General features: G+C 40.1%; 60 protein-coding genes and 1 pseudogene (1 of these 61 running past the window's edge). 18 read left to right on the plus strand and 43 right to left on the minus strand.

The features are described from left to right. The 15 genes from ASU35_RS19645 to rsfS form a co-directional block, all read left to right on the plus strand. A partial coding sequence (locus tag ASU35_RS19645; protein ID WP_172794594.1) for a hypothetical protein occupies positions 1–549 on the plus strand: 549 nt, incomplete at its 5' end. An 82-nt stretch (positions 550–631) separates the two neighbouring features. Then, positions 632–1,753: a Fic family protein gene (locus ASU35_RS04165; protein WP_058351799.1), complete on the plus strand. Its 1,122-nt coding sequence runs from the start codon at positions 632–634 to the stop codon at positions 1,751–1,753. 32 nt (positions 1,754–1,785) lie between these two features. After that, positions 1,786–2,994: an FprA family A-type flavoprotein gene (locus tag ASU35_RS04170; protein ID WP_058351800.1), complete on the plus strand. Its 1,209-nt coding sequence runs from the start codon at positions 1,786–1,788 to the stop codon at positions 2,992–2,994. 3 nt (positions 2,995–2,997) lie between these two features. Continuing rightward, entirely contained in the window at positions 2,998–4,872 is a 1,875-nt protein-coding gene (locus tag ASU35_RS04175; protein ID WP_058351801.1) for a TIGR03960 family B12-binding radical SAM protein, read from the plus strand. Further along, entirely contained in the window at positions 4,873–5,670 is a 798-nt protein-coding gene (locus ASU35_RS04180) for a TIGR03936 family radical SAM-associated protein (protein WP_058351802.1), read from the plus strand. It abuts the gene before it with no gap. After that, positions 5,657–6,850, plus strand: coding sequence for a ribonuclease E/G (locus tag ASU35_RS04185; RefSeq protein ID WP_058351803.1), 1,194 nt, complete (start codon positions 5,657–5,659; stop codon positions 6,848–6,850). The genes ASU35_RS04180 and ASU35_RS04185 overlap by 14 nt, the downstream gene beginning before the upstream one ends. A 36-nt stretch (positions 6,851–6,886) precedes the next feature. After that, positions 6,887–7,519, plus strand: coding sequence for a CBS domain-containing protein (locus tag ASU35_RS04190; protein ID WP_058351804.1), 633 nt, complete (start codon positions 6,887–6,889; stop codon positions 7,517–7,519). Further along, positions 7,516–8,442, plus strand: coding sequence for an NTP transferase domain-containing protein (locus tag ASU35_RS04195; protein WP_058351805.1), 927 nt, complete (start codon positions 7,516–7,518; stop codon positions 8,440–8,442). Before ASU35_RS04190 ends, ASU35_RS04195 begins: the two co-directional genes overlap by 4 nt. 113 nt (positions 8,443–8,555) lie before the next feature. Beyond that, positions 8,556–8,864 (plus strand): 50S ribosomal protein L21, encoded by a 309-nt coding sequence (gene rplU, locus ASU35_RS04200; protein ID WP_058351806.1) that lies wholly within the window; start codon positions 8,556–8,558, stop codon positions 8,862–8,864. A 1-nt stretch (position 8,865) separates the two neighbouring features. After that, positions 8,866–9,183: a ribosomal-processing cysteine protease Prp gene (locus ASU35_RS04205; RefSeq protein WP_058351807.1), complete on the plus strand. Its 318-nt coding sequence runs from the start codon at positions 8,866–8,868 to the stop codon at positions 9,181–9,183. Positions 9,184–9,208: 25 nt separating this feature from the next. After that, on the plus strand, positions 9,209–9,496 hold the full coding sequence (rpmA, locus tag ASU35_RS04210) for a 50S ribosomal protein L27 (RefSeq protein WP_058351808.1): 288 nt from the start codon (positions 9,209–9,211) through the stop codon (positions 9,494–9,496). A 131-nt stretch (positions 9,497–9,627) separates the two neighbouring features. Then, on the plus strand, positions 9,628–10,914 hold the full coding sequence (obgE, locus tag ASU35_RS04215) for a GTPase ObgE (protein ID WP_058351809.1): 1,287 nt from the start codon (positions 9,628–9,630) through the stop codon (positions 10,912–10,914). Positions 10,915–10,925: 11 nt separating this feature from the next. After that, the gene (gene yhbY / locus ASU35_RS04220; protein WP_058351810.1) at positions 10,926–11,213 is read left to right on the plus strand and encodes a ribosome assembly RNA-binding protein YhbY; all 288 of its coding nucleotides are present in this window, start codon (positions 10,926–10,928) and stop codon (positions 11,211–11,213) included. Between the two features lie 28 nt (positions 11,214–11,241). Continuing rightward, complete coding sequence (gene nadD / locus ASU35_RS20570; protein WP_341415990.1) at positions 11,242–12,423, plus strand: nicotinate-nucleotide adenylyltransferase; 1,182 nt, start codon at positions 11,242–11,244, stop codon at positions 12,421–12,423. Between the two features lie 21 nt (positions 12,424–12,444). Further along, the gene (gene rsfS / locus ASU35_RS04230) at positions 12,445–12,798 is read left to right on the plus strand and encodes a ribosome silencing factor (protein WP_058351811.1); all 354 of its coding nucleotides are present in this window, start codon (positions 12,445–12,447) and stop codon (positions 12,796–12,798) included. 82 nt (positions 12,799–12,880) lie between these two features. On the opposite strand, the gene lexA is transcribed toward rsfS, so the two are convergent. Beyond that, positions 12,881–13,498: a transcriptional repressor LexA gene (gene lexA / locus ASU35_RS04235; protein ID WP_058351812.1), complete on the minus strand. Its 618-nt coding sequence runs from the start codon at positions 13,496–13,498 to the stop codon at positions 12,881–12,883. A gap of 172 nt (positions 13,499–13,670) precedes the next feature. Between lexA and ASU35_RS04240 the strand changes: the two genes are divergently transcribed. The 3 genes from ASU35_RS04240 to ASU35_RS04250 all read left to right on the plus strand — a co-directional run bounded on the left by ASU35_RS04240 (position 13,671) and on the right by ASU35_RS04250 (position 18,427). Next, positions 13,671–13,991, plus strand: coding sequence for a LysM peptidoglycan-binding domain-containing protein (locus tag ASU35_RS04240; protein WP_058351813.1), 321 nt, complete (start codon positions 13,671–13,673; stop codon positions 13,989–13,991). A 134-nt stretch (positions 13,992–14,125) separates the two neighbouring features. Beyond that, entirely contained in the window at positions 14,126–16,357 is a 2,232-nt protein-coding gene (locus ASU35_RS04245) for an N-acetylmuramoyl-L-alanine amidase (protein ID WP_058351814.1), read from the plus strand. A gap of 33 nt (positions 16,358–16,390) precedes the next feature. After that, on the plus strand, positions 16,391–18,427 hold the full coding sequence (locus ASU35_RS04250) for a glycoside hydrolase family 10-like protein (RefSeq protein ID WP_058351815.1): 2,037 nt from the start codon (positions 16,391–16,393) through the stop codon (positions 18,425–18,427). A 62-nt stretch (positions 18,428–18,489) separates the two neighbouring features. Here the strand turns inward: ASU35_RS04250 and ASU35_RS04255 are convergent, their stop codons facing one another. The 42 genes and pseudogenes from ASU35_RS04255 to ASU35_RS04460 all read right to left on the minus strand — a co-directional run. Beyond that, a complete protein-coding gene (locus ASU35_RS04255; RefSeq protein ID WP_058351816.1) occupies positions 18,490–19,518 on the minus strand; it encodes a tyrosine-type recombinase/integrase in 1,029 nt (342 codons plus the stop codon). A gap of 136 nt (positions 19,519–19,654) precedes the next feature. Further along, on the minus strand, positions 19,655–20,020 hold the full coding sequence (locus ASU35_RS04260) for a BlaI/MecI/CopY family transcriptional regulator (protein ID WP_242861196.1): 366 nt from the start codon (positions 20,018–20,020) through the stop codon (positions 19,655–19,657). 183 nt (positions 20,021–20,203) lie between these two features. Next, the gene (locus ASU35_RS04265; protein ID WP_058351817.1) at positions 20,204–21,127 is read right to left on the minus strand and encodes an RluA family pseudouridine synthase; all 924 of its coding nucleotides are present in this window, start codon (positions 21,125–21,127) and stop codon (positions 20,204–20,206) included. Positions 21,128–21,130: 3 nt separating this feature from the next. Next, positions 21,131–21,625, minus strand: coding sequence for a signal peptidase II (gene lspA / locus ASU35_RS04270; RefSeq protein ID WP_058351818.1), 495 nt, complete (start codon positions 21,623–21,625; stop codon positions 21,131–21,133). Continuing rightward, on the minus strand, positions 21,622–22,734 hold the full coding sequence (aroB, locus tag ASU35_RS04275; protein ID WP_058351819.1) for a 3-dehydroquinate synthase: 1,113 nt from the start codon (positions 22,732–22,734) through the stop codon (positions 21,622–21,624). The genes lspA and aroB overlap by 4 nt, the downstream gene beginning before the upstream one ends. Before the next feature lie 22 nt (positions 22,735–22,756). Next, entirely contained in the window at positions 22,757–23,518 is a 762-nt protein-coding gene (locus ASU35_RS04280) for a DivIVA domain-containing protein (RefSeq protein WP_058351820.1), read from the minus strand. Between the two features lie 28 nt (positions 23,519–23,546). Further along, a complete protein-coding gene (locus ASU35_RS04285; RefSeq protein WP_058351821.1) occupies positions 23,547–24,305 on the minus strand; it encodes a YlmH/Sll1252 family protein in 759 nt (252 codons plus the stop codon). 10 nt (positions 24,306–24,315) lie between these two features. Then, positions 24,316–24,579, minus strand: coding sequence for a YggT family protein (locus tag ASU35_RS04290; RefSeq protein ID WP_058351822.1), 264 nt, complete (start codon positions 24,577–24,579; stop codon positions 24,316–24,318). 3 nt (positions 24,580–24,582) lie between these two features. Next, on the minus strand, positions 24,583–25,155 hold the full coding sequence (locus ASU35_RS04295) for a cell division protein SepF (protein WP_058351823.1): 573 nt from the start codon (positions 25,153–25,155) through the stop codon (positions 24,583–24,585). Positions 25,156–25,167: 12 nt separating this feature from the next. Further along, entirely contained in the window at positions 25,168–25,848 is a 681-nt protein-coding gene (locus tag ASU35_RS04300; protein WP_058351824.1) for a YggS family pyridoxal phosphate-dependent enzyme, read from the minus strand. 5 nt (positions 25,849–25,853) lie between these two features. Next, positions 25,854–27,260: a biotin/lipoyl attachment domain-containing protein gene (locus tag ASU35_RS04305; RefSeq protein ID WP_058351825.1), complete on the minus strand. Its 1,407-nt coding sequence runs from the start codon at positions 27,258–27,260 to the stop codon at positions 25,854–25,856. A gap of 139 nt (positions 27,261–27,399) precedes the next feature. Beyond that, entirely contained in the window at positions 27,400–27,819 is a 420-nt protein-coding gene (locus tag ASU35_RS04310; protein WP_058351826.1) for a hypothetical protein, read from the minus strand. A 156-nt stretch (positions 27,820–27,975) separates the two neighbouring features. Further along, on the minus strand, positions 27,976–28,944 hold the full coding sequence (locus ASU35_RS04315; RefSeq protein WP_058351827.1) for a D-alanyl-D-alanine carboxypeptidase family protein: 969 nt from the start codon (positions 28,942–28,944) through the stop codon (positions 27,976–27,978). Beyond that, the gene (locus ASU35_RS04320; RefSeq protein WP_058351828.1) at positions 28,925–29,320 is read right to left on the minus strand and encodes a methylglyoxal synthase; all 396 of its coding nucleotides are present in this window, start codon (positions 29,318–29,320) and stop codon (positions 28,925–28,927) included. Before ASU35_RS04320 ends, ASU35_RS04315 begins: the two co-directional genes overlap by 20 nt. A gap of 29 nt (positions 29,321–29,349) precedes the next feature. After that, complete coding sequence (locus ASU35_RS04325; RefSeq protein ID WP_058351829.1) at positions 29,350–30,543, minus strand: FtsW/RodA/SpoVE family cell cycle protein; 1,194 nt, start codon at positions 30,541–30,543, stop codon at positions 29,350–29,352. A gap of 16 nt (positions 30,544–30,559) precedes the next feature. Then, positions 30,560–30,835 carry a cell division topological specificity factor MinE gene (minE, locus tag ASU35_RS04330; RefSeq protein ID WP_058351830.1) on the minus strand — a complete coding sequence of 92 codons (276 nt, stop codon included), beginning with the start codon at positions 30,833–30,835 and terminating at the stop codon, positions 30,560–30,562. Between the two features lie 14 nt (positions 30,836–30,849). Next, entirely contained in the window at positions 30,850–31,641 is a 792-nt protein-coding gene (minD, locus tag ASU35_RS04335) for a septum site-determining protein MinD (RefSeq protein WP_058351831.1), read from the minus strand. 37 nt (positions 31,642–31,678) lie between these two features. Continuing rightward, on the minus strand, positions 31,679–32,356 hold the full coding sequence (minC, locus tag ASU35_RS04340; RefSeq protein WP_058351832.1) for a septum site-determining protein MinC: 678 nt from the start codon (positions 32,354–32,356) through the stop codon (positions 31,679–31,681). A gap of 17 nt (positions 32,357–32,373) precedes the next feature. After that, entirely contained in the window at positions 32,374–35,211 is a 2,838-nt protein-coding gene (locus tag ASU35_RS04345; protein WP_058351833.1) for a penicillin-binding transpeptidase domain-containing protein, read from the minus strand. Between the two features lie 5 nt (positions 35,212–35,216). Then, positions 35,217–35,723, minus strand: a complete 507-nt coding sequence (mreD, locus tag ASU35_RS04350) for a rod shape-determining protein MreD (protein WP_058351834.1) — start codon at positions 35,721–35,723, stop codon at positions 35,217–35,219. Positions 35,724–35,742: 19 nt separating this feature from the next. Next, entirely contained in the window at positions 35,743–36,609 is an 867-nt protein-coding gene (gene mreC, locus ASU35_RS04355) for a rod shape-determining protein MreC (protein ID WP_058351835.1), read from the minus strand. 27 nt (positions 36,610–36,636) lie between these two features. Next, positions 36,637–37,677 (minus strand): rod shape-determining protein, encoded by a 1,041-nt coding sequence (gene mreB, locus ASU35_RS04360; protein WP_058351836.1) that lies wholly within the window; start codon positions 37,675–37,677, stop codon positions 36,637–36,639. After that, positions 37,677–38,417, minus strand: coding sequence for a RadC family protein (gene radC, locus ASU35_RS04365; RefSeq protein ID WP_242861197.1), 741 nt, complete (start codon positions 38,415–38,417; stop codon positions 37,677–37,679). Before radC ends, mreB begins: the two co-directional genes overlap by 1 nt. A gap of 45 nt (positions 38,418–38,462) precedes the next feature. Beyond that, on the minus strand, positions 38,463–39,752 hold the full coding sequence (locus ASU35_RS04370; protein ID WP_058351837.1) for a methionine gamma-lyase family protein: 1,290 nt from the start codon (positions 39,750–39,752) through the stop codon (positions 38,463–38,465). A gap of 2 nt (positions 39,753–39,754) precedes the next feature. Further along, positions 39,755–40,717 carry a tRNA (adenosine(37)-N6)-dimethylallyltransferase MiaA gene (miaA, locus tag ASU35_RS04375; protein WP_058351864.1) on the minus strand — a complete coding sequence of 321 codons (963 nt, stop codon included), beginning with the start codon at positions 40,715–40,717 and terminating at the stop codon, positions 39,755–39,757. Between the two features lie 10 nt (positions 40,718–40,727). Further along, on the minus strand, positions 40,728–42,545 hold the full coding sequence (mutL, locus tag ASU35_RS04380; protein ID WP_058351838.1) for a DNA mismatch repair endonuclease MutL: 1,818 nt from the start codon (positions 42,543–42,545) through the stop codon (positions 40,728–40,730). Between the two features lie 2 nt (positions 42,546–42,547). After that, positions 42,548–45,184, minus strand: coding sequence for a DNA mismatch repair protein MutS (gene mutS / locus ASU35_RS04385; RefSeq protein WP_058351839.1), 2,637 nt, complete (start codon positions 45,182–45,184; stop codon positions 42,548–42,550). 12 nt (positions 45,185–45,196) lie between these two features. Then, the gene (gene rnhA / locus ASU35_RS04390) at positions 45,197–45,673 is read right to left on the minus strand and encodes a ribonuclease HI (protein WP_058351840.1); all 477 of its coding nucleotides are present in this window, start codon (positions 45,671–45,673) and stop codon (positions 45,197–45,199) included. 85 nt (positions 45,674–45,758) lie between these two features. Beyond that, entirely contained in the window at positions 45,759–46,961 is a 1,203-nt protein-coding gene (locus ASU35_RS04395) for a C40 family peptidase (protein WP_058351841.1), read from the minus strand. 126 nt (positions 46,962–47,087) lie between these two features. Further along, positions 47,088–48,560, minus strand: coding sequence for a stage IV sporulation protein A (spoIVA, locus tag ASU35_RS04400; protein WP_058351842.1), 1,473 nt, complete (start codon positions 48,558–48,560; stop codon positions 47,088–47,090). A 65-nt stretch (positions 48,561–48,625) separates the two neighbouring features. Then, positions 48,626–49,327, minus strand: coding sequence for a tRNA threonylcarbamoyladenosine dehydratase (locus ASU35_RS04405; RefSeq protein WP_058351843.1), 702 nt, complete (start codon positions 49,325–49,327; stop codon positions 48,626–48,628). Continuing rightward, positions 49,324–50,172, minus strand: coding sequence for a tRNA 2-thiocytidine biosynthesis TtcA family protein (locus ASU35_RS04410; RefSeq protein ID WP_058351844.1), 849 nt, complete (start codon positions 50,170–50,172; stop codon positions 49,324–49,326). The genes ASU35_RS04405 and ASU35_RS04410 overlap by 4 nt, the downstream gene beginning before the upstream one ends. 16 nt (positions 50,173–50,188) lie before the next feature. Beyond that, the gene (gene deoC, locus ASU35_RS04415; RefSeq protein WP_058351845.1) at positions 50,189–50,824 is read right to left on the minus strand and encodes a deoxyribose-phosphate aldolase; all 636 of its coding nucleotides are present in this window, start codon (positions 50,822–50,824) and stop codon (positions 50,189–50,191) included. Between the two features lie 44 nt (positions 50,825–50,868). After that, on the minus strand, positions 50,869–51,882 hold the full coding sequence (locus ASU35_RS04420) for an NAD(P)H-dependent glycerol-3-phosphate dehydrogenase (protein ID WP_058351846.1): 1,014 nt from the start codon (positions 51,880–51,882) through the stop codon (positions 50,869–50,871). A 17-nt stretch (positions 51,883–51,899) separates the two neighbouring features. Further along, entirely contained in the window at positions 51,900–52,532 is a 633-nt protein-coding gene (plsY, locus tag ASU35_RS04425) for a glycerol-3-phosphate 1-O-acyltransferase PlsY (protein ID WP_242861198.1), read from the minus strand. 2 nt (positions 52,533–52,534) lie between these two features. Beyond that, the gene (gene der, locus ASU35_RS04430) at positions 52,535–53,857 is read right to left on the minus strand and encodes a ribosome biogenesis GTPase Der (RefSeq protein ID WP_058351847.1); all 1,323 of its coding nucleotides are present in this window, start codon (positions 53,855–53,857) and stop codon (positions 52,535–52,537) included. Next, positions 53,850–55,223: pseudogene (locus ASU35_RS20890) on the minus strand (DUF512 domain-containing protein); the annotation flags it as partial. The pseudogene ASU35_RS20890 and the gene der, both read right to left, overlap by 8 nt. 33 nt (positions 55,224–55,256) lie before the next feature. Beyond that, the gene (locus ASU35_RS04440) at positions 55,257–56,102 is read right to left on the minus strand and encodes an FKBP-type peptidyl-prolyl cis-trans isomerase (protein ID WP_058351849.1); all 846 of its coding nucleotides are present in this window, start codon (positions 56,100–56,102) and stop codon (positions 55,257–55,259) included. A 76-nt stretch (positions 56,103–56,178) separates the two neighbouring features. Beyond that, positions 56,179–56,976, minus strand: a complete 798-nt coding sequence (gene pgeF / locus ASU35_RS04445) for a peptidoglycan editing factor PgeF (protein WP_058351850.1) — start codon at positions 56,974–56,976, stop codon at positions 56,179–56,181. Positions 56,977–56,979: 3 nt separating this feature from the next. Beyond that, positions 56,980–57,333, minus strand: coding sequence for a YraN family protein (locus ASU35_RS04450; protein WP_058351851.1), 354 nt, complete (start codon positions 57,331–57,333; stop codon positions 56,980–56,982). Beyond that, complete coding sequence (locus ASU35_RS04455) at positions 57,330–57,626, minus strand: EscU/YscU/HrcU family type III secretion system export apparatus switch protein (protein WP_058351852.1); 297 nt, start codon at positions 57,624–57,626, stop codon at positions 57,330–57,332. Before ASU35_RS04455 ends, ASU35_RS04450 begins: the two co-directional genes overlap by 4 nt. A gap of 41 nt (positions 57,627–57,667) precedes the next feature. Continuing rightward, positions 57,668–57,671, minus strand: partial view of a ribonuclease HII gene (locus ASU35_RS04460; RefSeq protein ID WP_058351853.1) — the 3' end only. Its footprint extends 653 nt past the window's final position; 4 of the gene's 657 nt are visible here — the last part of the coding sequence; the start codon falls outside the window, past its right edge — the gene reads right to left on this strand; its stop codon occupies positions 57,668–57,670.

Consider the following 57,671-nt stretch of genomic DNA (forward strand, 5'->3'; position numbering starts at 1 on the left):
TTTTACTACGATACTGCCAGATGGAAATACTACAAATCACTGGTAGAGTCTACGAAGTACACAGTACCAAAGGACAGCTCTATCACAATAACAGTAAGATACGCTGCCAGAGTTCCATACGTGCAGCTGATGTACACAGCTACAAAAAGCGAAAACGAAGAGATTAGTTACACGCTGACTGACAGTCGTTTAGGTGCAACAGATGAGCGTTACTGCCCTGGTGAAACTGTGACTGTTAATTTTCCAACGAGAGCAGCAGACGGTACGGCTTACACTTACGGCTACGGAAGTTCAGGTAGTGTCGCGGGTTACGGAGGAGCAACCGATAATGGATGGACAATAAGTAGCCTGCCAATTGCTAGCACCGACGCCTCTGCTAGAACGAAACTAACACTGGTATGCCCGGAGGAGCCTTTATACGCTGTAGGTGTTTACGGTGAAATTGAGATACCAAAAGTAGACCCGACACCTAACTACGATTCAACAAAAGGTTCTGCAGCAATTAATCAGAACTTTAATTATGAGATAAGGGTTATTTTTATAATTTAATTGTGATTAATGCTTTTTTTGTGGTAAAATAAACTTATATGGGTCATTGTTGAAAATTATTATTTTGAAAGGATGTGCAGACATGTCCGACGATACAAAATGGCAGTTTGAACTTGAAGAATATATACGGCAGGGTGAACCGGATCAGATTGAAAAAAGTGAAGCATGGCAGACAGCTATCGGCTTACAGGCTGTAGATGGATTGAAAACGTCTGCATATCTGCTGGATACTGCTAAGGAGCATATTGAGGGTAAAATCAATATTGATGAAGCTCAGAAAAAAATTCAGAGTTATTATGAAGAACGTGGATCGCATACAGAAATAGAAGATGGGACGAAGGAAGCTGATATCGTATCTACAAGAATTGCAAAGCTTCTGGGTGAAAAAACATTTCAGTTTTCACCGGCTGAATGGTTATCTATTCATCGTCGTCTCTTTGAAGGTGTATTTGAACATGCCGGACAGATTAGGAAATATAACATCACTAAGAAAGAATGGGTGTTGAAGGGCGAAACGGTTATTTATTCATCATGGAACAGTATCAAAGAGACTTTAGATTACGATTTTAGCACAGAAAAACGGTTTTCTTATGAAGGATTGTCACTGGAAGAATCTGTAAAGCATCTTGCAAAATTTGCTTCTGATATTTGGCAGATTCATCCATTCTGTGAGGGAAATACAAGAGCAACAGCGGTATTTATGATTAAATACATGAAATCCTTTGGTTTTGATGTAAATAACGATGCGTTTGAAAATCATTCCTGGTATTTTAGAAATGCGTTGGTTAGAGCAAATTATAATGATTTGAAAAATGGTGTACATGCAACAACTAAATTCTTGGAGCAGTTTTTTAGCAATTTGCTGATGGGAACGACATATGAGCTTAAGAATCGATATATGCATGTGGACTATGTAGAACAAAGAAATATTAATTCTCAAAGTGCAATTAATGAAATTTCAAAGTGCAAAAATTGCACTTTAGAAGAACTGGCAATTCTTAAAATTATGGCTGAGAATCCGAGCATAACACAAAGAGGATTAGCAGAAAAGCTTGGAAAATCAGAACGAACCATTAAGAGTAAGGTGCTGCTATTGCAGGAAAAAAATTATGTTCGTCGTGTGAATGGTAAGAGATATGGAAAATGGGAAGTTTTAGTTGAACTGTTTTTGGTTGCCTTGCAAAACAGAAAATGGTATACTTAAGAGCAGACTAAAAACAGAAAGGATGAAGCACTATGTACTGTGTAAAAGAGATACAAAAGGATTTATATTGGGTGGGAGGTACTGACCGCCGGCTGGCTCTTTTTGAAAATGCATTTCCGATTCCGAATGGAATTTCTTATAACTCATATGTATTATTAGATGAAAAAAATGTACTTTTTGATACTGTTGACCGAGCAATCAGCGGACAGTTTTTTGACAACCTGGAATATGTTCTGGGAGAGAGAGAGCTTGACTATCTGGTGATTAATCACATGGAGCCGGATCATTGTGCAACGATAGGTGAGGTAATCCGCCGGTATCCAAAGGTACAGCTGGTATGTAACCAGAAGACTGTGCCACTCTTAAAGCAGTTCTTTGATTTTTCGGTGGAGGAGAAGCTCGTGTTAGTAAAAGAAGGAGATACTCTTTCTACCGGACATCATGAGCTTACCTTTGTTATGGCAGCAATGGTACACTGGCCGGAGGTTATGGTGACCTATGATAAAACAGACAAGATTTTATTCTCTGCCGATGCTTTTGGAACCTTTGGTGCAATGAATGGCAATCTCTTTGCGGATGAGGTGAATTTTGAGACTGAATGGCTTTCGGATGCCAGAAGATATTATACTAATATTGTTGGAAAATACGGTGTTCAGGTACAGGCTCTGCTAAAAAAAGCTGAGACCTTAGAGATTAAGCTTCTCTGCTCGTTACATGGACCGGTGTGGAGAAAAAATATTGGCTGGTTTGTAGAGAAGTACCAGAAATGGAGCAGCTACACTCCAGAAGAGAATGCTGTTATGATTGCTTATGGTTCTATTTATGGACATACGGAAAATATGGCAAATATTCTTGCCTGCTGCCTGGCAGATGAGGGTGTGAAAAATGTTAAGGTATACGATGTATCCGCAACTCATCCGTCCTATCTGGTATCAGAAGCCTTCCGTTGCAGCCATCTGGTATTTGCTTCTGTGACCTATAACAGTGGTTTGTTCAGCAATATGGAGCATCTGCTTTTAGAGCTTAAGGCACATAATTTACAAAACCGGACCATTGCACTGATGGAAAATGGAAGCTGGGGTCCGGCGGCAGTACGGAAAATGGCAGAAATTCTTGATAGTATGAAAAATATAGAGCTTTTAGAGCAGAAGGTAGCAGTGAAGTCTTCGGTAAAGGATGCACAGGCAGAAGAAATCAAGGCCTTGGCAAAGGAGATGGCAAGGGCTGTAAAGGGAAATTAGAGCATGAGAAAATTAGCATTAAGTGATGAAATATTATTAACCATTGAAAAGCCGGCACGTTATATCGGTAATGAGGTAAATGCTGTATATAAGGATAAGGCTGCGATTGATATCCGATTTTGCATGTGTTTTCCAGATGTATATGAAATAGGTATGTCTCATCTTGGAATTCAGATTTTATATGATATGCTCAACCGCCGGGAGGATGTCTGGTGCGAGAGAGTATATTCCCCATGGGTGGACTTGGACAAGGCTATGCGGGAAGAGGATATTCCTCTATTTGCACTGGAATCCCAGGATGCGGTAAAAGACTTTGATTTCCTGGGGATTACGATTCAATATGAAATGTGCTATACCAATATTTTGCAGGTTTTAGATTTGGCTAAAATCCCTCTTTATGCCAGAGACAGAGGTGAGGATGTTCCAATTGTCATCGGAGGCGGTCCTTGTGTCTATAATCCGGAGCCGATTGCCGACTTCTTTGATATCTTTTATATCGGTGAGGGTGAAACCGTCTATGATGAGCTTTTGGATGCCTATAAGAAAAATAAAAGAAAGGGCGGAAACCGCTGGGACTTCCTGGAAATGGCAGCTCAGATTGAAGGCTTGTATGTACCGCAGCTTTATGAGGTTTCCTATCATAGGGATGGTACGATAGCCTCCTTTGGCCCAATTAATGAGCATGCTCCTGCAATTATAAAAAAGCAGGTTGAGATGAATATGAGTCATACGGTATATCCGGAAAAGCCGCTGGTGCCTCTTACGAAGGTAACCCAGGACAGAGTTGTACTGGAGATACAAAGAGGCTGTATCCGTGGCTGCCGTTTCTGCCAGGCCGGTATGATTTACCGTCCGATTCGGGAACGGGATTTGGAATTTTTAAAGGACAGAGCCTATAAGATGCTGAAGGCAACAGGACATGAGGAGATTTCCTTAAGCTCTCTAAGCTCCAGCGACTATAGTCATCTGCAGGATTTGGTGTACTTTTTGATTGATGAGTTTGGATCCAAAGGGGTCAATATCTCTCTTCCTTCCCTTAGAATCGATGCCTTTGCCCTGGATGTTATGAGCAAGGTACAGGATGTCCGAAAGAGCAGTCTGACCTTTGCACCGGAGGCAGGCTCTCAGCGGCTTCGTGATGTTATCAATAAAGGACTTACCGAGGAGATTATATTAAAGGGTGCAATGGAGGCCTTCCAGGGCGGCTGGAATCGTGTAAAGCTTTATTTCATGCTGGGGCTTCCAACGGAAACAGAGGAGGATATTGAAGGTATTGCGATACTTTCTGATAAAATTGCAAGGGAATATTATACCATTCCAAAGGATCAGAGAAATGGAAAGGTACAGATTGTTTCCAGTACCTCCTTCTTTGTACCAAAGCCATTTACACCATTTCAGTGGACAAGAATGGCTACCGGTGAAGAATTTTTAGAAAAGCAGCGTTTTTTAAATGGAAAAATGCGGGAGCAGTTAAATGCCAAGAGTATTAAATACAACTGGCATGAGGCAGAGACCACAACCTTAGAGGGAATTTTAGCCCGTGGAGACAGAAAGCTTTCCAAGGTTATTTATGATGCTTATCAGGATGGCTGCATTTACGATGCCTGGTCCGAGTATTTTGATTATGAAAAGTGGATGAAGCACCTGGAGGAAAATGGTATTGACTATACCTTCTATACCAGTAGAGAGAGAGACAGGGAAGAAATTCTTCCTTGGGACTTTATCGATGTCGGTGTGACCAAGAGCTTTTTGTGGCGGGAATATGAGCAGGCGAAAAAGGAAACCGTTACGCCAAACTGCCGCCAGAGATGTGCCGGCTGTGGTGCCATGAGCTTTGGCGGTGGTGTCTGCTTTGAATCCAGAAAGGAGGCTCGGTAAATGATAAAGGCAAGAGTAAAATTTAATAAGACCGGAACAATGAAATTTATCGGCCATCTGGATGTTATGCGGTATTTTCAGAAGGCTATCCGCCGGGCTGCGATAGATGTAGCTTATTCCCAGGGCTTTAGCCCTCATCAGCTTTTATCCTTTGCCTCTCCGCTGGGCGTAGGACTCACCAGTGATGCAGAGTATATGGATATTCAGTTAAACTCTTTAACCTCAACAGAGGACATGAAATACAGTCTGAATGAGGTTATGAGTGAGGAGCTTCAGGTTTTGGAGGTAAAGGTACTTCCGGAGGCTAGTAAAACAGCTATGTCAATACTGGCGGCAGCGGATTACCAGGTGTCCTTAAAGGATGGCTATAGCCAGATACCTGATTTTGAAAAATGTTTTCAGAAATTTTTGGCTCAGGAGAGCATTATTATTACTAAGAAAACAAAAAAAGGTGAGACTGAAATGGATTTAAAGGCTTATATTTATAAAGCAGCCTTTAGCCGGGCAGAATTTTATGGAAAACCGGAGCATATGCTTCCTAGCACTGTGGCCGAATCCTATGAAAATGGACAGAGGGTTTATTTGCAGCTGACTTGCGGAAGTGTTGTTAATATTAAGCCTGAGCAGGTAATGGAAGCCTTTTTCGAATATCTGGGACAGGAGTTCAACCGTTTTGCATGGCAGCTTCACCGGATGGAGCTTTATACGGATACGAACGCCTTGAAAGGGGAAGCAAATCCAAACGGCTGCGGAAAGGAACGGCATTTAGTGCCTTTATGTGAATATGGAGAAAACTAAGCTTTTGATTACGGAGCTTAAGCAGGGCATTGTTTCTGCTTATTATGAAAAAGACCGTATGGTGCAGGTAAATATTGAGCCGGCACAGGCAGAAAGTGTTTTAGGAAATATTTATCTGGGACAGGTTAAAAATATCGTAAAAAATATCAATGCAGCCTTTGTAGAGTATGAAAAGGGAAAGATGTGCTATCTTTCCCTGAAGGATACGGAAGGGGCTGTATTTGCCAATCCGAAAAGAAATACAAAAATCTGTGAAGGCGATACGGTTATTATTCAGATTTCTAAGGAAGATGTAAAGACTAAGGCTCCGGTAGCTACTGTGTTTATTTGTTTTACCGGAAAGTATCTTGTATTAACCCATGGAAAAACAAACCTTTCCGTATCAGGAAAGATTTCTGCAGAGGAGGAAAGGGAGCGGTTAAAAAGCATTTTAAGGCCTTATCAGAAGGAAACATACGGAATTATTATACGAACCAATGCCCAGGGGGCTGAGGAAAAGTCCCTGCTTCAGGAGCTGAGGATTTTAGATAGCCTTTATCAGAATATTATGGAGTTTGGGGTTCATAAGGGAAGGCATGCTCTTTTATACAAGGCTCCGGCGAATTTCCTGTGTAGCATCCGGGATGGGCAGGCGGCAGCTCTTTCGGAAATCGTTACTGATAAGAAAGAGCTATACCAGCAGATTCGAGAATACTTAAACTGCTATCAGGCAGAGGACTTGGAGAAGCTTCGGCTTTATGAGGATGAAACGACGGATTTAAACAGGCTTTACGGCATTGAAACGAGTCTTTCAAAGGTAGTAGCAAAGCAGGTATGGCTAAAGTCAGGAGGAACCCTTGTTATAGAACCGACAGAGGCTCTTACGGTAATTGATGTAAATACCGGCAAGGCAATTAAGGGAAACAAAAAGGTACAGGAGACCTTTTTTAAGGTGAACTTAGAGGCGGCAAAGGAAATTGCTTTCCAGCTGCGTCTTCGTAATCTTTCCGGAATTATTATTGTAGATTTTATTGACCTTGATTCCGAGGAGCATAAAAAGGAGCTATTAAGAGCTTTGAAGGAATATTTAAAGGAAGATCCACTAAAGGCCGTTGTAGTGGATATGACCCCTTTGGGTCTGGTAGAGATTACACGGAAAAAGCTTCGGAAGCCTTTACATGAACAGCTACATCATTTATAATAAGATTGGAATAAATTCTAAATGGAGGTTGGAGCTATGAGAGTAAAAGTTATTATGATGCCTTTAAAAAATGTACAGTGTATTTCCCTGAACCAGACGATTGGGGAAGCGATGGAGCTGATTGATGAACATAAGCTTTTATCTATGCCGGTGGTAGATGGAAAGAAATTTATCGGTGTATTGTCAAAGCAGCATACTTATGAAAGCTTTTTTAAAGACTATGACTGTACAAAGGAAGAATTTCTGAATCATCCGGTTAGTGAAATGATGAAAAGTAAGGTGGATACTGTCAGCAAGGATACCAGAATTGAGGATGCAGCTGCTCAGTTTATTTCCTCTAAGGTGCGCTTTATTCCGGTTACCGACGAAAAGGAAAATCTGGAGGGCATTATTACCCAGCAGGCTATTTTTAAGGAATATCAGAAGCTGTTCGGTACAAAGCATAACTCCATAACCATTCTATGTAATGATTACAAGGGTGTTTTAAGCAGGATGACTGATGTTATTGCCAAGGCTGGTGGAAATATCAAGAACCTCGTACAGGTAGATACAGAGATTATGGGACTTCAGGAGATTCATATCCGTATTGAGGCTGAGGATTTTAAAGAGGTAGTGGCAGCTTTGGAGAGAAATAAATTTGATATCAGAGATATAAAATATGTAAAATGAAAACAGGGGCAATTATTCTGGCAGCTGGGCATAAGAGCAGTATAAGTGTTTTTCAGCCCATGCTGCCTGTGGGAAATACAACCGTCATCAAACGGATTATTCTGACCCTGAAGCAGTCCGGGACAGAACCGATTGTGGTGATTACCGGAAGAGAGGCAAAGGAGCTGGAAAAGCATATTTCCAAGCAGCAGGTCATCTGCCTTCAGAATAAAGACTATGAAAACACGCAGATGTTTGACAGTATCTGTATGGGGCTAAAGTATATTGAGGATTTGTGTGACCGGGTACTGTTTCTTCCGGCAAAGTTTCCAAAGCTTCTGCCGGAGACGATAAAGAGGATTATGGCCAGCGAAAAAAAGGTGGCCTGTCCGGTCTACAATGGTAGACGAGGTCATCCGGTATTGATAGATAGGGAACTGATTCCTGTAATTATTTCCTATTCCGGGGAACGGGGTCTTCGGGGAGCCTTACGGCAGCCCCAGATAGAAGCCTTCGTGGAGGAGGTTCCTATAACGGATAAGGGAATTATCGAAGCAGTAGAAAGCGACGAGGATACAGCCTCTTATAGTCCTTTAGAGCAGCTTGCTCTGCATCCGTCTGTGAAGCTGTATCTGGAGCGTGATGAGGTCTTTTTTGGACCGGGCATTGCACAGTTTCTGAAGCTGATTGATCATACCGGCTCCATGCAGTCGGCCTGCAGGCAGATGAATATGTCCTATTCCAAGGGCTGGAAAATTATGAAAACAGCAGAAAAGCAGCTTGGATATCCACTTTTGCTTACCCAATCCGGTGGAGCAGAAGGCGGCTTTTCAGAGCTGACACCAAAGGCCAGAGATTTTCTGGAACGCTTTGTAAAAATGGAGCAGGAAGTAAAGGAAAAAACAGAAGAATTGTTTTATAAATATTTTGAAAATAAGTATTGACAAATACCTCGCTATGTGTTTAAATATTTTTGTATGCCGCACAGCGAGGTATAAGTTTGTCCATTTTTAGGGCAGCACCACAGCTGGCGAGTAATGATAATAGGAGGTGCCATATGTACGCAATTATTGCAACAGGTGGTAAACAGTACAAAGTAGCCGAAGGCGATATCATTAGAGTAGAAAAGCTTGGAGTAGAAGCTGGTCAGACTGTTACTTTCGACCAAGTTCTTGTTGTAAGCGACAGCGAAGTTAAGGTTGGTAATCCAACTGTTTCCGGAGCAACTGTTACAGCAACCGTTGTCAAGGAAGGCAAGGCTAAGAAGGTTATCGTTTACAGATACAAGAGAAAATCTGGTTATCACAAGAAGAACGGTCATAGACAGCAGTTTACTCAGGTAAAGATCGAAAAAATCAACGCATAATATGATTGAGATAACCTTGAGAAAATCAGAAACAGGTATTTATAACGGTTTCCTCGTAGAGGGACATGCCGGATTTGATGAATACGGAAGAGACATTATCTGTGCCGCAGTATCCGCCATGGTTATAAATACGATTAATTCTATCGAAGCCTTTACAGAGGACGCTTTTGAAGCTGATATGGCGGAGGATGGCGGCAGGATAGAATTTAAGATGGTTTCCGATATAAGCAAGGAAACGGAGCTTTTACTGAATTCACTGGTGCTTGGCTTACAAGGCATAGAGACTCAGTACGGAAACCAGTTCATCAAATTACTTTAATTAAGACTCGAGGAGGTGCAAGGTCATGTTAAATATGAATCTTCAATTTTTTGCTCATAAAAAGGGAGTTGGTTCTACTAAGAACGGTAGAGATTCCGAGTCCAAGAGATTAGGTGCAAAACGAGCTGACGGACAGTTTGTTTTAGCTGGAAATATCCTTTATAGACAGCGTGGAACTAAGATTCACCCAGGTGTTAACGTAGGACGCGGTGGTGACGATACCTTATTCGCATTAGTTGACGGTGTTCTGAGATTTGAAAGAAAGGGTAGAGATAAGAAGCAGGCTTCTGTATACCCAGTTGAAGCAAAATAATTCGTAACGTTTGAACGTAAAAGAGGCTGTTTTGTAACAGTCTCTTTTTTAACTAAGGAAGCTGGTTTGCGTTCGCACTGCATCCGCAAACCCGATTGTACATGAAAGCAGTGCGGAAAAGAGGATAATATATGTTCGCAGATAGTGCAAAAATATATATCCGCTCTGGCAAGGGTGGAGATGGTCATGTCAGCTTCCGTCGAGAGCTGTATGTACCAGCAGGCGGTCCTGACGGCGGTGACGGCGGCAGAGGCGGCAACTTGATTTTTGAAGTAGATGAGGGATTAAACACCCTCAATGATTTCCGGCATATCCGGAAGTACTGTGCCGGTGATGGACAGCCTGGCGGCAAAAGACGCTGTCATGGTGCCAATGGTGCAGATTTGGTGGTAAAGGTACCACCAGGAACGATTATTAAGGATACAGAAACAGGTAAGGTTATTACCGATATGTCCTATGAGAACCGTAGAGAAGTGATTTTACGCGGCGGTAATGGCGGAAAAGGAAATATGAATTATGCAACCCCTACCATGCAGGTGCCAAAGTATGCTCAGCCGGGACAGCCGGCAAGGGAGATGTACGTTACCTTGGAGCTTAAAGTAATTGCGGATGTGGGACTGGTAGGCTTTCCGAATGTAGGTAAGTCTACATTATTATCCCGTGTTACCAACGCACAGCCCAAGATTGCAAATTATCACTTTACGACTCTGAATCCCAATCTAGGTGTTGTTGACCTTGAGGGGACGGATGGCTTTGTCATAGCTGATATTCCGGGCCTTATCGAAGGGGCATCGGAGGGTGTTGGACTGGGACATGAGTTTTTAAAGCATATTGAACGCACGAAAATGATTATTCATATGGTGGATGCTGCTTCTACAGAAGGCAGAGACCCTATTTCAGATATAAAAATTATTAATGAAGAGCTTAAAAATTACAATCCTAAGCTGGCTGAGCTTCCACAGGTTATTGGTGCTAATAAGTGCGATGTGTTTTATGGTACAGAAGAGGAAACGGTTATTACCCTGTTAAAAGAGGAATTTGAGCCTCAGGGAATTAAAGTTTTTCCGATTTCTGCAGTCAGTGGTGTCGGAGTAAAGGAAATGCTTTATTATGTGAAGGAAAAGCTTTCTGAGCTTCCGGACGAGCCAATCGTATTTAAAAGAGAGTATTTCCCTGAGGAGCCGGATTACACCAACGAGCCATATACGGTAGAGCAGGTTGAGGATGGTGTTTATGCAGTAGAAGGTCCTCGTATCGAGCGGATGTTAGGCTATACAAATCTGGATTCTGAAAAAGGCTTTGAGTTCTTCCAGAAATTTCTCCGGGAAAACAAGATTATTGAGGAGCTTGAAGAAAAGGGCATTCAGGAAGGTGATACTGTCCGGATGTATGGTCTTGAATTTGATTATTACAAATAGGAGATAAAAAAATGACAAGCAAGCAGAGAGCTTATTTAAAAGGCCTCGCCATGACAACGGAGCCTATTTTCCAGGTTGGGAAGGCAAGCCTTACACCGGAGCTTTTAAAGGCAATCCGGGAGGCATTAGAGGCAAGAGAGCTGATTAAAATCAGCGTATTAAAAAACTGTGCAGATGACCCACGGGAAATCGCAACGGTTATGGCAGAAAGGACCCAGTCTGAGGTTGTTCAGGTAATTGGTAAAAAAATTGTGCTTTACAAGGAATCAAAAAATAAAAAGAAAATTGTACTTCCATAAGGTTTAAATGACAGGGAGGTTGCGTATAATGCGAAAAATAGGAATTTTAGGAGGCACCTTCAATCCAATCCACAAGGGGCATATGACAATGGCTAAAAAAGCCTTAGAGCAGTTTGCCCTGGAGGAGGTCTGGTTTATGCCAAGCAAGCGTCCACCTCATAAGGATAACAGTCAGCTGGTTTCTGATGAAGAACGGAAGAATATGATTGCCCTTTCCATTGCCTGGGAGGACAAGTTTAAGCTTTCTGATATGGAGCTTCTGCGAGACGGAGTTACTTATACAGTGGATACCTTAAAACAGCTGAAAACAGAATATCCAGAAGATGAATTCTATTTTATTTTGGGAGCTGATTCGCTGTATCAGATAGAGAACTGGAAGGAGCCGACGGAGATTATGAAATTGTCCCATATTCTGTGTGCTCCCCGTTATCCGAGTACACTTTTGGAGGACGAACTGCGACGGAGTAATTTGGAGGACAAATATGGATCGGATATCCATTTTATTAAAATGGATCCTATGCGTGTATCCTCAGAAAGTATTCGTGCTATGTTGAAATGTGGGCAGGAGGAAGCTGTTGATTATCTTCCAGAGCCTGTCTTTGACTATATTCATGAGCATAAGCTGTATCCGGCAATTGATAGGCAGGCGATACGGGAAAAGCTTCGCACAATCCTAAAGCCTTCCCGTTATCTTCACACCGTTGGGGTAGAGAATACGGCGGCTTGTCTGGCTATGCGGTATGGAGCTGATATGAATCTGGCTGCTTTGGCAGGCCTTCTGCATGATTGTGCTAAAAATCTTTCCAATGAAGAACTGTTGGCTGAAAGTCAGAAATATGGACTGGAAATCAGCGAGGTCGAGAAACGGCAGCCATTTTTGCTGCATGGAAAGCTGGGAGCTTTTTATGCAAAAAACAAATATGGAATTGATGAAGATGGTGTTCTGGATGCAATTACCTGGCACACAACAGGTCATCCTGGTATGAGTCTTTTGGAGGAGATTATTTTTATTGCAGACTATATTGAGCCTTCCAGAAGAGAAATTCCGGGTCTTTCAGAAATTCGCCGCCTGGTGTTTGTAAATCTTACAGAGGCAGTTTATCTTACTCTTAAGAATATACTGGAATATTTAAAAAATGATACCCACAGCGAATTGGATCCACATACCTATGAAACTTATTTATATTACAAAGAAAAGCTGGGAAAATAGCCTGCTTAGATAGGAGATTGTATGGAATCAAAGGAAATGGTAAAAATTGCTTATGCAGCTTTAGAGGACAAAAAGGCAGAGGATATCCGCGTTATCGAAATTAAGGATATTTCTATTATTGCAGATTATCTTATTATTGCAAACGGAAGTAATTCTTCTCAGGTACAGGCTCTTGTTGATAATGTAGATGAGAAGCTTTCAGAAGCTGGCGTATCTAACAAAAGAATTGAAGGAAGTAGAAATTCCAGCTGGATTTTAATGGATTATAATGATGTTATTGTACATGTATTTTCCAGAGAAGACCGGCTGTTCTATGACCTGGAACGAATCTGGAGAGATGGAAAGGATATTTCCAAAGAAGAGCTTGGTATTTAAGAAAGAATTTAATTGAAAAGCCATGGAGAAACTATATCGAATAGATACAGCCCCTCATGGCTTTTTGTATATCTTCTTATAGTTAGTTATATTGGCGGAATAAGCCGATAACCTTACCCAGAATATCGACCTGGTCTACAATGATAGGGTCCATGGTATCATTCTCTGGCTGCAGGCGGAAATGTCCATCTTCTTTATAATATGTCTTAACAGTAGCCGAGTCTTCAATCAAAGCAACAACCATGTCGCCATTATGAGCTGTCTGTTTTTTCTCAACAAGAACCTTATCACCATCAAAAATACCGCGATTAATCATACTATCTCCACGTACATTCAGCATAAACATCTCATTATTAGGAAGATCCTCTGCCAGAAGAGGGAAGTAGCCTTCGATATTTTCAACAGCGAGAATTGGCTGTCCAGCTGTTACCGTACCTACAATAGGAATATTGACAATCTCGCGGCGGGCAAGATTAAAGCCATCATCTACAATCTCAATCGCTCTTGGCTTGGTAGGATCACGGCGGATATAGCCATTCTTTTCCAATGTCTCTAAGTGAGAGTGGACAGAGGAAGTTGATTTTAATTTAACTGCTTCACAAATCTCACGAACTGCTGGCGGATAACCGCGGTTAATAATCTGAGATTTTATGTATTCTAAAATTTCTTTCTGCTTAGGAGTAATTTTTCCATATCCCATAAAGCTGCCTCCATTCGTCTTCTATTACTACTATCAATATTATAACATATGTTCGGCGAGGATGTCAAACGAATGTTCGTAAATTCTTCTTGACAAACGAATAAATGTTCTGTATAATCAGGGTATAAACAAATGTTCGTATCATATGTTTGGTTTTTGGGAGGTATTATTTATGGATAAAAAAGTGAAAAGCAGACAGGTTTTATATTTGAGTTATGTAGTGGTGGTTACGATTATTTTAGCTTTTTTTATTGCCTGCATGGGCAGCTCATTAAAAGCAAGGGCAGTTACGGAGTCCCATAGAAGTAAAAAGGTAGTTTCTGTTATTTGTGTAAAGGAAGGAGATACCCTCTGGAGTATAGCAACTGATTTTTATACCGAAGATTACAGGGACATTAATGAGCTCGTAAAAGAGATTGAAAAATGTAATGGTATTTCAGAACACATTCGTATTGGCCAGAACCTTTATATTCCACATTATAAGCAAATATGATGCTAATTTACATAAGCCTGCTGTAAATATGTCTATTTTTTGAATTTTATGACACAGTTTTAACACTTTTTGTAAATAAGATATAATCGTGAGATTTAGAAAGAAGATTTTTATATTTACAAAGGTGGTATTCGATGACAAGAGGACAAAGAACAGCATGGAAAGTATTTAACAACGGTGAGTTTTACAAAAGACAGAGTTTTTTTAACCGGCTTATGGCAGCATTTCTTATCTGCCTTTTATTGGTAGGTTTATTGCCTGCCACAGCCCAGGCCACGACTCTTACTCTTAAATATAATGGCAAAAAAACAGCTTATATCGGTGCTCAGACGAAGATAACCCTGGATGGCAAAAATGTGAATTTGAAAGAAACCCCGGGAATTCTTCTTAACAGCACCAATATGGTTTCTTACTATGATGTTTTCCGAAGTGGATTAAAGGCAGATACCTCTTATGATTCATCTTCAGGGAAATTGACTATCAGCTATTATAATAATACGATAGAGATGACAAAGGGAAGTAAAACTGCTTATGTCAATGGTAAGAAAAAGACCATGGATGTTGCTCCAACAGCCGTTTATTTTTACTCAATTAAAAAAACTAAAATTTATGTGCCGGCAGGCTTTGTAGCAGAAGCTTTGGGTTGCTCCTATACATGGAATAATGGTCTTCGGACAGGACAGATTACCAGCCCATATGTTATTAATATGGATGGTGAATGGATTGCCTATACAGGAACGAAAGGAAAGGTCACATATAACAACAAAACAGTCAATGTGTCCGGCTGCCCAAGTATTATTAAGGATAATACTGTACTTCTTTCAGCTACCAAGGTTTTCAAAAACGGTTTAGGTGCAGATTATATTTATGACAGCAAGACAAAACAGATTACAATTTCCCAAAATAATGTTCAGATTATTATGGAAAAAGGAAGCTGTGAAGCTACAGTAAATGGTGTACCACATACCTTAGCTACAGCTCCAAGAGTTATTAAGATCAAGTCAACAGGAAAGAGCTATGTTATGGTTCCTGGAGAGTTTGTAGCTTCTAGTCTTGGTTATTCCTATAAGTGGAATTCTTCTACAGGAACTTCTATGATTACTAAGAAGAATGAGGTTTTCTTTCAGCACTTTTGGGATGGAGATGCGATTGGCGTTTCTCTGGAGACTAATATGATAAATACCTTGAAGGCTCAGACCAATAATATGTCTGACCAGCTTGTAATAGACACTAGATATGAGGTTGCACCTGTAGTTACGCAGGATTTAGCAAATTCCTGTTTTTATATTGATATTCCAGATATATATAGCGGTATTGAGGCAGTCCAGGAGGTTATTTCTAAGGGAAATTACATAACTGAGGTTTTACTTACTCCTGAAGAATCCAGTGTGCGTCTTACTGTTTATGTAAAGCCAGATTGTAGCTATTATACTATGACATCAGACACGACAATGACTCTGGTTATTTGTGAATCTGGTAATGTAAACACAACCTATCAGATGAAAATACCGGTTACTCCTGAGATATCCTTCAAGGATATTAAAACAGAGGATCACTATGAAAACAATTATTTTAATATTATAATACCAGGAGACATTACAGCTTACCTTGCAGCTAATCCAATTGTATTTAACAGTGAGGAGATTTTAGAGGTTACTTATGCTATAAATACGGCTGGTAATACAGTAATCACGATAAAGACCTATGATCTTTGTGGTTTTAAACTGCAGGAGGGGGATGGATTTATCGGAGTAACGATAGGCTCTCCTTCGGAAATTTACAAGAATATTATTGTATTAGATGCCGGACATGGTGGTAGTGACCCAGGAGCGATGAATGGTGAAGCAAATGAGAAGGACTTGGCTCTTTCTATTATTTATGATGCGGCAGAACAATATTTCAATAGTCCAGATTCTCCGGTAAAAGCTTATTGGACCAGAAAAGATGATAGGAAAATAGAGTTGAATGATAGAGCTGCCTTTGCAGATAAAGTAGAAGCGGATTTCTTCATCAGTCTGCATATGAATTCGACTACCAGTAAATCAGCTAAGGGAATGGAAGTGTTATATGCTAGTAAAAATACAAATTATTTAGAAGAAGCCAGCAGTAAAACAATAGCGAAGCATTATGCTGATTATTTGATTGAGACCTTAGGTATGACCGGAAGAACCTATACGACAGTAGACCGGCCAAATTTAATCGTTCTTTATAAGAATACAGTTCCGGCAATACTAATTGAGTTGGGATTTATGTCTAATGCTTCTGACTTTAAAAAAATGGCAGATCCGGAATTTCAGGATATGGCAGCTAAGGCTATTTATGATGCGACGGTAGCCTTGTTTGAGGATTACCCGACAGGCAGATAAGACAGACAAAATAAAAGGCGGGATGAATAGAATATGAAAAGAATTAGTTTAAAAAAATGGATATTGATGTGTTTATTGATGACTTTTTTTGTTGGAGAAGCAGTTATTTCCCAGGCAGCTACAGATAAAAAGGCTCCTAAGATTACCTATTCATTTAGTACGAAAAAAGTAACAAATGGTACGGTAAAAATAACAATCAAGGTAACTGATTCCTCTCAAATAAGCAGTGTAAAATGGGCTTCTGGTTCGCAGAAGGCAGCTTATTTTAAAGAAAAGGGTAAAAAGCTTACCCTAAAAAAATCAACAGCTTCTGTTACCGTAAAAAAGAATGGTACCTATACTTTTTACGCTAAAGATAGTGCGGGTAATACAGCTGTGAAAAAAGTCACAGTTAAGAATATTGATACCGTACTTCCTTTAATCGAGGCTGTTCCAAGTAAAACAGAGTATACCAACAAGTCAGTTAAGCTGAAGGTTACTGTTTCAGATGCTGATTCAGGTATAAAAGAGGTAAAATATTTAAGTGGTAAGAAAACTCTGGAAGAAGTAGCTGTTTCTGGAAAACCGCTTACCTTAAAGGAAGGAACTGGAAGTATTACAGTTAAGAAAAATGGTAGCTATTCCATTGCGGTATGGGATCAGGCCGGTAACAATGTGTTGATTACCAGTACAATTAAAAATATTGATACTACAGAACCGGTATTAACTGCTTCTTACAATGTAATGGAGCAAAAAGCAACAGTAAGCGTTAATAGCGAGGATGAAGTCTCCAGTATACAGAGTATAAAATATTATAAGGGGAATTTAGCTGTAGATTCTGAAGAATGGAATACTGACAGTGCAATTACCGTAGAAGATAACCAGTTTGCCATATCAGAAAGCGGAGATTACACCATTTTGGCAGAAGATGTTGCTGGTAATAAAACTGTATTTCCGCTGGAAGTACAGTTGGAATTCCGGGCTGTATGGATTTCTTATCTTGAGTTTTCAAAAAATGGATATACAGAAGAGGAATTTAAAGCTCATATAGATGAGATGTACGATAATTGTGTTGAAGATAATATGAATGCTGTTGTTGTCCAGGTACGGCCTCTGGGTGACGCTTTCTATCCATCGAAATATTTTCCGTGGTCCGTGTATGTATCAGGAGAACAGGGAAAGAATCCTGGCTATGACCCATTAAAGTATATGGTAGATGCCGCTCATGAAAGAGGCTTGGCTTTTCATGCATGGATTAACCCATATCGTATTACTTTAACAGGAACAAAGGTATCTGCTTTGTCTGAGGACAATCCGGCGAGAAAGTGGAGAGAAGATGAGAGTACAGAACGAAATGTTCTAACTTATGATGGAAAGCTTTATTATAATCCAGCAAGCAAACAGGCTCAGATGCTGATTGTTAATGGCGTAAAGGAAATTGTAACAAATTATGATGTAGATGGTATTCATTTTGATGATTACTTTTATCCGAATTTGGGGACATCCTACAAGAGTAATTTTGATGCTACCGAATATAAGGAATATAAAGCAGCGTGTGAGAAAAAGGGAGCTACTGTAAAAAATATAGTCGATTGGAGACGGGAAAATGTAAATACTTTAGTAGAGCAGATATATGCAGCTATTAAAGAAATTAATGAAAACTGCGTATTTGGTATCAGTCCAGCTGGCAATATGTCCAATCTTTATGCAGCTAACAACTATTATTCTGATGTAAAGCTTTGGATGAAATCGTCAAACTATATCGATTATATTTGTCCGCAGATTTATTGGAGCTTCCAGCACAAGACAGCTGCCTATGATAAGATGCTTAAGGAATGGCTTGATGCGAAAATAAGTGACACGGTGAATCTTTATGTTGGCTTGGCTGCCTATCGCGCAGGTATTTCAAAGTCAGAGGCTTCCAGTATAGGAGATCCTGAATGGGGCACCAGTAAGACAGTATTAAAGAGACAGGTACTAGAAGGCAGAAATTCCGGTATTGTTGATGGATTCATTTTATTCAGATATGATTATATAGTAGGTAAAAAAGCAGCAACAGAGATGAAAAACCTGGTAAGTATTTTAAATTAAAATATAAGTACATATAAATAAGTCCTCAATATTTCTTTCATTTTCAATATTGAGGACTTATTTTATTTTTGTTTTTTTCTCTGATTTTTGGCATTTTGAAGTAGATTACGACTTTCTGCATCCTGTTTATCAGAAGCCTTGGCATATATATTGGTAGTCTGAATATTCTTATGATTTAGTTTCTTTTGAAGAAGTAGAATATTATTACCACTAGCTTCGTAAAAATCCATAGCAAAGGTACTTCGCAGCTTATGAGGTGATAATTCATCTGCTCTTTGAGGTACCGCTATATTCGCATATTTTTTTGTGAGTTTTTGAAGGGCACGAATACCGATGCGGTCACCCTTTAAGGTCGTAAATAAAGGGTCGTTTTCTGTAAGATTTTTAAATTTCTCTTTCTTTTCTTCCAGATATTCTTCTATAACCAAAGCAGTGTTGTCACTAAAATAGACAGGAAGAATATCGCCGCCTTTTCGAGTAACAATAACATTGCATTTTTCCAAATCCAAATCCTTAATATTGATTTGCTGCAACTCAGAGATACGGAGTCCGGTATCTAAAAGCAGAGAAAAAATTGCAGTATCCCTTTTTTTATACTTATCATGAAAAACAAGCTCACGATTTGTCATTCCATTACCGTATTCTACGGTATTTAAGAATTTGTCACGTTCATCATGCTCGAGATAAACCAGATTTTTCTCATTTAGCTTTACCTTTGAGGATGATGTAACAGGACTATATTCCAGAGCACGATTTTCGCATAAATAAGAAAAAAAGGCTGATAATGTAGCACGCTTTCTGGCTGTAGTCCGTGGTGCGTGGTTTAAGCTGTACCAGGATATAAAACGTGCAATATCATAGCTTTGCAGCTTTTTTAAATGCTCAATAGAGATATTCTTCATTTCTAAATCACAAAATTCCGGATGATTCTGAAGCAGCCATTGTAAAAAAAGCTGAATATCCCTGGCATATTCCAAACGTGTATTGGGACTGTAACCGGCATTGGTATTACAAATAAAATCATAGCAGAAATCAGGAAGCTGGTTTACGATATCTAATATTTTCTGTGAGTAATACGTGTTCGAAGCCATAAATATTCTCCTTAGTGATTAAAGTAACTATAAGTATAGTATAAATGATAGCTTAGAAAAAAGCAATAATAAATTCGTAAAACTTATATTTTGCGAACAAATATCTGTACTCTTTTTATATTTAGCTAGTCCAAATCTATCTTCTTTTCTCGCTGATAATCCGTTGCAGTTCTAAGAGCTCTGCATTGGAAAGCTCCTGGTTGCGGAGATATTCTGTAAAAAAATTATTTAAAGAACCATTATAAAACTTGTTGAGCAGAGCCTTGGTTTCGGTTTGCTGTACAGTTCGTTTTGATATAGCAGCCTTACACTGAAACCCGGGCTCTTCTCGAATGATTGCCCCCTTGTCAATCAATCTTTTAATCACAGTATACGTTGTGTTTTTTTCCCAGCCAATATATTCTTTGATAATTTTGGCAATGTCCTTTGCTGCTAATACCTTATTGGACCACAGCAGCTCCATAATGTTTAATTCACCCTCATGAAGTCTAACCTCTTTCAAAATACTGCTCCTCCAGTCTTTCTACAAACAAAGAACCCCTTAACTATGTCTGTAGAAAATATTATGTAAACAAATTCTACAACTTTAGTAGAAATTTGTCAAGTTTAAAATCAAAAATAAAAAGCCTATTAAAGTATACTACAAAAGTAGAATTTACTAAAATAAGCTTTTGAGGTATATAATTCAATTTCGAAAGTTGTTTAATAATGCTGTAAAATATGCAGGTAACGGAGCTTCAAATTCCATGTACTCTCCTGTCGTAGGATGTATAAATCCAAAAACTCTGGCGTGAAGAGCCTGTCCCTGTAAATGGAATTTTGATTTTACAGGACCATAGATTTCATCACCCAACAGAGGATGGGAAATGCTGGTCATATGCACACGAATCTGGTGGGTACGGCCTGTTTCCAAAGAACATTCAATGTGAGCATAGCCAGAGAAGTTTTCCAGTACACGGTAATGGGTTACTGCTTCTTTTCCGTTTTTATAGTTGATTGCCATTTTTTTTCTGTCAACTGGATGGCGGCCAATCGGTGCAGATACTGTGCCCTCTTCCTCCTTAAAGCTATTGTAAACAAGGGCATTATATTTTCTGGTAATGGAATGTATCTTTAACTGTTCTGCCAGAGAATTGTGAGCACGGTCATTTTTGCAGGCTATAATAAGTCCTGTGGTATCCTTGTCTATCCGGTGTACAATACCCGGGCGAAGGACACCATTGATACCAGATAAGTTTTCCTTACAGTGGTACATAAGAGCGTTTACCAGAGTACCGCTATAATGTCCTGGAGCCGGGTGAACGACCATATCCTTTGGTTTATTTACTAAAATTACATCAGCATCTTCATAAACAATATCCAGAGGAATATTTTCTGGCTCAATAGAGAGAATTTCCGGTTCTGGAACGAAAAGTTGTATCTGTTCGCCGGCCTGTGGCTTGTAATTGGCCTTTAGAGGCTTTCCCTGGCTGAAGGCCTGCCCATCCTTTATCAGCTTTTGAATATAACTTCGTGAAAAATCAGGGTATGCTTCGGCAATTAATTTGTCAATACGAAGGTCAGCCATAGCTTCTGATACCGTAATAGTAAGGATCTCGGAATGTATCATGGCTTAGGCTTCCTTTCTGCTTAAGAAAGCAAAATCCTCATCCTTGTAATAAAATAGAACAAAAAGAACAAGGAAAAAAGCAGAACAGGTTACATAGCAGTCTGCAACATTAAATACAGGAAAATCGATTAATTCAAAATAAAGAAAATCAACCACATATCCATAGGCTATTCTGTCGATGAGATTACCAATGGCACCTGCAGTAATAAACAGAGAGACAATCTCAAGGGGCCTATATTTTGGAGTATCAGGAAGTCTGTAATAGGCATAAACCACACCACAGAGAATAATGGATGTCATAATAAGAAAAAAGGCCTGTTTATTCTGAAGCATGCCAAAAGCAGCACCATGATTTTCCAGATAATGGAGAGAAAATACGTTATCTATAATGGTAATATCAGGATGTCCCTTTAAACTTGTCTTAGCCCACAGCTTCGTTAGTTGGTCGAGCATAATTAATAAAACAATAAAAAAACCGCCTTTTATCGTTTTTTTCATAATAATTGAACCCCCATAATATATTTAATAGCAGATAAAAGCTCTTCATCGGTAACCGTTTTATCAATAAAGGCCTCTCCTATCTTTTGCAGTAAAATGAACTTAATCGTACCAGCTTCCATTTTCTTGTCATTTTTAATTGTTTTAAGGATGGAATCATAAATCATATTCTGTTCCTGTAAGGTAATAGCACTTGGCAGATGGTAGCTTTCCAGAAGATGAATAATATCATTTAACTTCTCCAGGGCAATCAAGCCGCGTTTACAGGAAATAAAGGAAGCAGCTGCAATTCCCACAGCTACACATTCCCCATGAAGCATGGAAAAGTCCATGACCTTTTCAATGGAATGACCGATGGTATGACCGAAATTTAAGATGGCACGCTGTCCTCTCTCAAAAGGGTCTTCTTCTACAACCTGCTGCTTAATGTGGCAGCTTCGGTAAATAATTTCTTCTAAAACATCATAATCTCTGTCCAGAGCCTTTTCACTGTTTTCTTTTAAATATCCATAATAACTCTCATCAAGAATCAGTCCATGCTTGATAATTTCGCCAAAACCAGAGTAAAATTCCCGGTCAGGAAGTGTATTTAGAACCGACAGGTTCATGTATACAGCCTTCGGCTGGTAAAAGGCTCCAATCATATTTTTATAATTCTGAAAATCAACTCCTGTTTTTCCTCCAATACTACTGTCGACCATGGATAAAAGGGAGGTTGGGAGCTGTACGAAGGAAATGCCTCGCAAATATGTGGCTGCAGCATAACCGGTCATATCACCGATAACACCACCGCCTAAGGCAAATAAAAAGTCCTTCCGGTCAAATTGATGATTAATTAAACAGCTGTAAATCTGCTGTACCGTATTAAGCTCCTTATAGCTTTCTCCCGGAGGCAGAGCAAGAATATCAACAAAGGAAGCATGCTGATAGAGGATTTTATAAACTTTTTGGGCATAATGAACCTCAACATTAGAATCAGTAACGATTAAAGCACGATGTCCTTTCAGCTCCAGAGCGGAAAGCAGGTCATCCAGTCCGCTGTAATCCTGTTCGATTACAATATCGTAAATAGGTTTGCTTTCCTTATGAATTGTAATTTTTTTGCTCACAGTTTGAATCCCCCCTACGTTTTTAAATATCAAGAAATTCGAAAGAATCCTCTACCTCAGCAGGAATCTGTTCTTCTGCTGTTGGCATCTCCAGAGAAATCTTATCTAGTGGAAGCTCCTCCTCTACTGTTGCTGCTACTGACGCCTCTTCTGACACCTTTGGCTCTGTTATTTCTGCTTTCGGCTGCTCCTCTTCCAGAACCTCTTTTGCAGCAGCTGCAAAGGCTTCTTTTGCTTCATTTTCTACATTAGAAAGCTGTTCTGCCAAATCAGCTAAATCTTCCGTGTCTGAGGTGGCATCAAAGGATGGTATTTCGATATTAATTGGTTCAAAGGCTGGAAGAGAATAAGCTTTTGAATCCAAGAGCTCCATCTGGGCATTTAATATCTGCTTATACTGCTGGCGATAATTTTCAAATTGCTGCATCAATACAACTGTCTGGTTTTGAATCTTATCTATGGCCTTTTTTGCATCAGAAAGGGTCATCTGTGCTTTTACAGTTGCATTTTTTTCGATAGCAGCAGCCTTTTTTAAAGAGGCTGCTTTGGTAGATTCTGCTGTTTTTTCTGCCACAAGAAGGGTTTTTTGCAGAGTGCTTTCTAAATCCTTATAATACTGAAGCCCCTCATTTAAAACAGCAAGCTTATCCCTAAGCTCAACATTTTCTTTATATACCTTTTCATAGCTTTCAAAGATTTCTTCCAGGAAATCATCCGTTTCTTTCTTTTTATATCCAAAACCGCTCTTTAATGCTTTCCCTTGCATTTCTACTGGTGTTAACATAATAATTTCCTCCTAAAGTTTATTAATATTAGTAAATAAGTAATACAACCCGGTATTTATTTTTCTTTGTCTGGCTGCCGCCATCCATATACTGAAAACGTCCCATGCCTCTAACAGAAATAATATCTCCCTCTTTTGGAACAAAGCTATTAGAAGTAATCAATCTACCGTTCACAAAAACCTTACCGCTACTAATCAATCCGCTTAAACTGGAACGGGAAGAATGAAAGGCAGTAGCTAAAAGAGAGTCCAGGCGGATAGAGCTTACTGTACCAATAACCTCTTTTCTCTCCAGACTGCCGGAAACCGCATTACCGGAAGACTCTATAAGCATCACAGAGGTATGCTTTATCCTTGTTAGCTCTGAACACAGAAACTCCTTAATATCTCTGTGACAGAACAAATAAGCACAATTTTCTCCTACAACGATATCTCCAATTTTACAACGGTCAATTCCCAGATTTAAAACAGCTCCCAGATAATCACGATGCGTCAAACGGTCACTGAATTTTTTGTTTAATGGAGAAATCAAAAGGCTGGCAATCGGATAATCAATATTAGGAAAAGAGTCATCTTCATAAAAACAGACAACTCTTCTTTCAGCTTCCTCATAACCGCCCCAAAGGGCATAGTTAATAAAAGATATTTCTTTTAAGTTTGAAAATAAAAGACTTATTTCATTTAAATTTAAAAAATCGGAATAGGTGCAGATACCTCGATGATACGCTGTATTTGCAAGCTCTGTAAGACGTTTTTTAAAAAGCTCGTCTTCTTTTGTCAGGTTCATGATTTTCCTCCTAATAGCTGCTTAGCTGATAAAACAGAGTCTGTAAATAGGAAAATAAAAGCAGGGCAATCATAGGTGAAAAATCTCCCAGGCCGCTTTTGAAAACAGAATGCTTAAGCAACAGCTGAATCAATGAAAAAATCGGCTGTAAAAGCTCATATAGAACCCTGCGGATAGCTGATCCAGGAAACCATACACTTATAATATACAAAAACAACACGCCCTCCAGTATAATAAAAAAGTAATATAAGGCGAGAAAAATCATTGAAAGCATGCGTTAAAACTCCTTATTCAAGTTTGGTACGCCAAAACCAATATCAGCAAGATCCAGATAATCACCAGAAATATCTACTGTATCCGGTGAGAAAATAAAGATATACTTGGAAATCTGGTGAAGCTTTCCATTGATTGCATATACACACCCGGAAATAAAGTCCATAATCCGCTGGGCTTCATCGGAATCAAAGCCTTCGAGGTTAACTACAGCTGCTCTTCCTGTCAGTAGCATATCACAGATATCCTGGGAATCCTCAAAGGAAGAAGGCCTCATGATACATACTTCAAAGCCGCGGGAGGTTGTGCGAATTGGCACAATTTTATTATTTGTCGTACGTTCCATACGAGAGGATGGACGTTCCTTTTTCGCCTCAGGTACTTCTTCTCTTTTTACAGGACGTTCCCTGTCTGCAAATTTTGGTGCCAAAGCCTCCTTCTGGCGAGAAGGTAAAGCTGTAGGCTTTACCTTCTTAGGCTCTAACTCTTCCTCTTCTTCAAAATCATCAATATAGTCTTCGTAATCATCTTCGTTTAATTTTAATGAATTAATAAAGTTTCTTACAATATTTGGCATATTAAAATCTCCTTATCTTCCACCAAAAATACCGGTACCAACTCTTACATGGGTAGCACCCTCTTCTATGGCTATTTCAAAGTCACCTGTCATTCCCATTGAAAGTATCTCCATATTAATATTATCAATGTTTTTACTTTTGATGTCAATATTTAATTTCTTTAAATTGCGAAAATGTATCCTGTTTTCTTCTGGATTTTCGACAAAAGGAGCAATCGTCATCAGTCCACGCACCTTTATATGAGGCAGGGAAGAAATGGCGGTAACAAGCTCCAGGGTATCCTCTGGATAAACTCCGAATTTACTTTCCTCTTTTGCAACATTTACTTCAAGCAGAATTGGGCATATGATATTTTTCTTTTCTGCCTCCAGGTTAATCTGCTCAGCAAGCCGCAGGCTGTCAACGGAATGAATCAGATGTACCTTATCTACAATATATTTTACTTTATTCCGTTGCAGATGGCCGATCAGATGCCAGTTTAAAGGCGCTTGAATCTCAGCCTCCTTATACGTTAGCTCCTGTACTTTATTTTCGCCAAAATCAATGATTCCGGCTTCCATTGCCTCTTCAATCATTTCAATGGGCTTTGTTTTACTGACGGCCACTAAAGTGACCTCTTTTCTGTCTCTTCCGGCACGCTTACAGGCTTCATATATCCGTCCTTCTATTTCTGCCAGTTTTTCCTTTATCATAAAAATCAATCCTTCTTTTTTTGATTTACAATTTCTGACTCACTAATTGCATTCGCATCGACTACAATATGATCGTAAGCCGATAAACCATAGGCGGTTCCTTTTTTTACAATAGCATATTCCTTATTGGCATATTCCTTCTCAATAACCCGGAATACTGCATAACCTTTATTTACATTGTACACGCCTTCCAGTGTACCTGTTTTAGAAAGCTCGTATTCACTCCCCGAATCAGCTTTTTGTATCGTATCTCCAGCAGACAGATTCTCGGACTCAATATAATAAAAACCATCTTCTGTTTCGTAAAAAACAGTAACTGGAGTAAAGGTATATTCAGCCTCGCCTTTTTTATTGAAGGCTTCCTTAATGACACCCATTGTATTTTTCGTACCACCGATATTCACATAGTCCGTCGGAACCATTAAGAATTCCTTTTCCAAAATGGCAGTAACCGGTATTTTTAAACCTTGTGCTGAATTCAGTAAAAGCTCAATATCCAGATAGCGGTCATTCATATAGCGGATGACATATTTATTAAAGGATAAAGCAGCAAAATAATCTCCTCCATTTTCCAAGAAAGTTAGGCCTGCAACTGTCTTTACTTCATCCTTTTTGAAAATAACAGTAACCTTTTCCTTTTCTTTTAGCTTATCATACTGGGTGTCGGTCAGGGCAATGACAATCTGCCAGTCCTCACTGTTAATCATTTTGTATACAGGATCTCCCGATTTTACGGCTTCACTGGAACGGAGCTGGGTTCTTTCTTCCTTCATATTCTCAAAGTCGGCCTTGGTTATAGCAGAAGCCTTAAGAGCCTCTTTTCCATCCATCGTATAGCTGATGATGCCGCTTTTCTTTGAAGAAACCAAAGAAAAGAAGCTTTTGTCACCAGTGGATTTCATGATTTCCTTTAAATTAGATACCAATGTACTGCTTCCTGTTTCTAAAACCGTATTTTCCAAATCGTAGCAAAAATCCTTTACAGCACTGTAATTGCTGTCTGTATAAGATTTTCGGAAAGAAGAAATATCATTGCGGATTCGGGCACGATCATCGGCAGAAACCGTGCCTTCTTCATCACTTTCCATAATTTGATTGTAAATACTACCATTTTCATCTACGGAGTAAATAATATCATTTTTCCCGATACGCTCACCTTCACCAATATAATAGTTGATATAACCGGCTCTGTCCGTATAATAAATAGTTTCATCCCGTAGAGCAATCCCCTTGAAGTGATTATCATCAGCAATACTTTTTTCTGTTACTTCATAGATGCTGGTAGGATCCTTTTGAAAATAACTGACACAAATGACAATCATATAAACCAGAATAATTAAAAAAATAATTACTCCAAGGTTAATATGAATTGGTCTTCTATATCGTCTTACATTACTATGCCTATTTGCCAAGAAAATGCCTCCATTTTTTAACACATACTGACTATTAATTATACTAAATTTCTATTTAAAAAGAAAGTATAAATTTTTACAAATGTAAAAGACAGACTGTCTCCAATCTGTCTTTCACGCTTATGTAAGGAAAATTTATTTATAAAGCAACAATGATGTCTTTTTGTACACTTTCTGGTATTTGCTCTTTATTCAATGATACGCTTAATACAAAATCAATATGGAAGGCTTCAGAAATCTTGGTGAGCTTTTTCAAAACCTCTTCAAGACCTGCCTCTTCTACACAGGCAACCTTCAAAAAGCTGTCCAGATACACTTTTTCCAAATCATGGTCCTGGGAAATAATACCACAGATAAAGCCAAGAAATTCATTATAATTGGAAACGAGAAAATCCTTTACATTGATAAGACGTACTTTGTTATTTAACTCATACATATGCTTGGTGCTTTTGTCAAGGTAAACTACATTGCCATTAGCTGTTTTGATATCTGTATTTACCTTTTCCAGAAGAATTTTTGTTTTGCCTTTACCTTTTTCGCCTGCAATAATTTGTATCATTGTAATCTCCTCCTTAATTCACTACAAATTCTCACGAAGATGGGAAAAATTTGCAGAAATTTGTTTTAATTGTATAGCTTTTGAATAACTATAGGATAATTATAGTACGAAATTTACAAAAATACAACTACTAAATCAGTAAATTTATAAATATTTTTATTCTTCCATTTGCAGTAGCTGAAACATCTGTGAAAACAGCGTATCTCCGGTCTCAGATTTAAAAATAACAGAAATAAAGGAATGACCACTTTTATTTTTACTTAAAAGAACAAGACAGGCCCCCGCTTTACCGGTAGTTCCTGTTTTACCACCAATTACAGTGACTCCATCGGGAACTGCTTCTTTTCCGATGAGATATCGATTCGTTGATTCGTAGGAAACTGTATGTGTAACCCCGTCTTTATCTTCGTAGGAAATCCTACAGGATGGTGACTGTATAATGGATAAAAAGGTATCATCTTTGATGCATTCATTAAAGATTAAATAAACATCGTAGGTTGTAGTATAATGTTTACTATCATGAAGTCCGTGAGGATTTACAAAATGAGAGCCAGTTGCTCCGATTCGCTTTGCTTCTTCATTCATAAGAGCTGCAAATTTTTTTTCACTTCCTGCAATGTGTTCTGCAATAGCAATTCCAGCATCATTTCCAGAATAAATTAAAAAAGCACATAACAAATCTTCCAGAACGATTTTATCACCTTCCTGGAAGCCGCACTTTTTCGCACCCCATTCACTGATATGAGATGCTCTATAGCTTACCGTTACTGTATCCGTCAGATTGCCGTATTTTAAAGCAACAAGTGCAGTCATAATTTTCGTCACACTGGCTGGATAAAGCTTCTGGTAAATATTGTCTGCATAAAGTACCTTTTTATCTGTAATATCAAAAATCAGGGATGAAGCAGCGTCCATACCGTTTATATAATCAACATCCCTATTTTTAGGAACAACACATAAATCCTTCGTAAAGGGTATTGCTTCTGTTAGTGATGAACCACCTATAACCCCATAAATAGGAAGTTCCGACTGCTTCTTCCGAAAACAGCCTGTCAGAAAAAGGCTGCCTGCTAAAAGAAAGCAGAAACACCTAATCGAACCCCAGTTAGTTTTTAAGAATTTCACGCCACTCCAGATCTCCTCTGTCTAATGCCTTGATTAACAGCTCTGCTGTAGCAAGATTAGTTGCTAACGGGATATTATGCATATCGCACAGCTTTACGACATTATCAACATTTGGCTCATGGGCTTTTGCATTAGGATCCCGAAGAAAAATAACTAAATCAATTTCGTTGTGCTCAATCTGAGCTCCCATCTGCTGTTCACCGCCTAAATGACCGGCAAGAAATTTATGAACGGAAAGATTGGTAACTTCCTCTATTAGTCTTCCAGTCGTGCCGGTTGCATAAATTGTATTTTTACTTAAGATACCGCGATAAGCAATACAAAAGTTCTGCATCAGCTTTTTCTTTGCGTCATGTGCAATCATTCCAATATTCACAAGAATACCTCCTTTTATTTATAGTAAAGTTATAACATAGAAAATCCACCATGTCTACCTCTGGATGAAGATTGATAATCAATATTTAATATTAGCCCGATACCAATCATACTGCCAGCCATGGAGCTCAGGCCTGCACTTAAGAACGGAAGAGGCAAGCCTGTGTTTGGGAGCATACGGGTAGCTACGCCAATATTAGCAAATATCTGAAACATAAACATTGCTGCAATTCCAATAGCAATTAACATTCCAAGACGGTCATAGGCGGCTCTGGATGCTTTTACACAAAGGATAACAACAGCCGCCAGCAAGGCAATTATGATACAGCTTCCAATAAAACCTACTTCTTCTCCAATCACAGAAAAGATAAAATCAGCCTCATTAATATCAACGTATCGATAGCCACGGGTATCAGAGGCGTTGGACATAAAAGACTTTCCAATCAGCTGTCCTGAGGCAATTGCCTGTACTGAATGATTCTGCTGGTACATGGTCGAATTTGCATATTTTTCAGGATTTAAAAAGCCGATAATACGTTCTAACTGATAATCCCTCAAAATAACCTGATACGGCTGCTGAATGTACCAGAACAAGGCAATAAATGCCGGAACACCGATACCGAGGATCGGCAGTACAATCTTATAAGATAATCCTGCAGTAAATGTCATAATAGCAAATAAAAAAATCATAACCATGCTGGAGGATAGATCTGATTGTACCAGAACAAAACCTGTTGGCAGTACCATGATAAGCGTAGCCATCACCAGAGTACGGAGCTGGTTCATACGTTCTTCTCTCTTATCCAGAAAAACAGCCAACGTCAATACCAAAATAATCTTTGTAAGCTCTGAAGGCTGCAAATTGATTCCTGGCAAATCCAGCCATCGGTAGGAACCGGTATTTAAATCCGTACCGAGCGGTGAAAATTTGGTGGCAGCAACCATCAAAGTTCCAACGATATAATATAGTATTACAAATCGGCATATAAAATGATAGTCAATGAAAGAAACAAAGCTTGCAATAATAAGCCCGGCAACCAGTCCAAAGAGCTGTTTCTTAAAAGCTCCCGGTCCTTTTTCTGCTCCGCTGGCAAGGCCGATAAACCAGGCCCCTGCAATGCCAAGTATTGTAACTACAAAAAGTAGAAAAAAATTATATCGTTTTAATGCCAAAGTCAGCTTCTGTTTTGAAAAATTCAAGTCAAAACTCCTTGTATTACGCATTTACAATCCATCCTTACTATTTGCTGGTATGTCTTAAATCTTTGATTGGAATGTTTGCGAAAAGTGCTGGCACAGCTCCATTATTACCTTCAGATTCTGTCTGGGTAATTTTAATATCTAACCCTTCAACGTCAATTTCAACATATTTTGAAATTACCATAATAATATCATTTTTCATCTGCTCCATAATTTCTGGAGAGCAGTTTGCACGGTCTGATACTAAAACCAGTTTCAGTCTGTCCTTGGCTACATTTCCAGAGGACTTTTTCTTAAAGAAATCTGCAAAACCCATAATAAAAATCCTCCTTAATTCTTCTTAAATAAGTTCGTCAGCTTGGACATAAATCCGGTTTTCACAGATAAATCAAGCAATGGAACATCTTCCCCAATAACTCTGCGGCAGATATTCATATAAGCTTGTCCAGCAAGTGTGTCATTTCCAACCAATGGTTCACCCTGGTTCGTAGAAATAACGATATTTTCATCATCAGGAACAATACCAATTAAATCAATGGCCAGGATTTCTACTACGTCATCAGCAGACATCATGTCGCCTCTTTTTACCATATCCGGACGCAGACGGTTTACAATAAGATGTGTATTCTTCAGTTCATTTGACTCTAACAGACCGATAATACGGTCAGCATCACGAACTGCAGATACCTCTGGAGTAGTAACTACTAATGCACTGTCAGCACCTGCAATCGCATTTTTGAAGCCCTGTTCAATACCGGCAGGACAGTCCATTAATATGTAATCAAATTCCTCTCTCAGCTCGTCTGCCAGCTTTTTCATCTGCTCCGGAGTTACGCTTGTCTTATCTCTTGTCTGTGCAGATGGTAAGAGATACAGATTTGGATAACGCTTGTCCTTTATCAGTGCCTGCTTGATACGGCAGTTACCTTCTACTACATCCACCAGATTGTATACGATCCGATTCTCAAGGCCTAAAACAACATCAAGATTTCTAAGTCCTATATCCGTATCAATTAATACGACTTTTTTATTCAGCTTTGCCAAGCCTGTTCCTACATTGGCTGTAGTTGTAGTTTTACCAACACCGCCTTTTCCAGATGTAATTACAATTACTTCTCCCATTTTAATGGACCTCCATTCTCTTGTTTACCTTTTTATTTTAAAATAAATGAATGTCATTTATAACATCTCTGCTCAAAGGCTCAATATACAGATTGCCGTTTTCAAGGTAAGCAATCTGTGTATTCCTGATATTATTCTTTGCCGCTATATTTGGCTGATCCGGACAACGTGCAATAACCTCTGCTATTTTAACCTGTACCGGTGCCATGTCAAGGGCCAGAACAAAAGCATTTTGGTTGCCGGAAACACCTGCATAGGCATTTCCCTTCAAGGCTCCAAGGACAACAATGTTGCCAGTAGAAACGACCTTGGCTCCCGGATTGACATCCCCTAAAATAATAATACTTGTCGCTACCTCTAAAACCTGGCCACTACGAAGATTCCCCTTATAAAACTGGCCGGTATTGGTATTTAATTCCATCAGACGGTCATTCAGGCTCTTTTCCATAATAGCCTGCTTACGCTCATCTGTTTCAGTGACACATACTATATTTAAATCGGTAGTATCATCAATAATATCCAGAATTTCCCGCTGTTCTTTGTCTGAAAGAGTTCTGCCTTCAAAGCTTAAGGCCATGGCAGCATCGCCTAAAAAAGCGGCAGAAGCCTGTAGCTTAACTCGAATTCTTTCTTTTAATTCTGCAAAGTCCAAGGAAGCATCCAGCACAAGAATAATGCCGGATTTAGTACCCTTTATGATTACCGAATTGTCCATAGCATTTCCTCCTGTAATTAGTCTGCAACTCTTCCGCTGACACTTACATTATCATCATCATTGGAAGAAGTATCCTTAAAATAATATTTATAAATATCCCTTGCTGTAGTCGCAGCATTGGTAGAGGTGTAACCATTTGGTATGGTAACCGTTACTGCGATTTTTGGTTCTTCATATGGTGCAAAGGATACAAATAATGCATGGTTTGGATGAGATTTACTTTCCTGGGCAGTACCCGTTTTACCAGCAACTGTAAAGCTTAACTTGTTAAACAGATAAGAAATAGAGCTTTCAGGACCATATACTACTTTATACAGCCCGGATTTTAAAAGGCTGAAGATTCGGGAAGAAATAGAAAGCTTATTATAGATTTCTGCTTCATTGTCCAGAATGATATTTCCATCCAAATCCTTTACCTTATCTACTATGGTGAGATTATAACAGGTACCTTCATTGGCAACCGTAGTAATGTAGCGTGCCAGCTGGGCAGGGGTAAAGTTATTCGTACCCTGGCCGATTGCCGAACGAATTGAGTCACTATCCGAGATATGAGGCTCATATTCATAAAGCTCAATTCCTGATGTCTCTCCTAATCCAAACATTTTAGCATATTTTTCCAAAGTTTTCAAACCTTTTTCGCTCTTATAAACACCATTTTTTAGACTCATGCGGTATCCCATTTCATAAAAGAAATAATTACAGGATACGCCAATGGCATCTGTTACATCCAGATGGCCATGAGAGCCTGATGTTTTCCAGCATTTGGCAGGATGCTCCTTATCTACCTTATCAAAAGCTACCGGTGAATTGACCCGTTCAACAGGCTGCAAGACACCACTGTCTAAGGCTGCAGTTGCCGATACCAGCTTAAAGGTAGAACCTGGTGCCGTCTGCTGCTGTAATGGACGGTTCATAAGCGGATAGGCCTTGCTTTCATTTAAATAAGCAAAATATTCCGAATCAATCCGGTTTGCAAACTTATTGTTATCATAGCCAGGATAAGAAACCAATGCCAGTACCTCTCCGTTGCTTGGATCGGTAACAACAGCAGAGCCGGAGCATGGCTCCAGTGCCAGCTGGCCTGGAGTGATTTTCAGCTTTTTAATCTGGTCAATCAGAAAACTATAGGCTGATACTCTTCCACTATTCAGCTTTTCAATCTGTCCCTCATCATATTCCAAAACACCCTGGTCAAACAACAAAATACAGATTTCCCGGCCTGAAAGTTTATAGGAAAAAATCATAGTACGATAGATTTTTTTAGTAAAGCTCTTGTCCTGCTTAAGAGCCTTTTCAATATAATCCAGAAGCTTCTCATAAAGCTCCTCCGTACTGTAAAAATCATCGCCTGCTTCCAACTGGGTAAGGTCAATCCAATTGTTTGCAATTGCCGTTTTTAACAAGCGGCTTAAGCTTGTTTTATCTGCGATATAGTCCTTATAAACACTGTTATTTATGTCAATGGAATCTGTAAGCAGTACTTTATTGGACTTTAACATGGAGTAAACATAATCAAGGTATTCCTCCATAGTATTACCATAGCTTTTATTGGCCTTTTTCTCCTCAGAGGATAGAACATTTTTTATCGATTTCAATGCATTTTTTTCCTCGGATAAAAATTTCTGGTACACACTTTGTTCAGTGGAGGTTGCATTTTCGTCATCCAGCTTTTTGATATCAATCACATTATTTTCAATCAGAGCATTATAAACCTCATAGATTGGAATTTTAATATTATTTGCAGACTCTCCCTTGGTTCCATAATCCATGCCATTATTAATCTGGGCACAGAGAATGGAAGCTATCTTTTTCTCTAAAATATCATAGGCTTTTTTCTGAAGATCGGCATCTATGGTAATATATAAATCATTGCCTGCCGTAGACTCTTCACGGTCTGTAATATCAATGACCTTGTTATTTTCATTTACAAGGAGCCTTTCCTGCCCTTTTGTTCCATGAAGATAGCTTTCGTATTCCTTTTCCAGACCGGTTTTTCCAATCTGGTCTGTCTGTGTATACTTATCTGCTTCACCAGAGGCTTCAAGCTCAGCAAGCTCATCTGCAGTTACTGTTCCTGTATACCCAAGAATATGAGCAAAATATTTGCTGTCATTATAAACGCGGTGTGTTTCCTGGACAATTTCAACTCCAGGAAGCTCTGCACTGCTTTCTTTAATGGCAGCAACCGTTTTATCTCGCAAATCCGTTGCAACAGTGCTTGGAAGCCAGCTTTTATATCGGTTCATAAACAAAGAAAAACGAATAGACATAATTTTTAAGGTATCTTCCACACTGTAGTTTTCTGAGATATTAAAGCAGCAGGAACCATTGCCATCGGAACGGATATAGTCATAAATATCCTGGGCACTGGCATTTGCCTGCTCGGTACTCAGCTTTTCTTTATTGGATAGAGAATAAACATCCTTTTTAAAGCGTATCAGGGAATTTCCCTCAACGGTAAATTGAAGATTACCACCCTCATCCTGCACAATGGAAAAATCAGAAATAATACTATCTCCGTTTTCTTCGATCAGCTGAATCAATTCATAAATCATGGAATTCTTTTCTTCATTCGTTGTCAGAGCTCCGATGTCTTCAACTGTAACAGAGTAAGATAATTCATCATAAGCTAAGAGCTTACCATTGCGGTCATAGATATTACCCCGGGTGCTTTTTAAGTACCTAAGCTTTTCGTCCCGGATAATGCTTTGATTCTTATAGGTCTGTCCTTCAATAATCTGAAGGACAAAAATCTGCCGAATCAGTAAAAAAAACAGTATAAAAAATATAATGGAAACAGGGAATAATCTGGACTGTGCAACACCCTTGATCTTATTCCAAATTGAATCCAGCATCTTTTTCAAGCCTCCCTTTTTTCCATTTTCTCCAACCAGCTGTTGATTGTATGAAACAGCTTGTAGAATAAAACAGACAATAAAACAGTGTAAATCAGCTCTGGGAGCATAATTCTCCTTAAATAGAAAAAGAAATTAAGCCGTCCCCGGAGCAGAAATTCAAATACATAATATAAAAAATCATAAATAAAGTCACTGGCAGCTACTAATACTACAGGAATAATAATATCATCACTGTAATACATTTTATTAACAAAACCGTTTATATAACCAATGAGCATATAGATAAAAGCATATATGCCTACAACATCTCCAAAAATACAATCTACTAAAAGACCGCAGCAAAAACCGATGTAAAGTCCTTCCTTTTCTCCTCGCATATAGCCAAAGGCTACGGTAAGAATCAGTAAAAGATTTGGCACGACATCTGCCAGAGAAAGCATCTGAAATATCGTTGTCTGAAGTAAAAAACAGACGGTAATCAGCAGAGCAAGTGTTATAAAACGTTTCATTTCAGAGAATCTTCTCCTTCTAGTAAGTAATGGCTTCCTTAGGAAGCTCTTTTTTCAGTTCGGTAATGACAAGAACTGTATCCAGAGAATCAAAGGATACAGCAGGTGTTAAATAACCTGACTGGGTCATATTAGAGGAATCTACAGAAATACTGTTGACATAACCAATCAGTATTCCTTCCAGGTAACGGTCACTGATATGAGAGGTAACAATTTCATCTCCCTCTTTAATATCAGCATCCCTATCAGCTAGCTCAAGTTCAATTAATCCCTGGTCAATCAGCTCCAGATTACCTTTAACATTACAAATATCAGAGGATTTTAATGTCATACTGCTGACATTGCTTTTATCGTCAATAATGGTACGAACCTTGGACCAGTTCTCACCTACTTCAGTGATAATGCCGACAAGACCATCCCCTGCAATCACATTCATATTGACAGAAAGGCCATCCTTGGAGCCCTTATCAATACAGAACTGGTTATACCAGTTGTTGGAATCACGACTGATGACTCTGGCAGCAACCTTTGGGTAACTGGCATATTTTTCATCCAGTTTATAAAGCTTACGCAGGTCATCCAGTTCGTATCTTTCCTGCTGCAATATTTTATTTTCATAAGAAATATTAGCCAATTCTTCTTTTAACTGGTTGTTTTCTTCAATCAGCTTTTCCATCGTTGTAAATATCTGTGCTCTGTCGAAAAACCAGGTTCCTACAGAGTTGATACCCTTCTGCATCGGAGTAACAACTTCACCAGCAAAGCTTTTTACCGGTGCCAGCTTTTCCTCGTACTGAAAGGAAACGATAATCAGTACAAAGCAAATCAGTGAGAAAGCAATCAATACGACTTTAGGCTCAATAGGAAGCTTTGTTCTACGCCTCATATTGCCCTCCTTTTATTACAAATTCATTTACTTTAATTTTGCTTTCGAAAAAGCGGTCTGAATAACACCGGCTGACAGCTTATTGGAACCGCCGTTTTCAATCAAGGAGCCAAGTCCGTTAGCTACGGTATTTTCAGGATCCTCTGCCAGGTTGACATTTAAATTGGTCTCATGGGAAAAGAGCTTGTCCAAATCCCGCATTTGGGAGCAGCCGCCGGTTAAGTAAAGACCAGAACGGTAAATATCTGCGGAAATTTCCGGTGGAGTTCTCTCTAAAATCATTTTTACAGAGTCAATAATGGTAATTAGAAGCTCTTTTACTACCTCGTTCACTTCATCAGAAAAAATTTCCATTTCACAAGGAAGTCCGGTTACAACATTACGGCCACATACAAATAAGGACTCCTTTTGATCCGCATAGGCAGATACCAGATTAGTTTTGATATGCTCTGCTGTCTTATCGCCAATCACCAGATTATAACGCTTTTTTACAAAAGCTTTAATTGCCTCATCAATGCGGTTGCCACCCAGGGGAAGAAGCTTGCTTAGCACGATACCGCCCAGGGAAAGAATAGAAATCTCTGTTGTATCAGCTCCAATATCTACCGTCAGGACGCCGTGGGCATTATAAATGTCTAACCCCATGCCAAGGGCTGTTGCAATCGGCTTTTCTACCATACCAATGGTTTTACTCTTTACACTGGAATTTACAATTAAGTCGTGGAAGGATTTTTTTTCTACCTCTGTAATATCGGTTGGAACAGCAATCAGAAAATCAGAGGCAGCACCAAAGGCTGTCTTTTTTCCAATCAGCTGTTCAAAGAAATGGTTCAAAAGCATCTGCATATGTGCAATTTCAGCGATAACACCAAGCTTTACCGGATAGGACACACTAATATGCTTTGGTGCTTTTTCACACATTTCATAGGCTTCATCACCAGCTGCAATCAGATCCTTTTTATTGGCAATGGCAATGACATTTTTTTCGTCTAAAACAATACCTTCACCCTTTTTGTATATTTTTATCTTACTGGTTCCAAGATCGATACCAAACATCTTTTTTGACATTATAAAAATCCTTTCTCTTTTAAACTGATATATTCATTATCTCCAATTATGATGTGATCCATAAGCCGGATTCCCAATAAATCTCCCGCATCCTTAATCCGTCTGGTAGTTGCCAGATCGGCGTGGCTCGGCTGCGGATCTCCGCTGGGATGATTATGGAGAAGTACAATGAATACAGCTCTATGCTTTAGTGCCAGGAGAAAAATCTCCCTTGCTTCCAGCGGAGAGGAATTAACCGTCCCGGCAAAAACTACAGATTCCTTTATAATATGGCATTTCGTATCCATCATAACAAGAATGACTTTTTCCTGCAAAAGGTGCCGCATCCTGGGAATATAACGTCTGGCCAGTTCCTTTGGTCCATGGAAGGACTTTTTTTCTACAGAAAAGCTGGAAATACGTTTTCCAAGCTCTACTGCTGCTAAAAGCTGTATTGCTTTGACACGTCCAATTCCCGGAAGCTCCATTAGCTCCTGCATGGTTGTATAAGCCAGAAAAGAAATTCCCTCATTATTTTCTTCCATAGAAAGAAGACGCTGTGCCAATTCAACCGATGACTCGGTACGGGTACCGCTTTTAATAATAATCGCCACAAGCTCTGCGTCTGATAAAGCCTCTGCACCTAACTGCTCACATTTCTCATAGGGCTGCTCAGATAATGGGAGTTCCTTTGTAGTTATATGCTGTTTTTTCATATTTTCTGTGGTCAGAAACCATCCGCCTAAAACTTCAAAGTACATTTTAACATAAAACAGCTAATTTGTATACCTAACTTTCCCAACAAACTATGACAATTTTATTAATTTTTCTTCATATAATTTCTGCAAAGACATTAGAATACCAAGCTTCGCATGATACCAGGTAAGTCCGCCCTGGAAATAGACGGCATATGGTGGTTCAATTGGTGCATCGGCAGAAAGCTCTATTGAAGAGCCTTGAATAAAGGCACCTGCTGCCATGATAACATCAGAATGATAGCCTGGCATGGCCCATGGCTCTGGAGTCACAAAGCTGTCTACCGGTGCTGCTGCCTGAATGCCCTTGCAAAAAGCAATAATCCGCTCAGGGGAGCCTAAGGTAACAGCCTGAATAATATCATAGCGTGGCTCAGAACCGTTTGGAATAACTGGAAATCCAAGCTTTTCATAAGCATTAGCAGCAAAAATCGCACCTTTTAGTGCACCGGACACGACCTGAGGTGCCATGAAAAAGCCCTGGAACAGCTGATTGTTAATCCCAAGGGTTGCACCGACTTCTTTTCCAAGTCCAGGAGCCGTCAGACGATAAGCACAGTTATCAACGTACTCTTCCTTTCCAACGATATAGCCACCGATTGGAGCCAGTCCGCCTCCCGGGTTTTTAATCAAAGAACCGACACACAAATCAGCTCCTACATCACTTGGCTCTAGGCTCTCCACAAATTCACCGTAGCAGTTATCTACCATACAGATTATATCCGGCTTAACACTCTTTACAAAGGAAATCAGTTCTCCAATCCGTTCTACAGAAAGGGTTGGACGGGTCTGATAGCCCTTGGAACGCTGAATAGTTACCATTTTGGTTCTATCATTCATTGCCTTTTTAATGCCATCAAAATCAAAGCTGCCATCCGGCAGAAGGTCTACCTGGGCATAGGTTACACCGTATTCTGCCATAGAGCCCTTGGTTGGCTGGATACCGATAACACCCTCCAGAGTATCATAGGGTTTCCCAACTGGGGATAAAAGCTCGTCCCCAGGTCTTAAATTTGCAGCCAGTGCTGTACTTAAGGCATGGGTTCCACAGGTCAGCTGTGGACGCACTAGTGCAGATTCCGCATGGAAGGCAGAGGCATAAACGGCCTCCAGGGTCTCTCTTCCGATATCATTGTAGCCATAGCCGGTAGTGGCAGCAAAATGTACATCACTGACTCGGTTGTCCTGCATAGCCTTGATTACTTTAAGTTGGTTGTATTCAGCAATTCGGTCAATTTCATCAAAACGCTCCTTAAGACCATCTAAAATATCTTCACAAAAATTCATAATCTCTTTGGAAATGGAAAGCTCCTGATAAATATGATTTAACTGTTCTTTCATTTTTATCCTCTTTTCTCTTCCCAGGGAAGAATCCCCTGTATTTTAAGTTGTCCAAGTATAGCATCTAAAAGCTCCTCCTCAGACATATACTTACTTTTATCAAGCCAGATAACCTCTTTCTCTCTTTTAAACCAGGTTATCTGTCTTTTTGCAAAATGTCTGGTATCACGTTTTAAAATATAGATAGCTTCTTCAAGAGTTGAACGCCCCTCCAGATAAGCAATGATTTCCTTGTAGCCAAGGCCCTGCATGGAAACCATCTCCTTTTTGTAGCCTCTTTGTAAAAGACCTTTCACCTCTTTTACAAGCCCATTTTCCAGCATCTTATCAACCCGTTTGTTAATCCGATCATACAAAAGTGCCCTGTCATTAGTTAAAACAAAGTAGGCAGCATTATAGGGACTTATTTTCTGTCGTTCTTTTTCGTTGTGTGCAGAAATAGGCTCGCCGGTCTGGTTATAATACTCCAGGGCACGAATGACCCGCTTTACATTATTGGGATGAATTTTTTCTGCCGAAGCCGGATCCACCTGCTTCAGCCTTTCATGAAGAGCTAGTTCTCCCTGCTCCCTAGAAAAGCTCTCCAGCTCCCTACGAAAAGACTTATCCTCTTCATTTTCTGTAAAATCAATGTCATAAAGCACTGCCTGGATGTAAAAGCCGGTACCACCTACCAGAATCGGAATTTTTCCCTTGGCATAAATCTGGTCTATATAGTACTTTGCCAGCTGGGAAAAGCGGACTACATTAAAGCCCTCCTCCGGAGAAAGTTCATCCACCAGATAATGTGGAATTCCCTGCATTTCCTCCGGTCTTATCTTAGCTGTTCCTATGTCCATATATTTATATACCTGCATAGAATCTGCAGAGATAATTTCTCCGTTTACAGCTTTTGCAAGGGCAATGGAAAGCTCAGTTTTTCCAACAGCAGTCGGTCCTGTCAGTATAATAAGTGGCTGTTTCATTACTTTTTCCTCATACAATACGTTTAAATTTCTTCTCAATCTCCTGCTTTGTCATGGAAACAATAACCGGCCTTCCATGGGGGCAGTGATAGGGATTTTCCAGCGTCATAAGCTCATCAATCAATGCCCTGGCCTCTGCCTCAGAAATCTGTTGATTTCCTTTTACGGCAGCTTTACAGGACATGGATGCAACTTTTTCCAAAATGAGCTCCGGATTTTTTTTGCCATCCTCTTCTACCAGGCTGTCAATCAGCTCCAAAAGCAGCTCTCTTGCTGCAATACCGTATAAATCAGCAGGTACAGCACGAACAGAGTACTCCTTGCCACCAAAATGCTCAATTTCAAAGCCAAGTCGTTCCAAAACTGTAAGATGCTCTTTTAAAGCGGCTTCCTCTCTCATAGTAAAAGAAATAATCAGCGGAGGATTGAGAAGCTGGGAGGTCATTTCTTTTATTTTAAGAGCAGCCATTGTTCGCTCAAATAATACTTTTTCGTGAGCTGCATGCTGGTCAATCAAAAACATTTTATCCCTGTACTCGATAATCCAGTAGGTCTTAAACAGCTGACCGATAATTCGGTGTTCCTTTACCGCTTCCCTGGAAAGCAGCTGCTCTTCAAATAAATCCATCTGCACTGGCGGCTCTGTCAGGACGGCAGGCTTTATAACCTCTGATAATACAGGCAAAATAGCTTCTTCCTCCCGAACAATCGAAGGAAGAGGCAAAGGTACAGTCTCCTGCCGGCGTTTTAGTTCAAAAGGCTCCGGAGCTTTTGTTATCTCCTTTTTTAGGCTTGTCGGTTTTTCCTTTTTTTCCGTGCCGATTACAACCTCCGGTATCAGCTCCCTTCTGGAAAGTGCCTCTGAAATAGCATCGTATACAAATTGGAATACCTCTTCCTGATTACTGATACGGATTTCCATTTTCGTCGGATGTACATTGACATCAATCCGGGCAGGGTCAAGCTCTAATATAATACTGGTAAAAGGGTATCGATGTGTCATGGAATAAGGCTTATAGGCCTCTTCAATGGCTTTGTTGATAATGGCACTTTTTATATACCGCCCATTAATGAAATAATTCATATAATTTCGGTTGCCCCGGGAAATTATCGGTTTGCCGATATAACCTGTCAATCGGAGTCCGTTTTTTTCTGTATTGAGCTCTAGAAGCTGTCCAGCGATATCCCTTCCGTATACATGATAAATAATTTCTTTACAATTAGAATTTCCAGATGTCTGGAGCTTAATCTGGTTGTTATTTATAAATTTAAAGGAAACCTCTGGATGGGAAATGGCCAGACGTTCTACCAGGTCATTTACATACCCCGCCTCTGTCATAGCTGATTTTAAAAACTTCCTTCTGGCCGGTGTGTTAAAAAATAAGTTTCGAACCAAAAAGGTTGTACCATCAGGACAGCCAATCTCTTCTAATGACTTTTCCTGTCCTCCGTCAATGACAAAACGATTTCCTGTAAGACTTCCTTTCGTTTTTGTTACCAGCTCTACCTGGGCTACTGCCGCGATGCTGGCAAGGGCCTCACCCCGGAAGCCCAGGCTGGAAATATGGAACAAATCCTCAGCGGAACGGATTTTACTGGTGGAATGCCGCTCAAAAGCAAGGCGTATCTCCTCCTTTGGGATGCCACAGCCATTATCTGTAATGCGGATAAAGCTTATACCGCCTTCCTTTATCTCTATAGTGACAGCACTGGAGCCGGCATCAATTGCATTTTCTACCAGCTCCTTTACAACGGCAGCAGGACGCTCTACTACCTCTCCAGCCGCTATTTTATTTATGGTATTTTCATCAAGTAAAACAATTCCCATGGTTACCATCTATCCTTTACTTTTGTCTGTAGCTTATAAAGCGTATTTAAAGCATCAATCGGTGTCAGGTTAGCCAAATCCAGATTGCGAAGCTCCAGAATAATATCCTCGGAGGAACGTTTGCTGTCCATAGCATCGAAAATCGACATCTGGAAAGCCTCCTCTGATACTGTAACTGCTGTTGCAGCGGCAATCTTCTTAGCCCGTTGCGTAATATCGTGGTTAGCAAGCTCATCGGCAATTTCTCGGGCACGGCTTAATACACTGGCCGGAACTCCTGCCAGACGGGCTACCTGGATACCATAGCTTTGATCCGCTCCACCTCTTACAATTTTTCGTAAAAATACGATATCATCCCCCTGCTCCTTGACGGCGATACAATAATTATTTACACTATCCAGCTTTCCTTCCAGCTCTGTTAGCTCATGGTAATGAGTCGCAAACAGGGTTTTGGCACCTAAAAGCTTAGGATTACTGATATGCTCAACAACTGCCCAGGCAATACTTAGCCCGTCAAAGGTACTGGTTCCGCGGCCAATCTCATCCAGAATTAAAAGACTGTCTTTTGTTGCATTCCGCAAAATATTGGCTACCTCTGTCATCTCTACCATAAAGGTGCTCTGCCCGGAGGCTAAATCATCAGAGGCTCCTACACGGGTAAAAATACGGTCCACAATACCAATATCTGCACCTTCTGCCGGTACAAAGCTTCCAATCTGAGCCATAAGGACAATCAGTGCCGTCTGTCGCATATAGGTGGATTTACCAGCCATATTAGGTCCTGTAATAATCGAAACACGATGATTTTCGTTGTCAAGATAAGTGTCATTGGCAACAAACAAATCATTTACAATCATCTGCTCTACTACCGGATGACGGCCATTTTTTATATCAATAATTCCCCGTGTATTGATGTGAGGACGTACAAAGTTATTTCGTTCCGCTACCAATGCCAAAGAAGTAAATACATCGGCTCCGGCTACTGCCTTGGCCGTCTTCTGAATTCGTGGTATCTGGGCTGCAATCGAATCCCGGATTTCACAAAATACATTATATTCCAGGGTAAACAGCTTGTCCTCTGCTCCCAGGATAATATCCTCCAGCTTTTTTAGCTCATCACTTGTATATCTCTCGGCATTAGCCAGGGTCTGTTTGCGTACCCAGTGAGGTGGAGCCAAATCCTGATAAGAATTCGTAACCTCAAAATAATAGCCGAATACCTTATTGTATTTGATACGGAGATTTTTGATACCTGTGGCTTCCTTTTCCTTTGCTTCCAGCTCGGCCAGCCAGTCCTTACCCTCGGTTTTTGCTTTCCTAAGAGTATCAATTTCTTCATGATATCCTGTCTTGATGATACCGCCATCCCGAATGGAAATCGGTGGTTCCTCTTCTATGGAATCTTCAATAAGCCGGCATAAATCCTCCAGAGTATCCAAATCTTCACAAATATCCTGCCACAAAGAGCCTGTCAGACTGGTTAATAAAAAACGGATATGCGGCAGCATGGAAAGAGAGGTCTCAAAGGCTATCATATCCCTTGGATTTGCTGTTTTATAGCTGATTTTACTAATCAGACGCTCCAGGTCATATACAGGATTTAAATATTCCCTAAGTTCTTCTCTTGTAATTACATTCTGATTCAGTTCCTCAATCGCATCCAGGCGGCGGTTAATCTCTTCCTCATCAATCAGTGGCTGCTCCAAAAAGCTTCGCAGCATCCTGGCTCCCATAGCAGTTTTCGTTTTATCCAGTACCCATAAAAGAGAACCCCGTTTATTCTTTTCCCGCAAAGTTTCGGTAAGCTCCAGATTTCTTCTGGTAGAGCTGTCCAGCACCATAAAACGGCTGGTAACATAAGGTGTCAGCGTTGTCAGATGAATCAGGGCATTTTTCTGAGTTTCCTGAAGATACTGCATAACTGCTCCTGCAGCAATTGTACCTATTGTATAATCCTTTAGTCCTAATCCATCTAAAGATCCGGTTTTAAAATGCTCTTTCAAGCTCTTAATACACAAATCATCATCAAAATACCAGGGATCCAGGGCAGAGATGGAGATGGAAAGCCGGTTCTTCAAGTCCTCCAGGTCGATACCAGATACATAAAAGGAGTCATTGCAGATAATCTCTGACGGCATAAAACGGTTGATTTCATCCAAAAGCTTACGCTCCGTGTCAATTTCAGTGACATAATAATCTCCTGTAGTAACATCAACAGTAGATACACCGTAGGCATTCGTTGTATAAACGATCCCCATCAGATAATTATTACGGCTTTCGTCCAGAGATTGAGTATTCAGATTTGTACCAGGAGTTACAATACGGATAACCTCTCTTTTTACAATTCCCTTTGCCTGCTTTGGATCCTCTACCTGCTCACAGATAGCAACCTTATAGCCTTTTTCAATTAATTTATTTAAATATGCATCCACTGCATGATAGGGGATACCACACATCGGTGCCCTTTCTTCCATACCGCAGTTTTTTCCTGTCAGGGTGATTTCAAGCTCCTTCGAGCAGGTCAGGGCATCCTCAAAAAACATTTCATAAAAATCGCCCAGACGATAGAATAAAATACAGTCCTTATATTCCTTTTTGGTTTCCAGATACTGCTGCATCATTGGTGTCATTTGTGCCATATTTTTCCCTCTTTATTCATCTATTGTATCCTCTAAAAGATTGTCTCCATCTGCTGCAGTAGTAGCCAGCTCATCGCAGCGTTCATTCTGGGGATGCCCATCATGCCCCTTTACCCAGATAAACGTTACCTGATGCGGCTTTTTTGCCTCCAGCAGTCTTTTCCATAAATCCACATTTTTAACAGGCTCATTCCTCCCACGCTTCCAGCCTTTTTTTATCCAGCCGTCAATCCAATGCTCATTAAAAGCCTTAACAAGATACTGGGAATCAGAATAAAGCTCTACCTCGCAAGGCCGGTTTAAGGCCTCCAGACCAATAATAGCAGCCATAAGTTCCATCCGGTTATTGGTGGTTTTTTTATAACCGCAGGAATACTCACGGATATGCTCACACCCCTTTTGGTCGGTATAGCTCAAAATCGTGCCATAACCGCCGGGACCGTCCGGGTTCCCTCTGGCAGAACCATCGGTATATATTTTAACTAGCATAGTAATTTCTCTCCTTTTTAAGCTAACAATTTATTATACATGAAAAACGGGGGCTAAATCAACCCCCGTTCAGGAAAACCAGAACTTATTTAATAATCCGTCCTACCTTAATCGGTGTACGATAAAAGGCATTGGAAATTTTAATTCCCGTTCGTGCATTACTTGCATGGATTACCTGACCATCACCAATGTACATGGCAACATGGCTGACACGTCCATTACTTCCGTAGAAGAACAAATCACCCGGCTTTGCTTCAGAGGACTTGATTCCAGTAAAGTAGCTTGCCTGGGCTGAAGAGGTTCTTGGAATGGAGTATCCAAAATGCTCGTAGATACGCATAGTAAATCCCGAACAGTCAGTACCATTAGTAAGACTGGTGCCACCATAGACATATTTTCCACCCAGATATTTCTTTGCAAACTCAACCATGTCTGCACGGGTAGAAGAAATACCATTGGCTTCATCGGCCTTTACCTCTCCTACAGCGACAGCTCTTTCCAGCTTGTAAGAAATATCAACAAATTCCTTGGAAACGAAAACCTTTTCACTATCCAGGGTAACGCATACCCAGTTGCCAAGGTCAGCCATCATAGCATCAATATCAATGCCATCTAAGGCTTCCTTATCTTCTTCCTTCAGCTTATCAACAAACTTCTGGACATAGCTCTCTGTCAGCTTCTCTTTTTTTACATCCATCTCTTCCTCGATGCCAACGAGGTCATAGACTCTGGAATCGGTAGTTGGAAGAGTGCGAAGCTTTAAGGTAGTTGTATTAACCGTAGCCAGACGGGTAGCAACCTCTTTTGCATACTCCTCTGCTTCCTCGTCTGTAACAAGATACTCTGCCTTTACCCAGCCGGTTACCTTACCAGATACAATCTTTGCCCAGCCGTCTTTATTAATTTTATAAATATGGCAGCCGGCATTCTTAGGAAGTTTTCCAATGATTGTTTTGTCTTCTCCAGGTCCTTTACGGATATTCAGCCAGTTATCTACCTTGGCAACACCCAGTCTGTCATATACCAGATTGAGCTTAAATTCTTCTTCTTTTTCTTCGGTCTTCTCTTCTGCTGTATCATTTTCGGCTATTATTTTTACCTGTGGGTTTTCCACTTCTGTAGTATCCTCAGAAACAGTCTCCTGTGCATAATTGCTTAAGTTAAGAGTAATACCAGCGACCTCTGTTCCGCTCAAAAGAACTGAGGCACTTGATGGCATAGCTGCTGCAGCAATTACAGTTACACCTGCAATACCAAGGGCCGCCATCCATTTCCTGTTACGGTTCATTTAGCTTCCTCCTCTTGACTCATTTTGTTTATCAAAATAAAATGATTTGTTACAAAATTATTAAAAATTATTACACGAGTATTATAACAATGTGGCATAATTTTGTCAAGAGCAGGAAGCAAAACCTTATATTATAATGCAGACCAGGCCGCCATTACTGTCATTTACAACCTTTTGAATGGCCTCCTGAAGCTTTAACTGACTATCATCTGTCAACTTATGTACCTTATTTTGGATTCCGTCCTCTACCAGCTCACGGATAGATTTTCCAAAAATATTTGTTTCCCAAATACCATTTTTATCATTTCTTCCATTGGCAGCAATATACTGAATTAAGTCCTCTGCCTGTTCCTTTGATCCTACAATAGGGGCTATTTCTGTTTCAATATCAGCACTTATCATATGGATAGAAGGTGCCAGAGCCTTAATTTTAACACCATACCGATTACCATGCTTAATAATTTCCGGTTCCTCCAGCTTAATTTCTGTCAAAGACGGTGTTACCACACCATAGGATCGCTGTCGGACTTCATTCAGAGCAGAACCTACCTTTTCATATTCCTTCTTCTTTTCTGCCAGTTCCCGTAAAATAGAAAACAGCTGGTATTCTCCTTCAATCGGCGTACCGACAACATCACTTAATATCTGGTAATAATACTGGTCGTCAAATTCGACATTAATATCGACATTTCCATTTTCCAAGTTAATTTTATCCAGCTTAAACCGGCGGATATAAGGGCTTTGTGTTTCTAAAAGCTCTGCTCGAACATCCTTTATTAAGGTCAGCTTAGTAAGGATTTCCTTTACCTGACTGAGAAGCTCTAGCTTTAGCCAGTGTTTTCCAGAAAGCATTTCTATCCATTTAGGAAGGTAGAAATTAACACGGCTGACAGGAAAGGCGGAAAGCATTTGAGCCATAATCTGATGAATATCTTCTTTTTTCAACTGCTGGCAGTTTACAGGAAGGACAGTAACATCATATCTATTAGACAAAGTGTCTGCTAAAGACTGGGTGTCCTCGGAATAAGGCCGATTCGAGTTCAAAAGAACAATAAATGGTTTTCCAAGGTTTTTTAATTCACGGATTGTTCTTTCTTCTGGGGCCTGGTAATTTTCTCTCGGTATTTCACCAAAGCTTCCATCTGTTGTAATAACAATCCCTATAGTAGAATGGTCGGTAATAACCTTACGGGTACCTAATTCAGCAGCCTGGGTAAACGGAATTTCTTCTTCAAACCATGGGGTTTTCACCATTCTCTCCTGTTCATTTTCAATATGTCCCTTGGCTCCATCTACCATATAACCAACACAGTCAATCAGACGCACAGATGCCTTTGTATCCTCGGAAAACGTAATTTCTGCAGCCTCCTTTGGTATAAATTTGGGCTCTGTTGTCATAATTGTTTTGCCGGCTGCTGACTGGGGGAGTTCATCCACAGCCCGCTCCCTGCTATGTACATCCTCCATATTGGGAATGACCATCAAATCCATAAAACGTTTGATAAAGGTCGATTTTCCGGTTCTTACCGGTCCTACAACACCAATGTAGATTTCCCCGCCGGTTCGTATTTGTATATCCTTATAAATGCTGTTGTCCATAAAAAAATTCCCCTTCCATACCTGTAAATTTGTGCTGTTACAGTATATGTCAGAGGAGTTCGTTCTTATACCTTTATTAAATCCTTTATTACCTCGCCTGCAAGAATCAGCCCTGCCACAGACGGAACAAAGGAGCAGCTTCCAGGAACAGGCTTTCCATTATCTCCTATTTTACCGGAAAACTTTGGTTCTTCTTCTGAATAAACCACCTTTACATCCTTAATATTACGTTTTTTTAATTCTCTTCTCATGACCTTGGCCAGAGGACATACCTTGGTTTTAGCAATATCCGTTACTTTAAACCGGGTCGGATCCAGCTTATTACCTGCACCCATAGCACTGATGACCGGTACTTCAGCCTCCTTAGCCTTCGTAATTATAGAGAGCTTTCCGCTGACTGTGTCAATAGCATCAATCACATAGTCATACACAGAAAAATCAAAGCTGTCCTGGTTTTCTGGAAGAAAAAATACCGGATTCGCAGTCACTTTTGCATCAGGATTGATAGCAAGAATACGCTCCTTCATTATCTCTACCTTCCGACGTCCTATAGTATCCCTTGTCGCGATAATCTGGCGGTTTAAATTACTCAAGGTCACCCTATCGTGGTCAAATAAATCAATAGCTCCAATACCAGCCCGTGCCAGTGCCTCTACAGCAAAACCGCCGACACCACCGATACCAAAAACGGCTACCCGGCATTTTAAGAGATGCTCTACTGCCTGTTCTCCAAGGAGAAGAGCTGTTCGTTCAAATTGCTCCCTCATTCTTCCTCCTGCTGTGGACGGTCAAATTTCTCAAGGAAATGATGTTCTACACCATCCTGTTTATAGGAAATCACCGTATTTAAATTAACATTATAAGCACTTTTAAAGATGTTCATTTCAATAATATCACTGGTTTCCCGGAATTTCTGAATCAACTGCTTCATTTCCTGCCGCTTGGAAACATCGGCAGCATTTTCTGCCTTTGTATATTCCTCTGTAAAGCGGCAGGCACACTGGATGAAATGAAGGTCATTATAGCGGCACCAGTCAAGGATATCAGCTTCCTTTACATAATATAGAGGTCTTATCAGCTCCATTCCCGGATGATTTGTACTCTTAAGCTTTGGCATCATTGTCTGAAACTGTCCACCATAGAGCATTCCCATTAAAATTGTTTCAATTACATCATCAAAATGATGGCCTAAGGCAATTTTATTGCAGCCTAAGCTCTGGGCTTCCTTATAAAGATAGCCCCGACGCATCCGGGCACACAGATAGCAGGGATTATCCTCTATGGTTACTACCGTATTGAAAATCTCTGTTTCAAATATGTGAATCGGAATATTCATAATTTCAGCATTTTTGATGATGGTTTCCCGATTCACTTTATTATAGCCTGGGTCCATGACGATAAATTCCAGATCAAAATGATATTTTCCATGCCTTTGGAGCTCCTGCATACATTTGGCCAAAAGCATGGAGTCCTTGCCGCCTGAAATACAGACGGCAATCTTGTCTCCTTCGTTAATCAGTTCATATTCCTTCAAGCCCAGAATAAATTTACGCCAGATTGGCTTACGGAACTTTTTGATGAGGCTCCGTTCTATTTCTTGGTATCTCTCCATTGCTCAAACCTGTTTCCTATAATAAAACAACACCGTTTCCTGCACCGATACGGTCTGCTCCAGCCTCTAATACAGCCTTTGCATCTTCAGGAGTACGGATACCGCCACTTGCTTTAACAAGTGCATTATCGCCAACAGTTTTCTTCATCAATGCAACATCCTCCGGAGTAGCACCACCTGTACTGAAACCGGTAGAAGTTTTTACAAAGGCTGCACCAGCCTTTACAGAAAGCTCACATACCTTAACCTTTTCCTCGTCTGTCAGAAGACAGGTCTCAATGATTACCTTAACAATTGCCGGCTTAGAGGCTTCTACTACTGCTTTGATATCCTCATATACCAAATCAAAATTTTTGTCCTTTACGGCACCAATATTGATTACCATATCAATCTCTTCTGCCCCTGCTGCTACAGAAGCCTTTGCTTCATAGGCTTTTGCTTCAGTAAGCATGGCCCCCAGTGGGAAGCCTACAACACAGCAGGTCTTAACATCGGAATCCCTTAATTCCTCTGCAACCGTTGGCACATGGCAGGAATTTACACATACGGAAGCAAATCCATATTTTTTTGCCTCATCACAGTAACGCTTAATCGTTTCTGTAGTGGCATCTGCCTTTAACATCGTGTGATCAATTTTTGCTGCAATACTCATTGTATTATACATCCTCTCTTTTATTTATTTAATGCTAAAAAGCATTATTTTTCCCACTTTAAATCAGAATACTCTCTTCGTTTATCCCGGTTAAATAAATCATCCAGGGCTTCCTTTGATGTTTTGTTTTCAAAGAGAACCTTATTTACCTCTTCCACAATTGGCATGGAAACTCCGTGCTCCTGGGCCATCTTAAGGGCTGCCTTGGCAGAATAAACGCCTTCTACAACCTGCTTCACCTCATCCATAGCCTCGTTCATGGTATAACCCTTACCAATCAGATATCCGGCATTCCGGTTACGGCTGTGCTTGCTGGTGCAGGTTACAATCAAATCTCCAATACCGGAAAGTCCGGAGAAGGTTTCCATTTTGCCACCCATAGCTACTCCCAGACGGCTCATTTCTGCAATTCCTCTTGTTATAAGAGCCGCTTTGGTATTATCGCCAAGGCCAAGACCATCAATAACACCGGCAGCCAAAGCGATTACATTCTTTACAGAACCACCCAGCTCAATACCTATGATATCCGGACTGGTATAGACACGGAAGCTCTCGTTCATAAAAATATCCTGAATAAAATATGCCGTTTCCTTTGTTGTGGAGCCAACTACAACCGTAGTCGGAATTCCCTTACTTACCTCTTCCGCATGGCTTGGACCAGATAAAACACTGATATCGGCCTGGGGAATCTCCTGATTTAAAATTTCTGACAGAGTCATCAGCGTAGCTTCTTCTATTCCCTTTCCTACATTGACAATAATCTGACCCTCTTTAATAAAGGTTGCTGCCTTCTGGGCAGTCAGCCTTACATAAGGAGAAGCTACGGAAAATACAATTAAATCTTTATCCTGGCAGGCCTCTCCTAAATCATCACTAATTGAGATATTATCCGGCAGCTTAACCCCTGGCAGACGATCCTTATGCTCTCTGTTTTCCCGAAGCATATCCACCTCAGACTGTACTGCAGACCAAAGGGTTACATCATGGCCATTATTGGCCAATAGGATTGCCAGAGCAGTTCCCCAGCTTCCTGCACCCAGTAAACTAACCTTTTTCATTGTTCTCCTCCTAAAGCCTATGCTTTTTCTCCTATTTTTCGTTCTGCTCCGGACAAAAGCCGTTTGATATTAGACCAATGCCGGATATATGCAAGTAAGGTAAATACAAGTGCTATAATCAGCATATGTAAAAATACAGGACTGCTTCTGTAAAATAACAAAACATTTACCGGAAGTGTCCATGCTACAACCAAAGACCCCAAAGACACATATCGTGTTGCAGCTACAATACTTACGAAAATAACAATAGCTGCAACGGTAACTCTCCAGTCGGCAATGGCAAAAATCGTTCCTCCCATGGCGGCAATTCCTTTTCCGCCTTTAAAATGCAGATAAAAGGGATAATTATGCCCAAGTACAACACCAAGACCTAAATATAGAGCATATAACTCCCAGCATGGCTGAATACCGGAAAATCCAAACCGTAATACACAGATTGGAATAACCGCTTTAAAAGCATCACCAAGCAGGGTAATAACAGCCGGACCAATACCCATGGTTCTCAAAGCATTGGTTGCTCCTGAATTGCCACTTCCTTTATGCTGGATATCTATGTGTTTTGCTTTTCCTACAAAATAGCCGGTAGTAAAGCAGCCGCAGCAATATCCAATTACCAGACAAATAAAAATCATCAGTTTATCTGAAAGCATAGTTACTTTTCCTTCCTCTCACGAATGAAAAATTTAAGTGCTGTTCCTGTAAAGCCAAAGGCCTCACGAATCCGGTTCTCTAAATAGCGGGTATACGAAAAATGCATCAATTCCTTGTCATTTACAAAAATAACAAAGCTTGGTGGTTTCACCGCTACCTGGGTGCAGTAGAAAATCTTAAGTCTCTTACCTTTATCTGACGGTGGCTGCTGCATAGCAACGGCCTCAGTAATAATTTCATTTAATACACCGGTAGCAACTCTGAGGTTCTGGAACTGAATGACAGTCTCAATCATCTCAAATACCTTTGGAAGTCTCTGACCGGTCAGTGCAGAAATAAAGATAATTTCCGCATATGGCATAAAGGACAGGGTTTCTCGAACTTTCTCAGTAAAGCGGTAAATTGTCTTACCATCCTTTTCTACCAGATCCCATTTATTAACACATACGATAATTCCTTTCCCACGGTCATGGGCGATACCGGCAATCTTTGCGTCCTGCTCAGTAATCCCTTCTGTCCCATCAATAACCAAAAGTACAACATCTGCTCTCTCTATCGCAGCAACAGTACGGATAATACTATACCGTTCTAAATCCTCTTTAATTTTATTTTTTCGTCTTAGTCCTGCTGTATCAATAAAAACATATTCTTTTTCATTCCAAATAACAGCCGTATCTATAGCATCTCTTGTAGTACCTGCAATATCTGATACAATCACCCGGTTTTCACCTAAAAGTCGGTTAATAATAGAGGATTTTCCGGCATTTGGCTTTCCAACAATGGCAATACGAGGTCTTTCATCCTCCTCTGCACCCTCCTTATTTTCAGGAAAATGCTTTACAACCTCATCCAGCATATCACCAATACCCAGCATGCCATTAGCAGAAACCGGCTGTGGGTCACCAATGCCCAGATTATAAAATTCATAGACATCCGGCATAAACTTTTCAAAGCTATCTACCTTGTTTACCACTAAAACTACTGGCTTATTCGACTTACGAAGTATATCTGCCACCTTAAAGTCAGCATCTAAAAGCCCCTGGCGAACATCTACAATAAATAATATCACATCTGCTGCTGTAATTGCAATCTCTGCCTGCTCTCTCATATGGGAAAGCATCCTATCCTTTGTCTCTGGCTCAATACCACCGGTATCTATTATCGTAAACTGATAATTCAGCCATGTGACATCTGCATAAATACGGTCTCTTGTAACACCCGGATAATCCTTTACAATTGAAATTTTTTCACCGGCCAGAACGTTAAAAAGTGTAGATTTTCCTACATTGGGACGTCCTACGATGGCTACAATTGGTTTACTCATTCCTCTGCTCCTTCACTATTGTATCAATTAATGACTTTCCGTCTGATTTTACAATATGGATTTCAATTTGTAAAGCTTTTTCGATATCAGATACCGTAATATCATCCAGCAATACTTCTTCACCGCTTCTCAGTAAAACATCCGGTAAAATCAAATATTCTCCCAAATCCCTGCCTTTTAGCTGTTCTATAATATCCTGTCCGGTCAAAAGACCTGCTACGGTAATGTCTGTACCAAAAAAGTGATTGATAATCGTATAAATACTTATTTCAATTTCCGGACACTTTTTCTTGAGATGATCTGTGATTTCTTTTAACACTGGTGCGGCCAGTACTCCAGTTACCAAGGATACCTTTCTTTTCGGGGCATCCTTGGCAGAAGCTGTAAGCTTATCTATTGCATCTCTTGCCTCATCTAAGAGAGAACGCACCATGCCGACGCCATTTTCTATCTGACCATAGCCTTCATAGTAATCTTCTTCAGGAATTGGAAGTTCGGCTTTAATATACCATTCATCACTAGCAAACACAAATCTTGTACCATGCTCTTTTAAAAGCTTGTCCTGCCAGCTATGAATCTGCTCTAAAACCTTAAGAGCATCCTCTTTTGTAAATTTTTCCAAAGGTGACAATCCCTTCCGGTATTTGGAAAGACCAACGGGTACTACAGAAAGACTTTTCATATAAGGAAGGTATTCGGAAAGCTCCCGGATACTCCGATCCAGTTCTTCTCCGTCATTATAGCCTTTGCAGAGGACAATCTGGCTGTTCATTTCCAGACCGGCATCATACAGACGCTTTATTTTTTTTAATGCCTCCCCAGCAAAACGGTTATGAAGCATTTTACAGCGAAGCTCCGGATTCATCGTCTGAACAGATATATTAACAGGTGCCAGTTTATAAAGGATAATTCTGTCCAGATCCTCATCCTTCATGTTAGTCAGTGTAATATAATTTCCCTGTAAAAAGGAAAGTCTTGCATCATCATCCTTAAAATACAGAGTATCCCTCATCCCTGGAGGCATCTGGTCAATAAAGCAGAAAATACATCTATTAGAGCAGGAACGATACTCGTCCATCAGTCCCTGTTCAAATTCAAGGCCCAAATCCTCTTCGTATTCCTTTTCGATTTCCAGCTCCCATTCTTCCCCGTCGGCTTTTTCAACAAGCAGAGTCAGGTATTCTTCATTTGTCAGATAATGATAGTCAAAAATATCCTTGACGCGTTTCCCATTGACCTCTAAAAGAATATCTCCAGCTGCAAGCTCCATTTCATCGCCAATGCTTCCGGGTTCCACATAGGCTATTTTATGTCCCTTTTCCATTGATTCATCACCTTTATTACCACTTTTAAGAGCCGTCCCTAAGACGGCCCCAGTCGCCTTTAAAAAAAGGCTTTATTATTTTGTAACAGCATTATCCAGTACAAATTGACGGGCTTTTTCCATCAGCATCTGTTCCATCAATGCGTCCTCTGTTACAGCCTTTATCATAGCTTCCTTAGACTCAAAGCCATAGTTTTTTACATATTCAGCAGTTTTTTCTTCATATTCCTTATCAGATATCTCCAGACCTTCTGTTTCAACAATTGCAAGGGCAACCAGCTTTTCCTTTACAGAGGCTTGTGCAGCCTCTTTTAAATCCTCACGGAAGGTATCCTCAGAGGTACTCAACTGAGCCAGAAAATCTGCATATTCCATCTGGTAGTACCCAGCCATATTTTTATAGTAATTCTCCATATTGGTATATGCATTTTCCATCTCAGACTCCGGGTATTCCTTTACGGTGGCATTCTCTATTGCGGTTTTCCAGACAGCATCCTCATCCTCTACAATACTGTTTACTGTAACAGTAAATACAACAGCCTGTCCTGCCAGCTCCGGATTGTTCGGGTATTCTTCAGGGAAGGTTAAATCAAGGTCAACAGTATCACCAATCTTAACACCAATCAGGCCTTCTTCAAAGCCAGGAATAAACTGGCCGGAGCCAATCATTAAATCAGAATTACCGGTACCACCTTCAAAGGCTTCCCCATCCTTTTTTCCCACAAAATCAATATTTACAGTATCACCTTCTTTAACAGTATCTCCAACTGCTTCCTTTTCAATACCGGAATAGGTACCTAAGGTAATACATTTGTCCAGATTATAATCTGTTTTTATTTGTGTTGTTTTCTTGCTGCCGCAGCCTGATAATGCCATAGATGTACATAAAAGTGCTGCTAAAAGTAATAATTTCTTCTTCATTTTAATTCTCCTCTTCTTTTCCCCCTCTTTGGGGCTTCTTCATTTATACCATATTTTCTGCAAAAAAGAAAGGGGTTTAGAAAATATTTATACTTATAAACCCATTTAAGTTTCCACGTTTTCCTCCACTTGCCCTGTGAGAAAATAAAACATTGGAGTTGCAGCAGGTACAAACTCCGGAAAGGTAAATATTTTCTTCCTTAAGACCGGCACCTTTAAGAACCAGTTGATTGGCTTTCCACAAATCCAGCTGATATTTATCCTTTGGACTATCCTTTTTCTGCCAGATAGCTTCCGAAGGAAACTTTTCTGCTACCTCCTGGCTTACCTCATAACAGCTACCGCAGATGGAGGGCCCGATAACTGCCAGAATATCCGAAGGCACAGAACCAAATTCCTCCTGCATTTTGTTTACTGTTGCTTTTCCAATTTCACCGCAGGTTCCTCTCCAGCCAGAATGGGATAACCCGACAGCTTTTTTTATAGGGTCTGCAAAAAAAAGAGGAACACAATCGGCATAGGAGGTTGTAAGGACAAGTCCTGGGGTATCTGTTACCATGCCGTCAATTCCCTTTAAATAACGTCCTGGTTTCTCTACCCGGACAACTCTGGTATCATGTACCTGTTGGGAAAATACAAGATTTTCATCAGAAACTCCCATAGCCTGGCAGATTCTTCTGTAATTTTCATCTACCGCCTCGGGCTTATCTCCTCTTTCATAGCTTAAATTCATCGAAGAAAATTCACCCTCGCTGACACCGCCCAGACGGGTCGAAAAGCCATGAGAAAGAAAGGATAGCCCAAGAAACGGGGTAAATACCAGGTAGGGAACTCCATCCTTTTCTACCATCCGTGTAATTTTATTTTCTATCATGATTTATCCACCTATCTCAAATGCATTTTTAATTAGCCGGTATTCTTTTCCTAACACCGACAATACGTCAAAACGGACCGGAGTATCCTCTGGCAGTCCCTTTTTGTAAAGATAATACCTAGCTGCCCTTATAATTTTCCGCTGTTTCTGTAACGTTACAGCTGCCTCCGGTACACCATTTTTTGATGTGCTTCGATATTTTACTTCAATAAAAACAAGATAAGAGTCCTCTTTTCCTATCAGATCAATTTCACCATAGCGGGTATAAAAATTTTGCTCCAGAATTTTATAGCCATGTTCTGACAAATAACAAAGAGCAGACTCTTCCTTTTCTTTCCCTATTTTTCTGGTATTCACCTGCGTTTTATTACCTTTCCCTTAATACGGTCCATTTTATCAACAAACAAAAGAACCTCGGCAACCACCTCATAAAGCTCTGGAGGTATAAAATCTCCAACCTCCAGCCTGGACAGCGTTTCTGCCAATCTGGAATCCTGATGGGTCGGCACCTTTAGTTCCTTTGCCTCTTCTATAATTTTTTCTGCCAGATAGCCCTTACCCGAAGCAATAATCTTTGGTGCTGTCTCCTCCGGGTTATAGGACAGGGCAACGGCTGTTTTCAACCGGCGTTCTTTTTCTTTTTCATCCATCCTCTGAAAACCTCCTGTCTTTTGTTATACATATCGTCAGCTTAT

The organism is Acetivibrio ethanolgignens (assembly GCF_001461035.1).
GTDB classification, from domain to species: Bacteria; Bacillota; Clostridia; order Lachnospirales; family Lachnospiraceae; genus Velocimicrobium; species Velocimicrobium ethanolgignens.

Coding starts and splice junctions, on each gene's coding strand:
- ASU35_RS04205 (WP_058351807.1), top strand. CDS start 8,866: ATGATTGAGATAACCTTGAGAAAATCAGAAACAGGTATTTATAACGGT.
- ASU35_RS04310 (WP_058351826.1), bottom strand. CDS start 27,819: ATGATACAAATTATTGCAGGCGAAAAAGGTAAAGGCAAAACAAAAATT.
- yhbY (WP_058351810.1), top strand. CDS start 10,926: ATGACAAGCAAGCAGAGAGCTTATTTAAAAGGCCTCGCCATGACAACG.
- mreD (WP_058351834.1), bottom strand. CDS start 35,723: ATGAAACGTTTTATAACACTTGCTCTGCTGATTACCGTCTGTTTTTTA.
- plsY (WP_242861198.1), bottom strand. CDS start 52,532: ATGCTTTCAGATAAACTGATGATTTTTATTTGTCTGGTAATTGGATAT.
- ASU35_RS04265 (WP_058351817.1), bottom strand. CDS start 21,127: ATGATACATTCCGAGATCCTTACTATTACGGTATCAGAAGCTATGGCT.
- ASU35_RS04300 (WP_058351824.1), bottom strand. CDS start 25,848: ATGATAAAGGAAAAACTGGCAGAAATAGAAGGACGGATATATGAAGCC.
- minC (WP_058351832.1), bottom strand. CDS start 32,356: ATGGACAATTCGGTAATCATAAAGGGTACTAAATCCGGCATTATTCTT.
- mutS (WP_058351839.1), bottom strand. CDS start 45,184: ATGGCACAAATGACACCAATGATGCAGCAGTATCTGGAAACCAAAAAG.
- ASU35_RS04190 (WP_058351804.1), top strand. CDS start 6,887: ATGAGAGTAAAAGTTATTATGATGCCTTTAAAAAATGTACAGTGTATT.
- rplU (WP_058351806.1), top strand. CDS start 8,556: ATGTACGCAATTATTGCAACAGGTGGTAAACAGTACAAAGTAGCCGAA.
- nadD (WP_341415990.1), top strand. CDS start 11,242: ATGCGAAAAATAGGAATTTTAGGAGGCACCTTCAATCCAATCCACAAG.
- ASU35_RS04405 (WP_058351843.1), bottom strand. CDS start 49,327: ATGAGGGAGCAATTTGAACGAACAGCTCTTCTCCTTGGAGAACAGGCA.
- ASU35_RS04440 (WP_058351849.1), bottom strand. CDS start 56,102: ATGAAGAAGAAATTATTACTTTTAGCAGCACTTTTATGTACATCTATG.
- ASU35_RS04295 (WP_058351823.1), bottom strand. CDS start 25,155: ATGCCAAATATTGTAAGAAACTTTATTAATTCATTAAAATTAAACGAA.
- ASU35_RS04370 (WP_058351837.1), bottom strand. CDS start 39,752: ATGAAAGAACAGTTAAATCATATTTATCAGGAGCTTTCCATTTCCAAA.
- mreC (WP_058351835.1), bottom strand. CDS start 36,609: ATGAGGCGTAGAACAAAGCTTCCTATTGAGCCTAAAGTCGTATTGATT.
- lspA (WP_058351818.1), bottom strand. CDS start 21,625: ATGAAAAAAACGATAAAAGGCGGTTTTTTTATTGTTTTATTAATTATG.
- mreB (WP_058351836.1), bottom strand. CDS start 37,677: ATGTCAAAAAAGATGTTTGGTATCGATCTTGGAACCAGTAAGATAAAA.
- ASU35_RS04165 (WP_058351799.1), top strand. CDS start 632: ATGTCCGACGATACAAAATGGCAGTTTGAACTTGAAGAATATATACGG.
- spoIVA (WP_058351842.1), bottom strand. CDS start 48,560: ATGGACAACAGCATTTATAAGGATATACAAATACGAACCGGCGGGGAA.
- ASU35_RS04410 (WP_058351844.1), bottom strand. CDS start 50,172: ATGGAGAGATACCAAGAAATAGAACGGAGCCTCATCAAAAAGTTCCGT.
- ASU35_RS04255 (WP_058351816.1), bottom strand. CDS start 19,518: ATGGCTTCGAACACGTATTACTCACAGAAAATATTAGATATCGTAAAC.
- rpmA (WP_058351808.1), top strand. CDS start 9,209: ATGTTAAATATGAATCTTCAATTTTTTGCTCATAAAAAGGGAGTTGGT.
- ASU35_RS04395 (WP_058351841.1), bottom strand. CDS start 46,961: ATGAACCGTAACAGGAAATGGATGGCGGCCCTTGGTATTGCAGGTGTA.
- ASU35_RS04420 (WP_058351846.1), bottom strand. CDS start 51,882: ATGAAAAAGGTTAGTTTACTGGGTGCAGGAAGCTGGGGAACTGCTCTG.
- mutL (WP_058351838.1), bottom strand. CDS start 42,545: ATGGGAATTGTTTTACTTGATGAAAATACCATAAATAAAATAGCGGCT.
- ASU35_RS04345 (WP_058351833.1), bottom strand. CDS start 35,211: ATGCTGGATTCAATTTGGAATAAGATCAAGGGTGTTGCACAGTCCAGA.
- ASU35_RS04245 (WP_058351814.1), top strand. CDS start 14,126: ATGACAAGAGGACAAAGAACAGCATGGAAAGTATTTAACAACGGTGAG.
- ASU35_RS04175 (WP_058351801.1), top strand. CDS start 2,998: ATGAGAAAATTAGCATTAAGTGATGAAATATTATTAACCATTGAAAAG.
- lexA (WP_058351812.1), bottom strand. CDS start 13,498: ATGGGATATGGAAAAATTACTCCTAAGCAGAAAGAAATTTTAGAATAC.
- ASU35_RS04195 (WP_058351805.1), top strand. CDS start 7,516: ATGAAAACAGGGGCAATTATTCTGGCAGCTGGGCATAAGAGCAGTATA.
- der (WP_058351847.1), bottom strand. CDS start 53,857: ATGAGTAAACCAATTGTAGCCATCGTAGGACGTCCCAATGTAGGAAAA.
- ASU35_RS04180 (WP_058351802.1), top strand. CDS start 4,873: ATGATAAAGGCAAGAGTAAAATTTAATAAGACCGGAACAATGAAATTT.
- deoC (WP_058351845.1), bottom strand. CDS start 50,824: ATGAGTATTGCAGCAAAAATTGATCACACGATGTTAAAGGCAGATGCC.
- ASU35_RS04280 (WP_058351820.1), bottom strand. CDS start 23,518: ATGTTAACACCAGTAGAAATGCAAGGGAAAGCATTAAAGAGCGGTTTT.
- radC (WP_242861197.1), bottom strand. CDS start 38,417: ATGTACTTTGAAGTTTTAGGCGGATGGTTTCTGACCACAGAAAATATG.
- minD (WP_058351831.1), bottom strand. CDS start 31,641: ATGGGAGAAGTAATTGTAATTACATCTGGAAAAGGCGGTGTTGGTAAA.
- pgeF (WP_058351850.1), bottom strand. CDS start 56,976: ATGATAGAAAATAAAATTACACGGATGGTAGAAAAGGATGGAGTTCCC.
- ASU35_RS04250 (WP_058351815.1), top strand. CDS start 16,391: ATGAAAAGAATTAGTTTAAAAAAATGGATATTGATGTGTTTATTGATG.
- ASU35_RS04325 (WP_058351829.1), bottom strand. CDS start 30,543: ATGCGTAATACAAGGAGTTTTGACTTGAATTTTTCAAAACAGAAGCTG.
- ASU35_RS04170 (WP_058351800.1), top strand. CDS start 1,786: ATGTACTGTGTAAAAGAGATACAAAAGGATTTATATTGGGTGGGAGGT.
- minE (WP_058351830.1), bottom strand. CDS start 30,835: ATGGGTTTTGCAGATTTCTTTAAGAAAAAGTCCTCTGGAAATGTAGCC.
- ASU35_RS04290 (WP_058351822.1), bottom strand. CDS start 24,579: ATGCTTTCAATGATTTTTCTCGCCTTATATTACTTTTTTATTATACTG.
- ASU35_RS04285 (WP_058351821.1), bottom strand. CDS start 24,305: ATGAACCTGACAAAAGAAGACGAGCTTTTTAAAAAACGTCTTACAGAG.
- miaA (WP_058351864.1), bottom strand. CDS start 40,717: ATGAAACAGCCACTTATTATACTGACAGGACCGACTGCTGTTGGAAAA.
- ASU35_RS04455 (WP_058351852.1), bottom strand. CDS start 57,626: ATGGATGAAAAAGAAAAAGAACGCCGGTTGAAAACAGCCGTTGCCCTG.
- ASU35_RS04240 (WP_058351813.1), top strand. CDS start 13,671: ATGGATAAAAAAGTGAAAAGCAGACAGGTTTTATATTTGAGTTATGTA.
- rnhA (WP_058351840.1), bottom strand. CDS start 45,673: ATGCTAGTTAAAATATATACCGATGGTTCTGCCAGAGGGAACCCGGAC.
- rsfS (WP_058351811.1), top strand. CDS start 12,445: ATGGAATCAAAGGAAATGGTAAAAATTGCTTATGCAGCTTTAGAGGAC.
- obgE (WP_058351809.1), top strand. CDS start 9,628: ATGTTCGCAGATAGTGCAAAAATATATATCCGCTCTGGCAAGGGTGGA.
- ASU35_RS04185 (WP_058351803.1), top strand. CDS start 5,657: ATGGAGAAAACTAAGCTTTTGATTACGGAGCTTAAGCAGGGCATTGTT.